Here is a 57,671-nt window from a genome sequence, read left to right as displayed (position 1 = left end):
CGGCGGCCGCCAGCACCGCCGACATTCAGGAGCTGGTGCGGACCATCCTGGACAACACCGGCCAGCCGCCGGCGGAGAAGCTGCAGCAACTGTCGAACCTCCGGTACGAGCGGTTGCTCACGGACGACGAGTTCAAGCTCGCCAAGGACAAGATCCTGGGCCTCTGAGGCGCTCTTCTTCCAGCCGGGCTTTCGTCGGCTACCTGCTACTCACCCATCCCGCGACATCCAATGCAGCAATGTTCTGAGGGGGACACCATGAACCACACCCAACAGGGACCACCCGCGCCGCCTCCGGCGCCGCCAGGCACTCCGCTGGCCCCGCCGGCACCGCCCACGGCGGACAAGCCGTTCTGGCAGCGCACGTGGGTCCGCTTCGCGGGCGCCGCAGTGGGCGGCATGGTCATCGGCACGATGATCACCGGCGGCGGCGACGACCCGACCGAGTCGGACGAGTACCGCGCGCTCGAGGTGACGGCTGCCGACCGCGCCGCGGAACTCGAGGCCCTTGAGGAGCAGTCCGCTGCGCTCGACGCGCGCATCGTGGAGCTCGAGACCGCACGCGACGAGGCCGATGATCTCGCGCAGGAGCTTGAGAAGCGTGCCACCGAGTTGCAGGACGCGGTCGACGACGCCGCAGCCGCGCCGGCGGACGACGACGTCTACGAGGCCGAGGAGGCGGAGGCGCCGACGACCGACTCCGCGGAGTCGACGAACTCTGGCTCAACCGAATCGACAGACTCCGGCTCCACCGAGACGGTGGCGCAGAACAACGCGCGGCGATCGGCGGAGTCGTACCTGGCGTTCTCTGCGTTCTCGCGTTCGGGATTGATCGGTCAGCTCGAGTTCGAGGGCTATGAGACGGCGGACGCGGAGTACGCCGTCGACGCCGTCGGCGCAGACTGGATGGCGCAGGCCGCGCGAAGCGCTGTGGATTACCTGGAGTTTTCGGCGTTTTCGCGGTCGGGATTGATCGGTCAGCTCGAATTCGAGGGCTACACCACGGAGCAGGCCACCCACGGCGTGGACGCCGCAGGCACCGACTGGATGGAGCAGGCCGCGAAGAAGGCCGAGGAGTATCTGGACTTCTCCTCGTTCTCCCGCGCCGGCCTGATCAGCCAGCTCGAGTTCGAGGGATTCACGGCCGAGCAGGCGGCCTACGGTGTGAGCGAGGTGGGGCTGTGATCAACCGCGAACAGCACGCAATCGTTTCCGTGGCCCGTGGCGGCCGTCAGTTGAGGAGGATGCCATGACGCAGTACACCCCGCCGCCGCCCCCGGGCGCGCCCACGTCCAGCCAGAGCCCGAATGATCTGCCCGTGTGGCAGCGCCCTTGGGCGCAGTACGGTGCGGTCGCTCTCGCGGGGCTCGTGCTCGGAGTCGTCGCGACGGTAGGTGGCGGAGACCCCACCGCGTCGAGCGAGTACCGGTCGCTCGAGCGGACCGTCGAACAGCGTGACGGGGAGATCGCCGAACTCGAGGCGACCAACGCCGAGTTCGACGCGCAGATCGCCGAGCTCGAGGGCGCCGTCGAGGACGCCGAGACCCGCGCCTCCGAGCTTTCGACCATGCTCACCTCCTTGGAGGAGGCCGCCGAGGAAGCGGGCGTCGTCGGTGCCGACGGCGACGTCGAGCCGGCCGAGGAGCGCGAGGCCCCGTCCGTGTCCGAGACCTTCACCATGCCGAGCCTCGTCGGCATGAATCTGCAGCTGGCGCAGGACTCGCTGCAGGAGCTCGGCTCGTACTTCCTCGACCAGGAGGACTGGACGGGCGACGGCCGGAGGCAGCTCATCGACACCAACTGGCAGGTGTGCGCTCAGGAGCCGGCCGCCGGCACCGAGACGAGCATCGGCGAGATCGTCACCCTCTGGTCGGTGAAGCTCAGCGAGACCTGCTGACCCGCCTCGCGAGCTGAAGGTCCGGCCCCCGGTTCGGGGCCGGACCTTCAGCGGACCCGGTGCCGGACGCGGCATGCGACCCTATGGCGTGATCGAGACGACCCTGATTCCCCTGGACGATGCGCTGGACCGGTTCGAGCTGGAGGCCGCCCACCGGCCGCTCGTGCGTCAGATCGCGCTGCGCGCCGGCATCGTCGGCTGCGAGGTGAAGGCGAGCTACGTCAAGGCGATCCGCATCGACGGGATGCACCCCCTGCACGTAACCCACCGCGGCGTCGAGTGGTTCTCGTCGCGCGTCGAGGCCGTGTCCGCCTCCGGGCTCACCGAGGGCATCCGCTCCAAGGTCAACCGCGCCGGCACCGAGAACTGGAGCGTCGCCTTCCCCAAGGTGGTCGCCGCGCCCACGGTCGTGCCGGCTGACGATGCGCCTGTGCACGATGCGACAGCCGCCTCGGCGGCCCCTGTCGCCCCGGTCGTGGGTGCGGCGGGGGAGAAGGCGCCCCGTGCATCGGCCCCGGTGGTGCCGAGCCCCGTGGTGCCGACTGCGGTCGCGCCGGCGCGGTCACCGCGGCCGGTCGAGCGCGACTACGGCGTATGCGAGACGTGCTGGCAGGCGCGGACCGCGGCGGGGAGCTGCGGCTGCGATGACTGATGTGGCGGGCCGTTCTTGAAGGTGCGCCGGCGGTACCTACGTGCGGTCGAGGTCGTGAACCTCTCCGCGGCCGGAGCGTAGGGCCGCGTCGGTACTGACCTGCTCGATGAGCGGGAAAAGGCGCCTGCGCGCGTCCGATGCGGTGATGGCCATGGCCGTCCCTCCGTCGGTATGGGGACTCGCCTCAATCTAGGTGTGCCACAAGCGCTCCGAAAGGGGCTGTGGAGAACTCGTGGGCGGCCGCTCGCCGGCGGGTAGCCTCGACCCGTGCCCAAAAAGCGACGCCACCCCAAGCGCCCCATCCATCGTCGAGTGGAGCCCCGCCGCCACCTCGAAGCGGTGCCCGGGGGCGGTGACCTCGGACACTCGCCCGCGCCGGACCTGCTGGACGGGGTGCGGCAGGCGCTCCGCTCGGACAGCCCTGTCGAGCTGATCGGGCTCGTGAGCGGGATGCTCGAGGTCTCCGATTCTCGGGACCAGGACGTGTGGGGCGATGACCTGTGGGGCGATGCGGATCGGGAGGTGGTCCCTCGGGTTGACCTCGTCCGATCGTTCCTCGAGATCCCCTACGCGGAGACCACGGCCCTCCTCACGGTGATGAGTCGGATGCTGCCCGCGGACGACGCGCTCCTGGTGGAGATCGGCGCGGAACTGTCGCGACGGCGTCATCCGCTGCCGCTATGGCTGCGCGACCTTGCCGAGGGCCGGGTCGAGACGTCGGTCGCACGCATGACGGAGACGCTGGGCGACGGTGAGAACTGCATGCTGGGCTTGCGGTTCGCCTCCGGCGCGCAGTTCACGGCGGTGATCTACATCGATCACAACCTCGGCTCGGCGGTGAAGGACGCATTCCTCATTCCCGAGCCCCTCCACCGGATCATCGGGGACATGCGAGCGGGGGCGTTCGGCGACTCGAGCCAGACGCGCTTCGCCGACTGGGACCCGGCGACGGCGCGGGCGACCGTGAGCGCCGCCCTGGAGCAGGGCCGTCGCACGCTCGGCATGCCCGAGAGTGACCACTGGCCCATGCTCCGGCCCTCCATCGAGTGGCTGCTCACTTTGCTGCCCGCCGGGGGTGTGGCCGAGGGTGACGAGCCGTGGGACGACGCTCAGGTCGAGGCGTTGCGCGCGGAGTTCCTCGCGTACGCGGGGGACCAGGTGATCGACGATGAGGACGCCGAGTTCGGGCTCGACATGATCCTCCACTTCGGCTCCACCTACAACGTCGGCGGCCCTCTGCGGTGGAGCGAGAGCGTCGCCGAGCGGTTCCTTCTCGACTGGATGCCGCGAAAGGTGATGGTGGGCTACGAGGAGGTCGAGGAGTTGCCGACCCTGCTGGCGACCTACGTCGCGTTCGTGCACCGGCGCGAGGGAGTCGATGCGGCAGAGACCGCCGCGGTGCTCACCGCGATCGCTGATGCGGTGGACCCGTTCGCGCTCGCGATGAGCGGCGGCGACCCCATGGCGGGAATCGACCCGTTCGACCTGGAGTGGCTGGTGCGTGCCGAGCTCGAGGAGGCCGTGGGCGGCTACGAGGCGTTGGATGCGCTCGATGCGGAGCCGCTGCCCGACGAGGACTTCGCCTGGGGCGGCATCGCCGAGGACATCCGTGAGCGGGTCGGCGAGTTCCTGGAACTTCTGGACCGCGTGGCCGGCGAGCGGCTCGACGTCGAGCACCGCACCGCGATGCGACGCTTCCTCGCGCGTGTCGCGATCGAGGACCCGGCGATCTTCCGACGTCGAGCCTCGGTGCCGCGTGGCGCGGCCGCGATCGGGTGGGCGATCGGCCGCGCGAACGACACCGTGGGCGCGCACAGCAAGGGAGTGAACGCCAAGGAGTTCACCGGGTGGTTCGGTGTCGACGGTTCCGTGTCCGAACGTGCCCAGCCGATGCTGCGCGCGATCGGTGCCCCGCCGCCCACGCCCTGGGGAGCGCTGGCGCTGGGGGCCGCGGACCTGCTGGTGTCGGACCGTCGCGCGGCGATCATCGAGGAGCGGGATCGGCTCGGTTGAGCCGAGCCGGGGCTACGGCGTCCAGGTGGTTGAGCGGCGCGCGATCGAGTAGATGGCGTCGACCTCGTCGGCGGTCAATGCCGGGTCCAGGCGCTTGAGGTTGGTGTCGATGTTGTGGTTGGTCACCACGCCGACGCCCGCGAGCGAGCCCGCATGCTTCAGTTCCGGCTGCAGCAGATTCCCGTTGTAGACGGCGATCCAGGGCTGCACGCGCTTCACATCAGCTCCCGCGGATCGCAGCATCGTGTAGGCGCGCTTGGCCTGCCGCCTCGCCTGATCGGCGTGGTCGGTCTTGGCTCCGTTGACCAGGACGGCGTGCTTCGTGACGGTGACCCTCGCGCCCGGGTGGTGCTTCGCGTTGACCAGGATGACACCGCCGGGGCCGATCGCGAGGTGATCGATGTCTGCGTTGTCTCCGACCGGGATCGAGTGGAGAATCCGCCAGCCGTGCTTTGCCATCTTGTCGAGCGCGGCGCCGATCTTCTCCTCGCCCTCGGCGCCCCGGCGCCAGGCACGCTCCTCGGTGTTCACGTCGAGCGCGCGGAACAGCAGGGGCATCACCTTGCCGACGCGCTTCTCGCGTTCCCACGCCGCAGCTGCCGCGTCGCGCGCCAACTGCCCGGGTCGGCGAGCGGCGAGGTCGGCCCACTCGGGTTCGGCGTGCGGTGAGGGCGGCTCGTCGGACACGTCATCGGTGTCGTTGCTCTTGTCCGTGTCCATGATTGGGGCCGATGCGGGGGCCGGTTCGTCGCCATCGGCGCGCCAGGCCCGAAGCGCGTCGGCCACCGACGGGTCGGTGCCCTCCTCGAGCGTGACTTCGCCGGTCTGGAGGTCAAGGAAGCCGAGCCTGATTCCGTCGGCCGCGTTGGCGTAGACGCGCTCCTTGCCATAGCGCTTCCAATGCTTGAGAACCATGCCGTCCATCGCCGCCTCCGTGGTTTGTCACCGCAGGTACCGGAGACATCCTGGCAGTCGGCTGATCCTGGGCCGGAGCTGAAGCCCATGGCTGTGGGGAGCGTCACACGCGGTCGTGTTTGTCGTCTGACCGAGACCCGCGGCCACTAGCGTCGAGGCGTGAACACGGAAGTACATGACTTCGATCGACTGGTGACGGCGTTGGTGCCGTCGCTGTCGCGGTCGCTCGCCGAGCGCTTCAACGTGTTCACGGTGATGCACCACGGCACTCACGAGAAGCAGCTGTCGAACGTGTTCGCCTGGCTCTTCGACGCCGAGGGGACGCACGGCCTCGGCGACGCCTTCCAGCGGATCTTCGTGCAGCAGGTCAACGATGGGCTCCGCGACCCGGCTCGCTTCCCGGCGACCGGCTACCGCGTCGCTCAGGAGGTCGACACATGCGGGCACGTCGCGTGCGCGCACAAGACCCCCGGGCGCCAGGAGGCGGGCAAGGACATCGCGGACATCGTGCTGGCCGGCGAGCGCGCCCGAATCGTCGTGGAGAACTACTGGACCTCCGACGGTCACGGGCACTGCCACCAGTGCTACCTCGATTTCGGCCGCAGCGGGGTGGACGATGCGGTGGTGGTCCTGCTGTGTGGGCGCCGGGAGCCGTGGCGCCAAGACAGCGGGTGGGAGGACGCCGCGGTCGTCACGTACGCGGAGCTGATCACCGCGTTGCGCGACTACCTTGACAGGGACTCCCGGTGGCGCGTTGCACATCCAGACCAGGCGTTCTTCATTCAGCAGATGGCGGAGCAGTTCGTGGAAGAAGTGAGGCCTGTGAGCACCGACGAGAGCATCGATTTCATCGCGGCACTGTGCGCGACCGGCGAGTCCGACCGCTATGGCTTCCGGCCACAGGAGCGCGCCGCCGCGGAATTCGGGGACGAGGTCGCGCAACACGCCAAGCATCAATTCGAGGAGGGCCGGCGCACCCTGGGCGAGATCAAGCGCGCGCTCAAGTGGTACGCCGAGCACGTGCTGGTCGGCCAGGTGAACGCGACCGCCCCGGCGCATCCCATCGTCGGCGTCAAGGCGAACTACCAGGGAATGTGGGAGTTCTGCATCGTCCTTGAGCGCGGTGAGGCGGCACCGATGATCTACCTGGAGTTCGGGCCTACCGCGGTCGCCGAGTACAAGGTCTGCACCGGCGACATCGCGACACCGGACTACTCGACGGTCTTCGTGACGAGGCAGGCGCCCGAGGGATCCGGGATCGACCGCAATGTGGCGACGACGGTGAGCCTTGCGGACGTGCTCACGGGGATCGCCGCTGACGACGTGCGCCTACGCGATGCGGTGCTTCACGCGATCGGTTCTCGCTAGGGCTCGGGCGATGCCTCGAGGTGCCGATGCGGATAATGAGGCCATGACCTCAAGCTTCGGCTGGCTCGACAACGACGACGCACAGCGCCGCAGGATGATCGAGATCGTCGAGCTCTTTCGCCAGCCAGGGACCGTCGACGAGCTCGGCATCGGTTCGATTCGTGACACTCTCGCGAACGCCATGTTCCCGGGCACATCGACCCTGCACACGCGACTCAGGTACGTGCTGTTCCTGCCGTGGCTCATGCAGCGCGCGGCGACCAAGCGGACGCCAACCGAGATGGCGGCCGAGTTCCGCGAACTCGAGTTTCGTCTCATCGGCAGCCTCCGGGCCGGCGGAGAGGATGAGGGAGTCCTCGGCAACGTGGCCGGGCGCAAGCTCAAGCGGCTCCCCAGCGTCGTCTACTGGTCGGTGCTCGGCTCGTGGGGAATCGTCGACTCGTCGTCATCGGACGCGTATTTCCGGCGTCAGCACGACATGCGGTCGCTCGCGCAGCGCGCCGCGGCGGCCGACGACCCGGAGGCTCGCGAGATCCTTCCCACGGTGGGATTGGACCCGCACCTCCCGGTTGTCCCCAGCGACCTGCTCTCGGCCGCCACTTTCGCCTTGAGCGCTCAGGAAGGCGACTATCTGGGCGACCGCATCGTCTCTGCCACCGAGGGGTCGCTGCTCGCGTGGCTCATCCGTCATCAGCCGGAGAACGTGTCGTCGGCTCTCGATGGCGCCGGAGCGGCGGCGCCGTGGGAGATCGCGAACCTCAGCGACCTCGACTCGGTGACCGCGCAGACCATCGAGCACGCGCGGCGTTTCAGCCTGCTGGTCCACGGCGCCGCTCTCGTCTACAACCTCGGGCTCGCGCGCAAGGCGCGTCGCGAGGACGTGGTCGAGCGCCATCACGCGGCGCTGACCGCCTGGCAGCAGGAAGAGGACCCGGCACGCACCGTCGCTGGATGGGACAGGGGAGGGTTCTGGGCGCTGATGGCGGACCAGAACCCGCGTCTGAGGTCGTTGACGTGCACTTTCGTCGACGCATGGCTGGACCTGGTTGCGACGGGCGTCGATCTCTCCACGAGCGCCGATGCCGAGCATCTGGTCGCGACGCGCGAGCGGCAGATCAAGGGACCGCGCGCACGCTTCTACAACCAGTCGGCGCTCGACATCTGGCCCGGCTCCAGCGGGCTCGGTCGCCTCACCTATCGGTGGAACGAGACGCGCTCGCATCTGGAGGATCTCTACGACGCGAGGGAGGCCGCGTGACTCTCGCCCCGGAGACCCGAGTCCTGCTCACGGATGCGCTCCGCCCGCCCTCCGGATTCGCCCTCGAAGTGGCCGTGGGCACCACATACTCCCTCAACCTCACATCGTTGTTGCTCGCGCCGCTGTCGTTCGCTGTCCACGAGCAGGTCGGCGGCACCGACCCGGACTCCGCCGACCCGATCGCCCTCCTCGAGTCCGTCCGCAGATACGCCGAACGCGCCACCGTGTTCTGCCAGGCGGGCGGGATCGACGTGCCCGCCTCCTACCGCGCTCTCGTGGCGTTCGTCGAGGACAGCGTGGTCGAGGTCTCCGCGCCGCGCGAAGGGGCGATCTTCCACCCGAAGGTCTGGGCGCTCCGGTTCCGCGATACCGAGGGCCGCGCCGCGCATCGTGCCGTGATCCTCAGCCGCAACCTCACGCAGGACCGGTCGTGGGACACCGCGCTCGTGCTCGACGAGGATTCGCGTGGAACGATCCCGGCGGAGCCGCTCGCGCAATTCGTCGAGGCGCTTCCCGGGCTCGCGCTCCGGGCGGTGGACGATGCCCGGGCCGGGGAGATCGCGGACCTCGCCGATGGGCTCGCGCGAGTCCGATTCGCCCCACCGGCCGGCTTCGACGGCGGCGAGTTGCTCCCGATCGGGATTGACGGAGCCGAGGTCTGGCCGTTCCCGACTCGGGCTCGGCGGCTGCTCGCGATCAGCCCGTTCCTCACGTCGTCCGCACTCGACGAACTCGCGCGGCTCACCACGAATCGCACGCTCGTGTCCCGGCAGGAGACCCTCGAACTCGTCGGGGGCCGTGCGATCGCCGGGTGGAAGGCCCACGTGCTTCAGCGCCTGGCGGAGGCCGACCCGGACGAGGACATCGGAGAGGCCGAGCGCGCCCTCTCGGAACTCGCCGGCGCGCGCGAGGGGCTCCATGCAAAGACCTTCGTGCTCGATCTGCCGGGATCCCGCTCGATGGTGGTGACCGGAAGTGCGAACCTCACCAGCCGCCGGTGGGGCAACAACGTCGAGTTCGACGCGGTCCTCACGGGTCGTACTCGCGACTGCGGAGTCATGAGCGTGCTCGACGGCACGGACGATGCTCCCGGGCTCACCCGCATGCTCGAGTCGGCGACGATCGCGGAGGAGGACGGCATCGACGATGCGAGCATCGCCGTGACCTACGCGATCGAGGCCTTTCACCGTGCGATCGCCGAGCGCGGGGTCGATGCGCGGGTGGACGCCGTCGACGGCGACGTCGTCGAGGTCGCCGTCACCATGTCCTGGCCTGAGAATCCGCCGGGGGAGACCCGGGTCTGGCCCATCTCGCTGCCGCGCGACAGCCAGTCGACCGCGCTCGCCGCCACATCGGTCTGGCAGATCGCAGGCAACCACGTCACGCCCTTCATCGCCGTCGAGACCACCGCCGGCGAGGGCGATGCGCGCGTGACCCGGCGATGCGTGATCAAGGCCACGTTGTCGGGAGAGGTGGGCGATCGCCGTCAGCACGCGCTGAAGTCCGTGCTCGCCACGCCTCAGGACGTCCTCAGGTATCTGGTCTTCCTGCTCGGCGACCCGGCGTACGACTCGCTCATCGCCGACCTGGCCGGTGCGACCGGCGAACGCACGTGGGGATCCGCGCCCGCAGGCGAGTTGGTCGACATCGCGCTCTTCGAGCCAATGGTGCGTGCCACGGGGCGCGACGAGGGTGCGTTGGCGCGCATCGCCAGCGCCGTCGACGAGATCCGAGGCGTGCCCGATGGGCCGGCGCTGCCCGATGGCTTTGACGAGTTGTGGTCCGTGGTGTGGGCTGTGCACCAGGAGCGCCGCGCATGAAGAAGCCCGACCACGAGCGGGTCCTCGCGAGCCTCAAGGACTTCCAGCGGGACACCGTCGACTATGCGTTCCGCCGCCTGTGGACCGACGATGACTGGACCAAGCGGTTCCTGGTCGCCGACGAGGTCGGTCTGGGAAAGACCATGGTCGCCAAGGGCGTCATCGCGAAGACCGTCGACTACCTCTGGGACAAGGAGGAACGGATCGACGTCGTCTACATCTGCTCGAACTCCCAGATCGCCAGGCAGAACCTCAGCCGACTCAACGTGGTCGGCGGGACGGTCATGCGGCATGCCGATCGTCTCACCCTGCTGCCACAGGTGATTCGTGATCTGCGCGGCCAGAAGATCAACTTCGTCTCGTTCACCCCCGGAACATCGTTCTCGGTTGGCAGTTCGGGAGGAGCGTCGCGCGAGCGCGTTCTGCTTCACACCATGCTCGCCGAGCGCTGGGGCAGAGACGTCATTCACAAGGCAGCCTGGGTGAAGTTCTTCCGCGGCGGCGTGCGCCGCGACCGTTTCGAGGGCCAGCTGCGATGGTTCGACCGTGAAAGCCTCGACCAGCAACTGGTCGACTCCTTCCACGAGGAGATCGCCCGAGCCGTCGGACCTCAGGGCGGCGCGCTGCGCGATGAGCTCGAGGCGTGCGCAGCCGAGTACACGCACCTGCGATCGCGCGCGCCCGACGAGCTGCGGTGGCGGCGGGATCGCCTCGTGGGCATGCTGCGCCACCTGGTCGCCAAGGCCGGTGTCGAGCATCTCGAGCCGGACCTGGTGATCCTCGACGAGTTCCAGCGCTTCAAGGACGTACTCGACGGGGACGGCTACGGTGCGGACCTCGCGCGCGAGGTGTTCGACCATGTGAACGCACGGGTCCTGCTGTTGTCGGCCACCCCCTTCAAGATGTACACGCTGCCGGACGAGCCTGCCGGTGACGATCACTTCGCCGACTTCAACCGGACGGTCGAGTTCCTCGGCGGGCGCGAGGCGGCCGGCCGGGTGCGCCGCGACCTGAGGACCATGCGCGACGCGGCGCTCGCGGGCGCCCAGCCCGAGGGGGCGGCCGCCCGCGGGAGGGTCGAGGCCGAGCTGAGGCGCTTCATGGCGAGAACCGAGCGACTCGCGTCGACGCCCGACCGGGACGGGATGCTCGCGCAGAGGGACATGCCAGGCCTCGCGCTGGGAGTACAGGATCTCGAGGCATGGGTGACCTTCGACAAGGTCGCGCGGGCCCTGGACCGCCACGACGTGTTCGAGTACTGGCGCAGCACGCCGTACCCGCTCAATCTGATGGAGCGCAACTCCTACCTGGTTCGCCAGCACTTCGAGGCCGCGGTCGAGCGCGAGGATCCGGAACTCGCACGCGTGCTGGACGGCGCGGGAGGGTTGCTGTCCTGGCAGGACATCGTCCACTACCGCCGGGTGGACCCGGGCAACGCCAAGTTGCGCGGCTTGCTTGCCGACGTGCTCGATCGCGGGGCGTGGCAGTTGGCGTGGCTTCCGCCGTCGCTGCCGTACTACAACCCGCGCGGGGCTTACGCGGAGCCGGAGCTCGCGGACTTCACCAAGCGGCTGATCTTCTCCGCCTGGGCGGTGGTCCCGAAGTCCGTTGCGGTGATGACGAGCTACGAGGCCGAGAGGCGCACCATCGAGGCCAGCGGGGTCGAACACCGTGACTACGACGCGCATCGTCCAGTCACGCCGCCGCTCCAGTACCGGCAGTCGGGCACCACGGCGGCGCTGCTGTTCCCGCAGCCTGCACTCGCGCGGCTTGGCGATCCTCTCGCGATCGCTCGCGAGCACGGCGCGATGCCGATGGACCGCGACTGGCTCATCGGCATCGTGCGTCACCGTGTGGACGCGGCGCTCGGGCGCATCGCGCACCTCAAGACCCACGGTGGCGCGACCGACTCGCGCTGGTACTGGGCTGCTCCGGCCCTGATGGGAGCAACCGAGGGGGGCACCGGTGTCGGGGAATTCGTGTCCCAGGTGCGTCGCGAGGCGGAGTCCGGCGGCGAGGACGGGCCCGGGTGGCTCAACGAGCACCTGCGGCTGTTCGAACGACTCGACGGAGCCGCGACGCTTGATGACGTGGAGCGCATCGGCCTCGGTGCCTGGCCTCACGACCTCGCAGAAGTTCTGACCGAGCTTGCGCTCGGCGGCCCCGGCACGCTGGCCCTGCGTGCGCTGTCGCGCGTGTGCGGTGGCGGCGATTCACTGGATGATCCACAGGTGCGCGCGTCCGCCTTCACCGTCGCACAGGGGCTGCGGTCGCTGTTCAACAAGCCGGAGATCGTGGCGTTGCTGCGCACAGTTGAGGGCGAGGTGTACTGGCGGGAAGTGGCACGACATTGTCTCGACGGCTGTCTGCAGGCGGTGCTCGACGAGTATGCGCACGTCCTCGTCGAATCCGAGGGGCTCCAGGACGTCGAGCTGCTGCGGCGCGCGCCGCGCATCGCTGAGGTGATGGCCGAGGCGCTGTCCATCCGCACTGCCGCCAACGTCGTCGAGGATGTGCGTGTCGAGGACGGGCGCGTGGTGGCGGACGCGCAGCGCATGTCCAGCCACTTTGCGGCCCGCTATGGCAGAACCCAGGCCAGCGACAGCGCGCTCATGCGTGAGGGGACCGTGCGGGTCGCCTACAACTCGCCGTTCCGGCCGTTCGTGCTCGCGTCGACGTCGGTGGGGCAGGAGGGCCTGGACTTCCACACCTACAGCCATGCCATCGTCCACTGGAACCTGCCCGGGAACCCTGTCGATCTCGAACAGCGGGAGGGTCGGGTGCACCGGTACAAGGGGCACGCGGTGCGCAAGAACGTGGCACGGGACTTCACTGGCGCCGCATTGAAGAGCGACGACCCGGATCCCTGGGCGGCGGCCTTCGCCGCGGCCGTCGCGGCGCGCGACGGCGCGGATTCGGAGGTGGTGCCGTTCTGGGTGTACTCGTCGGAGGGCGGCGCGAAGATCGAGCGATACGTGCCGGCGCTCCCACTCAGCCGCGAGTTGCAGCACTACCGCAGGCTCATGCGCACCGTGGTGACCTACCGTCAGTTGCTCGGGCAACCGCGCCAGGACGAGCTGATCCAGGCGATGGGCGAGGGGACCGAGTGGTTGCGGATCGACCTCAGCCCGCCGCGACCAGCGTGACGGTCTGCCTACTCGAAGAAGTCCTCGTCGACCTTGACCACGTCGTAGCGCTTCTCCACCTGAACCCCGACCCGGTACTTGATCATCAGCTCGGCGAGCCGGTCGCCGTTGATCAGGATGATCCGGGTCGGGATCTGCCGGGCGTAGTCGCGAGCGTGCTGTGTGAAGTCGCTCGAGGTGATGAAGACCCCGCGGCTCGCGCCGAATCCGTGGAGTGCTCCGATGAATGCCTGAATCGCCTCGCGGCCGACGGTGTTGCCTGCGTTGTAGCGCTTGGCCTGGACGTAGATCTGGTCGAGCCCGAGAGCGTCCTGATCGATCACCCCATCCACTCCGCCGTCGCCCGTGCCCCCGATGCGTTTGCCGCGTTGCTCGCTGCCGCCGTAGCCCATGGCGAGAAGGACCTCGACGACAGCCTGTTCGAAGAAGGCCGGATCGGCGCCGCGGAGCCGATCGAGCAGCGTTGCGGCCACCTCGGCCTTGATCAGTGCGACGCCGTCCTCGATGAGCTCGATCGGATCGGTGGTCTCCGACGCGGGTGACGCCTCGACTGCCGGTGCAGCAGCGCGCGTCTTCTCGGGCCAGAACGGCGTGAAGAACTCGTTGGCTGTGCTGAAGTCGTGGATGCCAGTGGGGAAGTCAGTGAGCCAGGCTCGTCCGGCGTCCGTGAGTTCGTACTCGCCGCGGGCGACGCGAGCGACAAGTCCCGCCTTGGTCGCGTGCGTGATCGCCCACTGTGCGCGGTTGTGTGCGCGCGAGCCTCCACTGTCGAGCGTCTCTTCACGGGCGTCGTCGTCGAGATCAAGCAGGTCGATGCTGCGAGCGACGAGAGTCCGGCGAGAGACCACGGCCTCCTGAGAGGCAGTGAGCAGGACAGGCCGGACGAACTCGGGCCAGATGGGGACGCGTGACGGTGCGGGGTCAGACATGGGAGCGATGCTATCGCCGCGACAGCACGGTCCGGCGGGTCCGAGACCCCGACTACCGTCGTCCTTGTGACCGCGTACACGATCGCCTCCTGGAACATCCAGGCGATCCGCGGCGCAAGCGACGAGCGGCTGGCGGCGATCGCCGATGCTCTCGCCGCACACGCGCCGGACGTGGTCGCGCTGCAGGAGGTCTCAAGTCGCGGCGCGACCTTCGAGCGGCTCTCCGCACACCTGACCCGCGCGGGGCTCCCGTTCGCGCACTTCAGCGGGCACGGCGCCGCGGACCATATCCGACGTGACCGCCGCAAGCGGTACGGCAACGTCATCGCGAGCAGGTGGCCGCTTGCGCCGGTCGCCCGGCCCGTCGAGGCGCCATGGCCTCAACTGATCGCCGCGGCCGACGTCGAGGTGCCCGGTCATGCCGTCCGGGTTGTCTCCGTGCACGCCCCGAACGCGGCCGGCAATGGCTGGGACAAGGTCAGGACCCTCGAGGCGCTCCACGAGGGCCTCCTCGCCGTGCCCGGCCCATGCATCGTCGTCGGCGACTTCAACGAGCCACGCACGTTCGTACCGACGCTCCAGTCGTTCCGCGCGCTCCCCGACGGCACGGTGACCGGCGACTGGACCGACAGGTTCGGCGAGACGGACTCGCGTGCCCGGTGGCAGGCGGCCGTCGAGAGCCTGCTGGGGGACGATGCGGCGGTCGCCCAGGCCCGGTGGCCCGGCCGGCCTGCGACGAGGCAGGCGGGGGTCGAGCCCGAGCCGACGCACGTCGTGCGCGGCGGCGCGGCTCGATGCTTCGACCACACTCTGGTCTCGCCGCCCGTCCGGGCGCTCAGCGTGCGATACGACCACGACGTCCGCACGGGCGACGCGCCGCTCAGTGACCATTCGCTGGTGGTCGCCGAGATCGCGCTACCCGACGTGCATTCGCGTCGCACGGACCGCGTGGGCGCGGTCGATACTCCCTACGGCCGCATCGTCTGGGTCGACGGGCCACTGACCGACGGCACGCGCATCCAACTCGACCGTGCGGGGGAGTGTCCTCCGCGGGAGCTGTTGCATGGCAGCCTGATCGCGCACACGAACGGAGCCGTGCTCGAGTACCTGCCGTGAGCAGCGGCTCATCGAGAACGTCTCGGTCCGCGCCGGGACGTCGGACGGGTCTCGAAGGCTCGCCCGGCCGGTACCCTAGGTGCCACGTTTCTTCCGTCCACCTTGAGGTACCCATGACTGCAACGGCGCCGTCGCCACTGCCCGACGAGTTCTCGCATGAGGCGCGAGCGAGGCTGAGCAACCGCGCGTGGCGTCTGAGGAACTCGTGGTGGATCTTCCCGTCCCTGTTCAGCCTTGGACTCCTGAACTGGCTCGGGTTCCTGGTGGCTGGTATCCGAACGGCAAAGCCCAAGTACTTCCTCTTCGGTGGCATATGGATCGCCGTCTTCTGGTGCGCGATGTTGACGACGGGGGCGGGCCTCGTGCCGTTGGGTGCAGCCCTGTTTCTCGCCTTCTGGTTCGGCCCGGTGATCCAATCGACCGTGATGAATGGGCGCTACCTGGCTGAGCTCGCCGAGAGGCTCGCTCAGAGACAAAACGCAGCTGCGCCGGCCCCGCCGACTACCGCCGGTGCACCGCCGCTCGCGGCGTCACCGGCCTATGGCCCGCCACCTGCGGGTCGGCATGAAAGCACCCCGCCGGCCCCCGCTGTGCTCGCCGCCCCTGTGGTTCCGGTGCCTGCGGTTCCCGTTCCAGCACCCGGCGCGCCCGCCCCGAGCGTGGTGCCGCCGACTGAAGAGGCACCCGCACCGTCGCCCGCCGCGGCGGCGCCCGAACCTGAGCTCGCCGTACGGCGGCCTGCGAGCGTGCCGACAGAGGGTCCGTCCACGCCCGCGCAGCCGGTGCGCACCTCACCCCGGCCGTCCGACGAGTTCGACGGCCCGCTGCCGGAACCGCCCGCGCCGCGAGACGACGGCACCATCAACATCAACCAGACCACCGCGGGCCAGCTCGCCGAGCACGCCGACATCGACCCCGAACTCGCGCGGTTCCTGGTGACCATGAAGTACGTGCGCGGCGACTACGGGTCGATGGCCGAGGTCAGGACCGCCGTAGACCTCTCGGACGACGAGGATGCACGTCTCACCCGGTCCCTCCGGTTCTCGGCGTAGCCGCCGACGGCCCGATGTCAGTCCCCACCCGCACGATCACACTCGCACGCCACACCACCACCTGAGGGGAACTCCAGCACATGCTCGCAAGCGGCAAGGTCGAGGGACTCGGAGACGCGATCGCGCGATACGCGCAGATCGAGGTTGCCGAGTACCAGCGCAACTACGCATGGGGCAATGCCCAGATCGACGAGCTGTTCGAGGACCTCGTCGGCACGGCGGAGACGGGACAGCGTCACTTCGTCGGCACGCTCATCCTTCAGGACACCGAGGACGAGAAACACTGCGCCGTGGTCGATGGGCAGCAGCGGCTGACCACCCTGTTCATGCTGGCCTCGCGTCTGCGCGACGAGGCGACCGCGCTTCCCTCGGCGGTTCTCGACCCGGTGCGTCCCGGCGGGCGCCCACGCGACGTCCTCAGCCAGATCGAGGACTTCATCTACGCAAGCCACGACAGCGCCGACTCTCGTTTCAAGACCAACCCGATGCTCCGGACCATGTTCGAGGAGCACGTGCACGCGTCTCCCAGGGACCGTCGACCGATGCCTCGGTCGGGCATCTCGCTCACCCTGGCGCTTCGCCGGGGCTACTACCGCCTCCAGAAGCTGGTCCGTGAGGACCTCGAATACCGAGCCACCGACGCCGAGCGGCTTCAGCGCATTGCCACGCTGTTCGACGCGCTGCGTAACAACCTGCTCGTGCTATGCATCAGCACGTCGGCGCTGGCGGAGTCGCTCGAGGTCTTCATGACGCTCAACAACCGTGGTCTGCCGCTCGGCCCCGCCGACATCGTGCGTGGCACCGTGCTTCAGCACATCACCAAAGACCTGCCCGAGGCGCAGGCGCAGGACGAGCACGTCACGCTCCTGCAGCAGTGGGAGGACCTGAACAGGGAGGTCGGCACGGCGGCCGTCGACCAGTACCTCCGCCACTACCTCGTGTCGACCAGCCCTGAGAAGGTCCAGAAGAAGGCAGTGCCGACCATGGTCGAGCGCCGGATCGCCGACGACGATCCGCTGGTCGCGCGCGCCAACGCCCTCGCCTTCTGGCAGGACCTATGCGACGAGGCCAGTGTCTACGGCGACCTTCTCACCCCGGCGATGGGCGGCGACACCGAGTACCACCTTCAGGTCCTCGCGACCCTGGCCGACTCGTACCGCGTGATGGCGCTGGCCGCGCTGAGCGACAACGTCGCGATCGCGTCCGAGGACCGCGCCGAGCTGGTGCGTCTGTGCAACGTGCTCACCGTCCGCTGGTTCATGGCCGGCCGCAACGCCCAGGAGCTCGAGACTCGATTCCAGGAGGTCGCGGTGGCGCTTCGCGACAGCCACCACGCCGCGGCAGCCGTCCAGGCGCTGCGAGGCCTCGCGACCTTCGACTTCGACGCGCAGACCTACATGCGCGAGCGTGGCAGCGGCGTCGCCCAGCCTCGCGCGATTCTTCACGGAATCGAGCGCGCGCTCGCCCAGCGCGTCGGCGAGGACGTTGTGCCCTTCGACCCGAAGAAGCTGTTCATCGAGCAGGTCGCGCCCGAGCGCGTGACGCCTGCGTGGCGGGCCGAGGTCTTCGGACCCGACGGCGAGGAGTACGACGGCTACCAGGCCATCGTGACCGCGGTGGGCAACAAGACGCTCGTCACCAGCCGCCACACCAAGACAAAGGACACGCCGTTCGCGGAGAAGCGGGCGCGTTTCGCGACGGCCAAGCCTCTCATCACCCGTGACCTCGCCGATGTTCCGGAGTGGGCGCACTTCACCATCGAGATGCGCAACGCCTGGCTCGCCGAGATGTTCGGGCTCATCTGGTCCGTCGACCCCCGCACGGACCGTGTCGAGCCCTTCGTCGCGTGGGCCCAGGCCAACATGCGACGAGGTGCGCGGGCGCGCTGACGCGCCCACACACCTCGCTGGCGACGGCAGCGGGAAGGGACTCGAGAGTGAAACCCTTCCCGCCGCCGTGTCAGGTCGAGGAGTCGCCGAGCGCGGCAGGGAGCTTGCGCGCGTGGACGATGCGCAGCTCGCGGTTGGCTCGCGTGAGGCTGGTGTAGAGCAGACCGTGCCGGCGGAAGTTCTCCGGGAAGCGCGACGGCTCGACCACGACCACGGCGTCCCACTCGAGGCCGCGCGCGTGGTCCGGATGGACCAGGTCGAGCGTGCGGCCGTCGAGGTGCCAGCGGTAGCGCAGGTGCGGATCCTTGGTCCAGTTGCGCTGACGCAGCACCACCTCGGTGGCGGGGCCCTCCACCCCTATGATCGCGACCGTCCCGTCCCGGTAGGTGCGGGACAGGTCCGAGGCCTGTGCCACGGCGTTCTCGTGGAGCGCGGACTCGCTGCTCGTGACGACCCCGACGGGCGGTCCGTCGGTCTGGATTGATTCGAGCTCGCGATCCGCGTGCCGCAGGAGCCGGTTGGCGTACTCCATGATGGTGGCGGTCGACCGGTACCCGTTGCTGATGGTCACCACCGGCGCGCGCCCCGACGCGTCCAGGATCGACAGTTTCTCGGCGACGTCCTGCCACGACGGCAAGGCGGCGTCCGAGCGCCGCTGGTGCATGTCACCGAGCAGGGTCCAGTGCTCGGCGGGGTTGAGGGCGTCGATCATCGCCCACTCGACTGCCATGACGTCCTGCGCCTCGTCGACCACCACGTGATCGAACGTCGGCAGCTCGTCGGGCCTGCCGACGTGAAGCCCCAGGCAGGCGATCAGCGGCGCGTGGTTGCGCATGGTCCGTGCCTTCTCATAGGGCGGCAGAGACGCAAGGTACTCGCGCCAGTGCGGGTCGGTCGTGATGACCTGACCCTGCTCGCCGTTGGCCCGCAGCAGGCTGTAGGCCGCCTTGATGAGGGTGGACCGCTTGGGCACCAGCCCCTTCCGGAGCCGCAGCACGTCGACCGCGCGCTCGGCGAGGAACCAGAGGTCGTACGACCCGTCCTCGGGTCGAGTGATGGCCTTGCCCTCGGGCACCTCGAGCAGCCCGGCGGCGATCGCGATGATGCGGCGCAGGGAGAACGCGGTGACCGACGCCGAGCCTCCGGTGAGGTGTGAGATTGCTCCCGTCACGTGGTCGACGTACTCGTCGGTCGGTCCCACGATGAGCAACTTGTCTACCTTCGCCCCGTCGGCCGCGTCCGCGTTGTACTCGGGCGACGTGAGATAGGCGGCGCGATGCACTGCGATCACGGTCTTGCCGGTGCCCGGGTGGCCCTCGACGATCAGGTGCTCGCCCGCAGTCCAGGAGGCGAGGTTGTACTGCTCTGGCTGGAGCGTGGCGAGCACCGGCGCAAGTCCGTCGGTCCGGGGCCTCTGGAGCCGCTTGCGCAGGATCTCGCCGCCGCGGAGGTCGCGTCGGCGGGGCCGCTGCCGCGTGGGCCGCTCGCTCTCCCCGCCCGCCGGCTCGGGCTCGGGTGTGTCGCTGGCACGGCCGGCCGGGAACACCGGCATGCGCCCCGCTCCCGGCATCTGCGACCCGGGAGCCTTCGGTACCGCGAGTCCGCGCGCCTGAAAGAGCGGCCAGGGGGCGTCATCGGCGTGCCGAGAGTCCTCGTAGTCCGAGATCTGTTGGCGATCGTCGTGGTCGAACGTCCGCTTGCCCACGACGTGGTCGCAGAGGTGATGCCCGTGGGAGTGGAAGAACGTCGCGGCCACGGGCGCGGCCCAGCTGAATACCGTGTAGTCGGGGTGGTCCAGGTGTGCGGTGCCGATGTAGAACTCGCCGTGCGGCACGTGCTCATGCTCGCCCCGCAGCGCGACGCGGCCGGCGAACAGCCCGAACGGCGCGGGCGCCGCCTCGCGCAGCCCGCGCCGGTGCCATTCGAGATTGCGGGGACGTGCGAAGTCCACCGGGCGATCGTGCTTCTCCTTCACCTCGCGCCGGTACAGGGCTTCGCGTGCGCGCTCGTGCGCGACCACCTGGTCCTTGTTCACGGGACTACCTCCATGACGCACACGGCGATGGGTTCGAATTCGATGGTCGGGGTGGCTTCGGCGTCGAGCCGGTGGAGCAGATCGGCATGCCGCGCGATGGCCTTGCGGCGCATGCCTTCGAAGCCGCGCACCTTCTTAGGGTCGGGGTACTTCTTCAAGGTGGTGGCGATCCGCTGGTCGAACGATGCGAGACGCCTGGCGTGCTGCTGCTCCAACGTCTCGCGGCGCAGCGCGGACGTGGCCGCGTGCTCGCGCGCCACGCGTTCGCCCTCCGTGACGTGGCGCGCGAGGAGCGAGTCCAACGCGCGCTGGGTGAGCCGCGGTAGCCGGCTCGTGTCGAGCGCCTGCACGGGCTCCTCGAGCTCACCGCGCGCGAGGGCCGCGAGCAGCGCGTCGGAGACGGGACCGGCGTCGATCCGGCCCGACGGAGCGACGGCCGTCGCCCACAGCTCGGACTCGTCTCGGGGACGCAGGGTGGCCCGCGCGAGCGCGACCACGTAGGTGCCGGTGGGGACCGTGTCGTCGTGGCGCCGGGCCCGGGCATGGGTGAAGCGGACCTCACGGTGTCCGGGCACCTCCGTCGCAGCCATCACCAGCGGGTTGGTCGCGGTCAGGAGGTCGAAGCGGCCGGTGCGGGCGAGCTCCTGGTCGAGCGCGAAGTGCAGCTCGACGCCGGAACGCAGCGAAGCGATGTAGGGCTCGACCTCCGCACGTGAGCGCCGACGCGAGGTGGACAGCGCCTCGACCCGGCGCGCCATCTCGGCGTTGCCGCGCACCGCGACGGTGCCGCCGTCGGGGGCGACGGTCACACCGGGCGCGTCCTCGATCGCGGCCCAGTCGGCGATCAGGTGCGCGAGCTCGCTTTGGCCGATGTACTTCCCGGTCTTCTCGAGCGTGTCCTCGAGGCCGCTGACGTCGACGTCGTTGCCGACCATGAGCGCGGTCGCGGCGTCGGCGACGTCGGCGAGGCCGGCCCTGTTCTCCTCGACGGCGTTCGCGAACTGATCCGCCTTCTGCAGCCGCTCCCGGGTGTCGAGGCGGAAGTCGAACGCACCCTGCAGGTTGCGCATCTCGCGGTTGACGATCGGTTCGAGCGCGCCGATCGAGTCCTCGAAGATCTCGATCCGGTCGAGCACCCGATGCAGGATCGGCTCATCGATGGTGGCGTCGTTGTGGAAGCTCGCGACCAGCAGCTTGGAAGACTTCTGGCCGATGCGGTCGATGCGGCCGATGCGCTGCTCGATCTCCATGGGGTTCCACGGGAGGTCGTAGTTGATGAGCGTGGAGCAGAACTCGAAGTCCAGGCCTTCGCTCGCGACGCGGTTGGCGATCACGATGTCGTACAGGCCGGCGCGGAAGTCCGCCATGACGCGCCGGCGACCCTCGCGGTCCACGCCGCCGTGAAGCTCCGCGACCCGGAATCGGGAGCCGAGCCGTTGCCGCAGGTAGCGGATGGTCGGTCGGGAGAACGTGAAGACGAGCGTCTGGTGGCCCTCGGCGACCATCTGCTCGAGCAGGGGAAGCAACTTGTCGAACTTGGTGTCGACGCCGGGGGCGAGGGCCTCCGCCGCCTCGACGAGCGCTCGGTGCGGCTCGACCAGGCGCGACTCCGCGAGCGACTCCACCGCTTCGTCATCGTCCTCGAACAGCGCGGGAGTCCATTCGAGGACGGCGAGCCGGGCCATCGGGAGGCATGCGCTGGCGAGCCGCAGGGGCATCTGCATCGCGAACTGGATTGGCATCCCGGCGACATCCGCGCGTGCCTGGCACCACTCCAGATACTCGTCGTAGAAGCGAGTCTCCTCGGCGCTCCACTCCACGCGCACCCACCGTGGGTCTCGGATGGGCTTCTCCTCCTGGACCTCGGACTTCTTGGTGCGCGTGATCACGGTCGAGAGGGTGTTGAGCTCAGCGATCAGGCGTCGCGCCTCGACCACGTCCTTCGGCTCGAGCGAGGACTGCCCGATGATCTCGCGGAGCCGGGCGTAGTCGGGGCGGGCCTGGACGTAGTGGCTGTACCGCGATCGGGGCATGTCATCGAGCGCGGCGCATCGTTCCTGTGCTGTCGCATCCCGATCGGCCAGCAGCCTGCCGACGGCGTTGAGCGCCCGGTTCGGCTCGAGCCTTTCGAGCAGGTCGGTGACGTCGCCCATGTCCTCGGGCACCAGCAGGTCGAGGAGGTTGTAGAGATCGGTCTGGCGCAGGTTGATGGGTGTCGCGGTGAGGAAGACCAGCGCGTTGCTCCACGACTGCAGCTGCGAGCCCAGTTCGTAGGAGCGGGTGCCGGTGTTCCTCATCGCGTGGGCCTCGTCGACGATGATGAGGTCGAGCTCCGGCGGGTCGTCCGCGAGCACGTCGAGTCCGTCCCACGTGCGCAGGCGCTCGAGACTCGTGATGTAGCGGAAGCGTGGAGGCAGGCGGTTCTCGCGGAAGCGCGTCAGGAACTTCTCGAGGCCCCGGGAGTCGAGTTCCTCGAGCTCGAAGTTGAAGCGCTGCTCCATCTCCTGCATCCACTTGCCGAGTAGGGAAGAGGGGCACACGATGAGCGCGCGGTCCGCCTGGCCTCGCGCCTCGAGCTCGGTCCACACCAGGCCCGCCTCGATGGTCTTGCCCAGGCCGACCTCGTCGGCGATGAGCAGGCGGTCCTTGCCGGTCTGCAACAGCTTCATTACGGGCTTGAACTGGTACGGCCGGAAGATCGTGCGTGTCGCGCGGAAGGAGAAGAGCGTGTCCGCGAACCGGCCCTTGAGCTTGGCACGGGTCAGGGTAGCCGCGAAGCGGTCGATTGGGGCCGGCGGTTGCTGGACCCACTGAACCGGGTCGTCGTCCCGCACCGCCTCTTGGAGGCTCGATTCAGGCTCCCAGCGCGTCGACCCTTCAACCGTCACCTTGTACGACCAGTTGCCGTAGGAGAAGCGCCGCTGCGAAGGAACGACCTCGATGCCGGAGGCTCGCCGAACCAACGCCTGCCGCACTTCGAACCGCGGCAGGCTCACGGGGTTCGCCCGTTCCCACCAAGACTCGGCCCACCGCCAGGCCTCCACAAGCGGGTGGCCGTCCTCCAGTTCACCCACCGGCGTGGCGGTGCCGTGTCCGGGATCGCCCCCGAACGGGACGAACAGTGCTAAGGGGCTCTCGATCCCGCCGAAGGTGTAGTAGCCGACCGGAAGCTCGCAGTCAGCGTCACCGAGCCACCGTGCTTCGCCGACGCCCTGCAGTACGTCGTCGAACCCGGTGTCGAGCACGACGAGTCGATCGACCCGGCCGTCCGCGAACATCGCGGGTTCCAGATCGATCGCCGGCGTGTAGGCGAACGCGTCAGTGTGCACGTGGAAGGAGCCTCTCAGGAACGATGCGCAACGATGCGCCTCAAGTTTCGAAGATTCTAGGGGAAGCGAACGGCGCGACAGCGGTACCAAGGTCCGCTCGCGCCTCGCGTGCCGACCGACCCCCCGTCGGTCGAGGACCGGTCCATCCGAGAGCGCGTCTCGGAACGTCGTCGGGGGCGCCGAGTATGTCGCTCGACGATGCGGCTGCAGGGTTTGACGGTGCGATGGCGGAGCCCCTTGCGGGCGCGCTGCCGAGACCCTGAACTGGCGCTCGGCCGACCGGATGCCAAAGCCTCCCGCGTTTGTGGTCCCTCAGTGGGCAGGCGATGCGGCCGGGAGGCGGGGGAATCGGGGACGATGCGGTGATCGAGCGAGGCCGGGGGATGGCCGGTGGCGCTCGCTCGGCAAGGCGCCCGTCCCTTCACGCGCCTCGGTCGCGCGAAAGCTGCTCGCTCGATCTAGGTTTTTGTGAAGGCTGTCTGCTTTCCTCGGACCGACCGTTGTCAGGCCCCCGTGCTCTCCGTCGCGCCGTCTCTCACCACCCGAACCACCAGGTGGACGTCGCCGTGATCGAAATTGACTGGCTTGTCGGGGCGGGCGGAGGCGGCGGCGAGGACGTTTATCGGGATCTCGTAGCCGAGGATGCGATCGGCCTTCACGCGGGCGCGAGCCGCGTAGTACTGCACCGGCGCGATGACGAAGTCCTTGCGCTCAATCGTCTCCGGCGCCTCTGCATGTGAAGCCGCTCGTCCCCACGGCCATCGCCGCGTCACGGTCGCGGTCCGACCGCGATCGCCGGCCGGCTCAGCAGCTCCCGCAACGCGGGGATCTCCCGCGGCTCCGCGTCGAGGGCCGATTCGAGACGCTCCATCTCGGCTGGGGTGATCCGAATGACGTGGGACTCGATCAGCACCGCGCGGGCTCGCTCGAGCGCCGCGCCGAGCACGAAGGACGTCATGTCCTGGCCGTTCGCTGCGGCCGCGTCCCGGATGATCGCGAGGTTCTGCTCGCTCACCCGCATGTTGATGCGCGCCTTCGTCTCGGCCATGGAGGTCCTCCTATGGGCATGATGTACGTCTCTAGTACAGACGCGCCCGGCACATGCGTCAATGCCCGGTGAGTCCACCGGGGCGTCCACGACCGCGAGGACGCCAGCGGCTTGCAGCGCCCTGGTGCGTGCAGGGCCATGTTGCACGCTGGTCTACACCTGCGTGAGCAGGCAACCGAACCGCCGCACCGGCGAGGCCGATTGGCCTACCGCCGGCCACCGTCGCGTTGCGGCAGGTCGGCGACCATCTTCTCGAGTTCGGAGGCTCCGTTCAGGCGGTCTCCGAGGAGGTAGAGCGTCGCCGGCCACGGGTCGAAGGAGAGCAGGTCGTTGCCGTAGTGGTCCTTCAGTGCCTGCAGCAGGCGGTGCGCCGGCTCGGTGCTCTCAAATGCGGCGACCTCGCGCCGGACCTCGACGCCGTTGACGAGCAGCACGAGCATTGCATCGTGGTTTGCCTGCTGTTCCAACTCGAGGGACGCGTGCACTCCGTGGCCCTCGGTTGGGTCGGGCAGCTGGAGCGGCCGCTCCCGTGAGGCTTTGACACGGGCTGCGTGTGCGTCCGCGTCAGCGGCTCGCCGGAGCATGGACCAAGCCGCCTTGTCTCCGCGGTCGGCCGCGGCCTCGATCTCGCTCCTGAGGGGGAATGCCAGCACCGCGACCTTGCTGTCGCAGCGGGGGCACCCATACTCGGCGAGCTCCGCGAACGCCTCAATGACCGCCAGATCTCCACCGAGCCCTGTCCAGCCGCAAGAGCCACAGGTGTACTGGCGAGACTTGGCAGCGAGGTAGTCGTGAGGGTCGGTCATGAGCGGCCTCCTGGTGAGGGGTGGATGAAGAGTCTGGCAGGCTTCCCGACCGTCCCGGACCGCGTCTCGCCCGTATCGGTCAGCTGCGGCTCCATGAGCCGGCGGAACGTGTCCTTCGACTCGCGTCGGCCGGGATCGACGGCACGGTGCAGCCGCTCGAGCTCCAGCAGCGTGAACGGCGAGTCCCCGAGCAGCCCCCACGGGTCCGGCCGCGACGCGTAGTCCGCGCGCAGCCGCGCGACCGCCAGCGCCAGGATTTCCGCGTGGTCGTACGCCAGCGGCCCGACCTCGGCCACCGGGACGATGCGCGGCTCGCCCAACGAGCCGACCGGCACTGCGACGAGGTGGGCGACCGAGAGCACCCAGCCGCGGTCGTCGCGGTCGAGCGCGTCGAACACGTGGAGCTGCTTGGGGGCGAGTCCGCCCAGCCCGGCCTTGTCCGCGAGGGAGCGGCGCACCGCATCGGCCAGGGTCTCGCCGGGGTGGAGGAAGGTGCCGGGTAGGCGGCGCGTGCCCGCCGCGTCGTCCCGGCCGTCCTCGACCAGGACGACGGTGAGCGTGCCGTCGACCACGGTCAGCACCGCGGTGTCGACCGCGATGGAGGGGCGCGGGTAGTCGGTCAGCGTCTTGCCGGCGGAGTCGCGATACTCGGTCACGGCCTCAATATCGCAAGATTGCGCTAACATGTCAATTGGCGCGATTGTGCGCTATCTTTCGATCGAAGGGGACTTCCATGACCGCGAGCACCGTCGACCTGACCCGCCGCGCCGCCGGCGCCATTCTTGGCTCCGCCGTCGCAGATGCGGTGGGAGCGCCGTACGAGTTCGGCCCCGCGCGTCCCCACCTGACGCTCGCCGGAACCGCCGCGGACATGGTGGGCAGCCACACCTGGGAGCCGGGGGAGTGGACCGACGACACCGCCATGGCCGTCCCGATCCTCCGCGCCGCCGCCGACGGGCTCGACCTCGCCGGCACCGAGGCGCAGGACCGCGTTGTTCGCGATTGGCGCGACTGGGCACGCGACGCCAAGGACGTGGGCATCCAGACCTCGGAGGTGTTCCGGGGGATGCGGGGGGACGATGCGGCGGCCGCCCGTGACTCCGCCCTCGCCGTCCACGAGAGCAAGGGGCGCAGCGCCGGCAACGGCTCGGTCATGAGGACAGGCCCGGTGGGGCTCGCGTATCTGGGTGAGGCGGACGGGGTCGCGCGAGTCGTGGCGGCCGCGCGCGGCATCGCCGCGCTCACGCACTGGGAGGCCGATGCTCGCGACGGCGCCGCCCTGTGGAGCGTGCTGATCCACCTGGCCGTCCGCGACGGGCGGGTGCGCCTGGACGATGCGCTGGCCGCGGTAGGCGAAGAGGCCGGCGCGCGCTGGGGTGCGTTGCTCGCGGAGGCAGACGGCGCGGATCCGGACTCGTTCGACGCCAACGGCTGGGTGGTCCACGCCGTCCAGGCCGCGTATGCCGCGATCTGTGCCGCCGGGATCGCGCTCGACGACCCGGCGACGCACACGGCCGAGGCGTTCCTCCGGGTGGTCGAGGAGTGCGTGCGGATCCACAACGACACGGACACGGTCGCGGCGATCGCCGGCGCGCTCGCGGGGGCGCTGTGCGGGGTCGAGGCGATCCCGGCGGGTTGGCGCGAGCTGGTGCACGGGCACCTCGGGCTCGGAGCGGAGGAGTTGGTGGCGCTGGCGGAGGCCGCGGTGCGCGGGGGTGAGGCCGCCTGAGCAGGCGGCCGCGTGGCGGATCTCACGTGCGCATCGGCCGTCGCGGTGGGTCGCGACTGTCATCCTTGTTGAGTGACGCGCTGACGCGCACCCCGGCACATGCGTACTGATATCGATCGGTTGCGGCCGCACGGCTGGGAGGTCAAGTCCCGTGGCGAATCTCACGCAGAGTCGAGTGCCACGGACAGCGCGACACCGAGGTCACCGACGCTAGGGTGGCTCAAAACGCCCACCGTGCAAGGAAAGGCACAAGCCATGGCTGACGACAGGGAGACTGGGGGCCACGAGCCCGCGACCAGCCTTGTAGAGATCGCGCCCGGGACGGCACTGGTGTTCGGCGTGCCGCCCGAAGGATTTGAACTCACTCCGCTCACCTTTGTCCCGCAATCCGACCAACAGGCGATCGGGGCTGCAGTCGCACAGGCGACTGGTGCGGCCAACGTTGCAGCGCAGGGCGTGAATGCCGCGATGCAAGCCCAGGGGCTGGTGCGCCTTGCCCCGGAGACGATGCGCGCGCTCGCGACGGGTGCCAACGTTGTGAAGGATGGCTCGTACAACTTGGGCGTGCTGACCGCACAGAGCGGAAAGTTCGCGACCCAGGTGCGGTGGGCGCCTGCGGCGGGCGCGACCACGGCTTCGATTGTGGCCGCGGCCGGACCAGCCATCGCCATGGCCGCGATGCAGATGCAGCTCAACCAGATTTCCGGCCTGGTCGAGCAGAACCTCGCTGCCACCCGGGAACTGCTGGGCACCATCCGCGCGGAACAGTGGGCGGAACTCCACGGGCTCCAGCGTGCTGTCTCGAAGGCTGTTGACGAGGCGATGCATGTCGGAACCGCGAGTGACGCGGTCTGGGAGAACATCAGGGGCAAGGAGGCGGAACTCGAGACGCAGCGAGATCTCTTCAAGACACTGGTCGCTGGCCACGCGGAGTTCCTCAAGTCGACCCGTGATCACCAGAAGCGCCGCGACTACCTGCAAAACAGTGGCCAGGCGCTCGCGCACGACGCACACTCGCTGATCGTCGCGCACAACGCATGGTTTCAGTACCAGGCTCTGCGCGTCAGCAACGTGCGGGGCAGGCCAGACCCCGACGGCACCAACGGCGCGCTCGTCGAGCGACTCGTGGCTGAAGCCCGTGCGGAATTCGACCGCTCGGTGCAGACCCTTGGCGAACTCCTTGACGACGTGCATCGCGAGGTCAGCATCATCGCGGCGCTCCCAGGCGGCCGCACACTCCCGATCTTCGGAAAGGGCAGCGACGCAAAAGCGGCGGCACAGATTGCAGGTCGACTTGTCGACGTGCTGGAGCAACTGGGTGCGCACTTGGGTGAGCCCAAGGTAGAGGCGAAGATGCCCACGACAGCCTGCGTTGGGTCGGAGCCGATCGCTGACCACGTCCTGCCGGTGATCGGGTGGTCCCTGCGGCGAGGGGAGAAGCTCGAAGCGATTGCGTATGCGAAGGAACTGGTGCAGGGCCGGGAGCGGGATACCGGGGACTCGTTGATCGCCATCACCGACGAGCGAATTCTTGTGGCCAAGCGCGGTGACTTCGACAAGTACGGGAGTTTCGAGCACGAGATCGGCAATGGCGACGTGCGATATGTGAGGCTCCACGACGCTCCGCCCAAGGAGCGCATCGACGTCGACGTGATCACCAAGGATCGCAATCTCGTGTGGGAGTTTCCGCAGTCGATTGTCGCGGCCGGCGGGGTGCTCGCGTTCCTTGCGTTGGTGCAGAGCCGAATCTCGATGCCGAGCGAGGAGAAGAACTCGCTTGGCAAGCATCTGCCGTCTGGTCTCGCGCTACCCCAACTCGAGTCCGGATGGTCCACGTCGCTGGTTGAGTAGGGCGGCGCCGCCGCGAACCTCCGGGATGGACGTCCCGGAGGTTCGACGGACCAGCCCTCCCAGCTCGCTAGTGCTTGTGAGTGCCGACCAGAGCCGATCCGGTACGCGCGCGCATGTGCTCGTCCAACATCTGCGCCCGCGCGTCGAGGAACGCGAAATACTGCTCGCGAATACGTTCGCGCGGCGTCGACTCATCAAACGGACCTGATGACGATGGGCTATCCCCGGCGTCTACTCCGCGAGCGGGCCAAGCGCTCGACGCCGGAACCCGGCCGGGACATCCGGGTCTTCTCATCGGGGCTTCTCTGCGTTTAGCGCCAGCCTTGGGGAAGCTAGACGGGGCCGATCCCCGGCCACACCACGGTGTCCACCAAAGCCTGAGCAGCCCCGCCATCGCTATTGCGTTCGACCAAGTGAAGTAGAATCGCCCCTCATGGGCTACCTGCCGACGACAACCATCGCGTCCACGCTGACCATGATCCAAAAGCAGGAGTTGATTCTTCCCGCAATCCAGCGTGAATACGTCTGGAAGCCAGGACAGATCACGCGTCTATTCGACTCCCTCATGCGCGGCTACCCGATCGGCAGTTTCCTGTCCTGGAAGGTGGAGCCCGATACCGTTCGGCAGTTCCGGTTCTACGGGTTCATGAAGGACTACAATGAACTCACGAACCGGCACAATCCCGGTGTCGACGTTGTCGCGGGCCAGTCGGCCGTCGCGGTCCTGGACGGACAGCAGAGGCTCACCTCGCTCAACATCGGACTTCGGGGTTCCTACGCCTCTCGGCGCAAGTGGGGCCGCTACGGAGATCCAGGCGCCTATCCCGCACGGAGGCTCTACCTCCATGCAGGACGCGAGGCCGAACACAACGACGATGGCCTCGTATACGACTTCCGATTCCATACGAGCGAGGCGCTCGCTGCGATGGACGAGTCCGAGCGGCGGTACTGGTTCCCCGTTCATCGGGTCTACGAAGCGGAACAGCCCTTCGACGTGTTTGGGCTGGCGTCGCAGGCTGGCCTCGGAAACGAACAGATGGTTGGCAAGCGACTTGGTCAGCTTTGGCAGGTCCTTCATGGCGACAACCTCGTGAACTTCTACCAGGAGACCGAGCAAGACATCGAGCGAGTGCTGGACATATTCATTCGCGTCAACTCAGGCGGCACCGTCTTGTCGTACAGCGACCTCTTGCTGTCGGTGGCGACGGCGCAGTGGAAGGAGCGCGACGCTCGGGAGGCCGTTCACGGGCTCGTCGACCGTCTCAATGCCACGGATCCCGGGTTCAACATCAGCAAGGACTTGGTGCTGAAGGCCGGATTGCTCCTCGCCGACGTCTCGGACTTCAGCTTCAAGGTCAAGAACTTCACGGCTGAGAACATGGCGCTCCTTGACGAGCATTGGGACCGCATCGCCGAGTCTCTCGAAGTGGCAACAGGGCTGCTAGCTGACTTTGGGCTCTCGGAGTCGACACTTACCGCCGATAGCGTGCTCATTCCACTCGCGTACTACGTCCACCGTCGAGGCCTCACTCAGAAGTACCGCGAAGCGCCTGCAGAGAGTGGCGATCGCCTCGCGATGAAGCGTTGGGTCCTGAGATCTCTCGTGGCCTCTGGCGTTTGGGGCTCCGGGCTCGACTCGCTGCTGCGAGACCTTCGCGACGGGCTTCGGACCCATGGCGACCGCGAATTCCCGGTCGCCGAACTTGAGCGCCGCATGGCGGCTCGGGGCAAGCCGCTTCAGGCCACGCCTGACCGAATCGAGGAGCTGCTTGCCCGCAACTATGGATCCCGCGGCACTTTCGCCTTGTTGGCCACCATCTTCGACCACGTCGATACCCGCAACGTCCACCACGTTGACCACGTCTACCCGGCTGCGCTGCTGTCGCGAAAGGCGTTGAGGTCGGCGGGCGTCCCCGAGCAAGACTTGGCTCGAGTCGAGGCCATGAGAGATCAACTTCCCAACCTGCAACTGTTGGAGGGCCTGCTGAACATCTCGAAGTCTGATTCCGATCCGGCGTCCTGGGCCGGCTCGTATTTCGCTACGGGGTCGGATCTCGAGGCCTACCGCGCACGAAACCTTCTGCCAGTGCTCCCGTCGTCGGCGGACGACTTCGAGCGCTTCTTCAATGAGCGGCGCGCGATGCTCGCTGCGGCGCTCAGTCGCGTTCTGGGGGCTGTGGAGAGCCACTGATACGTGGGCACCGCTCCCACAGGGGGTTGCCGACTTCTTCTGAAGATTGCGCGGCATGCTTGCGAGCGGTGACTACCTACGATCGTGGCGAGGACGGCGACTTCCGCTCCGTGGACCAATCCGCGTTCACGCCTCACGCTCGGCGGCGTCGAGCAGCGAACTCTTTGCCCCCGCCCACGTCACCACGAGCACATCCCTCGCCCTCGTCGCCGCGACGTAGAGCAGCGAACGCTCGCGCAGCAGCGCGTCCGCCTCCGAATCCGACGAGTACTGCTCGGACCGCATGGCCGCCGGCACAGCCCCCGCAGAGACCCCCGCCAGCACCACGCGCGCGAACTCCGTGCCCTTCGCGCGGTGCATCGTGAGCACGGACGGGTGGCCGGCGCGGATCGACCCGCGGTCCACCTGCTGCACGGTCACGCCGCGGTCGCCCAGCGCCGTCGCCAGCCGGGCCTGCGTCGCCTTGTCCCGCACCAGCACCGCGAGCGATTCGGGCGCGACCCCGTCCTCGTCGAGCCACGCAAGCAGCCGAGACGCCACCGCGTCGTACTCCTCGGTCACGGAGGAGCAGGACACCAACTCCGGCACCGGCCCCAGCCGCGCGGAGTGGTAGCCCGCCGTCGACTCCTCGGCCCCCTCGACGTCCGAGTACTCCGCCCCCGACAGCACACTGACCGCCCACTGCAGGTTCTGCTCCGTGGTCCGGTAGTTCAGCGTCAGCCGCTGTGAGCGGCCCACGATCCGGATCCCGTACCGCCCCAGCACCACCTTCTGGCCGTAGATGCGCTGGTGCGAGTCCTCCGCGATGAAGAGGTCGTCCGGACCCTCCGGCGCCAGCGCCCGCAGGAACTGCCAGCGCGCCGGCGTCAGGTCCTGGCCCTCGTCGACCAGCACATGATCGGCGAGGCGCGCGTCGCCCCCGGCCAGCGACACATGTGAAGCCGCGATCGCGGCCGCCTCCTCGTAGTCGATCGCGCCGTCGATGTTGGCCGATGCGCGGTACGCCTCGATCACCGCCCACACCTTCGCGCGCGCCGCCCGGTTGAGCGCCACGCCGCGCCCCGGGCGCGCCACAGAGAAGTACTCAGCCCGGTTCGAAATACGCGACGGCAGCACCACCATCGAGTACTCGGCGGCGAAGAATCCCGGCGTCTTGAGTTCGTCCGGCAGCGCGGACCCGGCCGCGTCGATCGCGGCCTGCCACGCATCGTTCGCCGTGCGGTTGCTGACGTGCGTGACCGGCAGCCCGAGGACCGCCTCCGACGCCGCCGCGACTCCCAGCCCGGCGCCCTTGAGCACCCGCGCGATCAGCGCGTCGACGTTGGTGACGTACACGCCCGGCTCCCCGAGAGCCGAGGCCAGCGGCACCTCCGGATCCAGTTGCCGCACGTTGGACGCCAGCATGTCCGCGAGGTTCTTGGTGTACGTCGTGAGCACGATGCGCGCGTCCGGGTTCGCCTTCCACAGCTCCCGCGCGCGGTGCACCAGCACCACGGTCTTGCCCGTGCCGGCGCCGCCGGACAGGCGGAACGCGCCGTTGTAGTGCTTGGTCGCGTACTTGCGCTGGTCGGGGTGGAGGAACACGCGCCACGCGCCGAAGTCGGTGGCCTCGATCGCCTTCTGCAGCTCGTCCTGGTCGCCCACGAACGTGAACTGCGCCCGCGCGGTCGGGTGCTCGAAGCCCTTCTCGATCCGCTCGTCCTCGGAGTCCTCCGGGTCCTGCTCCACCGGCTCGTCGAGGCTGAACTTGGCGCGGATGTCGTCGAGGCTCAGGCCGTCGTGCAGGTACATGAGCGCCTCGCCCTGCCAGCCGCCGTCCCGCACGGCGATCTCGAGCAGCGCCTCCTTGTCGGGCGCGGCCATCGCGGCCGTGGCGAGCGACGCCGAGAGGCCCAGCCTGCCGGTCAGGTCCGCGGCGGTGAAGCCCCACTGCTCGAGCTGGGACAGCGCGGGAGCCGCGGCTCCGCCGAAAGGGCCGGCCCCGCCGTCAACAACAACCGAAGCAGCCTCCGGCTCCTCCTCGACGATCTCCGTGAACCCGCCGACCGCGTTCACCGACAGGCGCATCCGCTGCGCCCGCTTGATCGCGTCGTCGTGGTTCCAGGTGCCCACGTAGACGTACTTCACGCCCACCTTGAGGTCGAGCTTGAACAGCACCGCCCGGTACTGGATGTCGACGCGCCCGGTGCGCACGCGGGGGTCCGCCACGTTGTTGAGCGGCTCGATGTGCAGCCCGGGGATTGCGTCGCTCTCCTGAAGCTTGCCCAGGAAGTCGAAGACCTTGACCTTCAGGTCCTTCTCGAGCTTCTCCTTGGGGTTCATCATCTCGAGCAGCGGCATGACTCTCCTTGACTACGCCGTGAGCGCGGCGGTGATGGACGCGAGCGTAGCGGGCACGACGGTCCAGTCCTCGCTCGCGAGGGACGATGCGACGGCTGGGTCCAGGTCGAGGTCCACCACCACCTTGCGGTCGGGCCAGGACAGCGCCAGGGGAGTGCCGTCTCCGACCTCGCGGCCCTGCTCGGGCAACGCCACGGGGGCCGATGCGGTGGCGAGCTCCTCGATGAGGCTGCGCTCGGCGTCCGTCTCGGCCAGGTCGCGCAGCTCCTCCCACTCGGGGGAGAGCAGCGCCTTCTCCGCTTCGGGCTCGAGGACCGACCCGCCTGACGCCTTCGTGGACTCCACCTCGCTGAGCGCCGTGATGACGGTGGAGTGGTTGCGCAGCCCGAACAGGTTCGCCAGCCGCAGCCATTCCTGCCAGGCGACCTTGTGGGAGGAATCGGCGACGGCGTCGTCCGAGTCGTCGAGCACGAGCGCAACGCTGGACCCGCCGTTTGAGAGCACCTCTGCGGTGAGCACCAGTGGGCCGGAGCGCCACAGCCATGCGCGCGGCTGCGCGGCGGAGGCAGGATGCTCCCCGTCGCGAATAGCCCGCGCAGCGATGGTTTCGAGCGAGGACCCAGGCTCGGGGACAAAGCGCACCTGAGCGGGGTTGAGGAAGTAATACGCCGCTTGGTCCGCCAGCGATCGCAGTTCGTCGGGGCGAGGTGATCGCATCCATTCGACGAGGAATGACAGCGGCCCGCTTGCCGCCGATGCCACATCCGAGGGGCCGAAACGAGCCTGAGCCTGCGCCATGAGGTGCTGGGTAATCCCGGGATCCATCCACGCCGGTGGCTCGATGGTGCCGCGGCGCCACTCCTCGAGGTCCGCCGCGGTCACGGCCAGCACCCGGATGCCCTTGTCGCGCAGCATGGCGCGCTTGCGGGCGTCATCGGCGATCCGGTTCACCGACGGTGTCGCATGCCACCGGTGCCCGTCCGTGAAGATGGCGATCTTGTGCTCGTCCGCGCCGGTGTCCGACCACAGCAGGAAGTCGGGCATGACCCCGCCCATCTTCTCCTGCGGGTCGATGGTCCACCGCAGCGGCTGGCCCGGGAAGGACGCCTGGATGCGCGTCCCGTTCGGGCCAGGCTTCGACGAGACCTTGGCTCCCGCCTTGGTCAGCGCCTCCTGCAGCACCGCGCGGAACGCCTGCTCCAGGTGGCTCTCGATATCGACAACCACCGGCGGCTGCTCGGTCACGTTCCAGAGTCGGGTGGCGGGCGGCTCCGCGCCCTCGGCGGAGCCGGCGAACAGGATGTCCGCGAGGTGGCGCTCGGCGAGCGCCCGCGACACGTGCGTCACCTCGCCGGAGCGCGCGAACGGCAGCAGGCAGCGGTGGCACGCGAGCTTGTCGGTTTCGCGGCACTCGCAGTTCGCGAGCACGGCCCAGGCCCGCCGCAGCAGGCTCCACACCTTGTCGGGGTCGGTGAGATCGGCCAAGTACCCGGTGCCGCCGGGGACCACGTCGTGGAGCAGCAGCGCCTGGGCGGGAGTCCCGTCCGCGTCGCTGGGCTGCGGGTCGACGGAGACCACGACGTCGATGTGATCGGGCGCGCCGCCGAACTCCTCGCGCAGGCCCAGCAGCACCGCGGCCTTCAGGCTCGGCACGGCGAACGAGTCGCCCACGGTGACCGCGAGTGGCAGCCGCAGCAGCACGCCCTGGGTGCTGAGCGTCCGCGTGAGCGCGACCTTGAGGGTGCGCTCCTTCGTGGCGTTGCGGTGGCGGCACCACGTCCGGTGGTCCCACGGGTTGTTGGTGCCCGCGGTGTTGTCCTTCTTGCCGCAGCCCTCGCACAGCGGGAACAGCGGCGCCTGCCGCTCCTCGCCGGCGATCATCAGGCTATTGGCCTGCTGGTCCGCGCGGCCCAGGTTGAGCCACGTGATGCTGAGCTTGGAGAAGTAGCGGGCGCCGAAGTCGTAGTTCTGCACGTACCAGGAGCCCCGCTCGAACGTGGGGTCGATGTCAGGCGCGGTGACCACGTGGAATCGGGCGCGCTCGCGGTCGTCGCGGCGATCGGAGATGCGCTGCTCGTCGCGCTTGACCTCGGCCGAGGCGCGCGTGAACTCGAGCACCTCGAGTCGCTGACTGACGTCGGCGATCTGCCTGTCGCCGCAGCGCGGGCACACCGTGACCGAGCCGCCCTCGGTGACGTCCTTGGTGTACCCGCATGCGCCGCACAGCGCGAGGGCGCGAATGCTGTCGCCCTCGGTCCCCAGCTCGACCGCGTCGATGACGATCTCGAGGCCGCCCGCGTAGAACGTCGCGCCCGGCGCGAACTCGCTCAGCGCCGTCCGAGACCCGCGCGCGTAGGACATGGGCTCGGACTCGAAGTTGCCCTCGTCGTCCACCCAGTTGAGCGCGATCGCAAGTTCTACCGAGTCGTCCAGCAGCGTGTAGTTGGGCAGGATCCCGTACTCCTCGAGCACGCCGACCCACCACTTCGACTTCATGTCCGCGAGTTGCGACTTCACGAGTTTGAGCGAGCCCTCCGCGCTCCGCGCGTCGCGTTTCTCGTCCTCGGTCGCGGCGGGCATCTTGGCTTTGTCACGCAGACGTGGGATCTCGTCTTCGATGGCCTTGCGCCGGTATTCGAGTTCAGCGAGCGTCGTCGCCCACCGGCGCGAGGCCCCAAACACCAGCTCCGCGACGCCGCTCGAGCCCTCGCCCGCCACGGGCACGGCCCAGGCGAGCAGCGCCTCGCGCGTGGACTCGGCGAGCGAATCGAAGCTGGCGAGGAACCGCGTGACGTGGCCCCGCGCATCGTCCTCTGCGAAGGCGATGAGGTCGCCCAGGAACGTCCCCGGCTCCGACGAGGCCATGACCTTCGACGCCTCGGTCGGGTGCGCCAGGGAGGTGTCGCGCGCGAGCGTGTCCACCAGGTGGGCGATGTACTGGCGCTGGAGGATCTCCTCGGCGTCCAGGTAGGTCGCCGGCGGGCGGACCTCGCCGTTGATGACGGACAGCGGGTCCTGCAGGCGCGGGAGCTGCTCGCCGCGGCCCGTCACGAACGCGAGGTTGAGCGCGTTGCCGGTGAGGCGGCCCGCGCGGCCCACGCGCTGGAGGTACGAGGCGACCGAGCGGGGGAGCGAGGACAGGAACACCGTCGACAGGTCGCCGATGTCGATGCCCATCTCGAGCGTGGGCGTCGCGACCAGCACGTTGGGTGCCTCGGGGCGCTCGCCGGACTCCTTGAAGCCGGTCTCGAACTCGAGGCGCACCTTGTCCTGGAGCAGCGACGTGTGCTCGCGGGCGACGATGCGCCGCATCGCCGCGTCGCCGTAGAAGCGGCGGTAGAAGTTGGGCTCGGAGGGCTTGCGCGCCAGGAACCCCGGGCAGCGCAGGACCACGCAGGGGGCGCCCTCGAGCTGGGCGACCGCCTCGCGGCCGCCGGGGACCACGTTGGAGCACACGTCGCACGCGAGCAGGGTGGCGCCGGTGGCGAGGTCGTCGTCGCCGATGCGCGACAGCATGACGATGCCCGGGTCCAGCGAGTACACGGTCGCCCCGGAGTCCTTGACGGCGTGCTCGAGGACCAGATCGGCCTTCGCGAGCTCGACGAACAGCGCGCGGGCGAACGAAGCGGCGGCCTGGCCCGGCACTCCCAGCACCCGCTGCGCCCAGCGCGCGTACCAGGACTGCGCGTTGGCGACGTTGACGAACTCCGAGTTGCGGGTGGCGGCACGACTGGAGCCCACGCGCGGCAGCTCGGGCGCCGGGCGGCCCTTGGGGAAGGCGGGCATGCCCACGTTCTTGGGGCGGCCGCCCCAGATCTTCCAGCGGTTGCCGTCCTCGGCGATGTAGCCGTCGAGCCAGCGGTGGTGGACGCCGCCCTGCTGGCGCAGGTACACCAGCACGCCGCGCACCCAGGCGGCCAGCGCGGCGTCCGAGTCCTCGCCCAGCACCTGGATGTCCGCGCCCTCGATCGCCTTGCGGGCGATGCGCGCGAGCCTGTCGATCCCGCCCGCGTCCACGTGCGCCGCGACCGAGCCGGTGAGCTCGAGCGTGCGACCCACGCGGGACTGGAGGCCGAACTCGAGGATCGCGTCGAACAGCAGCCGGTTCTGGACCCGGTCGCGCACGCGCTTGGTGACCTTGGCCGCGGTCTTCTGCTGCCAGAACGGCGCGAAGCCCTCGTGGTCCACCAGGTCGGGCGGGAGGATGCGATACCTGGCCACCGCATCGTCCCCCGCGTCGCGGATGATGCGCTCGGCGAGTTCGTCGAGGCTGACCGAGCCCGTCGCGGGCACCGCGTCCATGAGGAGCGAGCGGACGGTGAGGGAGTGGGAGCGTGTCTCGACGAAGCCGGCGCGGTGGGCGGCGTCCTGGACGGAGTCGGTGAAGACCAGGGCCTTCTTCTCGTGCTGGTCGAGCCCGGCGCTGCCGAAAAGCGTGGACAGGGACACGGACAGCATGGTCGCGATCGCAGAGCCGAGGAAGCGGATCGCGTCCTTGGTGCCGCACGCGGGGCAGGTGTCCTTGAGTGAGGCGTCGTCCGCATCGTCCCCGGTCTGGGTGAGGACGGGGAGGACCCAGCCGTCGCGGAGATCCTCGTCGTCCTCGTCGGGCGCGGCCCACGCGAGCTCGCGGTCGTTGATGCGCCAGTAGGCGAGGCCGGTGATGGGCTCGGCGGCGAGCTCGGAGGCGTCGGCCTCGGAGGGCGCGTAGAGCAGCGCGCGGAAGCGGGCCTCCTTGGCCATGTGCTTGCGGCGGATCGAGGCGGTGTCGTCGTCGATCGCGGCGCCCGTGGGGGCGAGTGTGACGCCCCAGCCGGAGCGGCCGCAGTGGCGGCAGAAGACGGCGGGGTAGGCGGGGCGCTCGATCGTGTCGTCGAGGGCGGCGTCCTCGGAGTGGACGATGGCGCCGTCGTCGGTCCACAGGTAGCTGGGCGTGGCACCCGCGCGGCGGTCGATGCGGCTGAGCTCGCGGACCCACAGGTGCAGGTCCACGTTGAGCATGGGGAGGCGCTCGGGGCCGGCGACGGCGCGGACGTGGCTGAGCGCGGCGAGCACGTAGAGGAGGAACTCCTCGCGGGTGGACTGCCAGTCGGCGGTCGGGGCGGCCGCGTCCTTCTCCGGCAGCACGGCGGCGGCCAGGTCCGTCAGGGACGTGGCGTCGGCCGATGCGGCGGTGAGCGCCCGGACTAGCGGCAGCGCCGCGACGGTGCGGGCGAGGCCGCGCGGGTCGGTGGGGATGTCCGCGCCGGGGCACAGGTCGGCCAGCGCGGTGCGGGCGAGGCCCTCCGCGTCCTGGGCGGCCGAGGCGTCGCGCCAGCGGGGGACCGCGGCGGCGACCGCGTCGGCGTCGAGGGCGAGCGGCTCGAGGCCGACGCCCGGTGAGGTGGCGCCGAGGCGTGCGGCCCACTCGTCGTAGGTCATGCGGGACTCGGTGACCACGGCATCGTCGCCGAACTTCTCGCCGAACACGGTGTGCGCGAAGCCGAGCATGACGCCGGGGTCGCCCTTGTCGCCGAGCGTCGCGGACGTGGCGATAGGGGTGATGCGACCGAGCGGGCGCGCGAGGTCCTCCTCGGAGAGGCCGTCGCCTTGGTGGCTGCGGAGGGTGAGGCCGAGGCGGCGCAGGAGCATGGCGACGTCGGTGCCCTGGGCGCCGTCGTAGGTGTGGAACTCGTCGAGGACCAGGTACTGGAGGCTGTCGGCGCTCGCGGACCAGAGGGGCTGGTCGGCGGCGCGGAGCAGCAGCTGGTCGAGCATCTTGTAGTTGGTGAGGAGGATGTCCGGCGGCGACGATCGGATCACGTCGCGGTCGGTGATGAGGCCCTTCTCGGAGACCACCGTACGGCGGCCGGAGTCCTCGCCGGTATAGATCGCGGCGGTCAGGCCCGCGAGCCGGGTGTCGCTGGTGAGGAGCTTGGTGAGGCGCTTGGCCTGGTCGTTGGCGAGCGCGTTCATCGGGTAGAGGATCAGCGCCTTGATGCCGGTCTGGCCGGCGGCGCGCATGCGGCGGGCGTGGTCCAGGAGCGGGAAGAGGAACGCCTCGGTCTTGCCGGAGCCGGTGCCGGTGGTGACGAGCGTGGGCAGCGGGCGCGCGTGGAGGGAGCTTGAAAGGCGCCCAAATGCCGCTGCCTGGTGGCCGTACGGGACGAACCCGTCAGGTACCCAGCCGAGCGCGTCCTCCCAGCCCGGCTCGGCCGGGCGGAACGGCAGGCGCAGGCGCACGAAAGGTCCCTTGAAGATGCCGGACGATGCGTTCTCGAGGAAGTCCTTGAGCGCCGCCTGGGCGTCGCCGTCGGTGAGTGCGAACGTGGTGGCGAGGTACTCGAGCAGGCCCGAGCGGATCTCCTTTGCCTGCAGGGACGGGAGAAGCTCGCTCACAGATCGTCTCCGAACTCGGCCTCGAACTTCGCGTAGGCCTCACGCATATCCTTCTCCCGGTCGGGGACCACGAAGGGGAACTCGTAGGTGTAGTCGATGCCGCTACCGGGGTGGGTCGCGGTGCGCTCCTCTACGGTCAGGTTCTCGCCCTTGGCCTTGTAGAGCTTCAGCACCTCGTTGGGCACGAGGCGTCCGTTGGAGTCGTAGTGGTTCTCTTGGTCGTATTTGCGCAGGACAGCGAACTGGGTGCGATAGACGGTGCAGAGTTCGTCGGCGGTGACGCCCAGGCCGAGCGCGACGAGGGCGTCGATCTCGACTTGGAGTTGGCGGCGTTCGAGGGCTCGCCGTGCGGGCGCCTGTGGATTCCACGCGCCCAATATCGCATTTTCGATCTCCCACGCCTTCGAGTATGCGGAGGTAATCGCATTCAGCTTGAGGACTCGGCGGACGATCTCGGAGCGGAGATCTCCGGTCACCACGGGAAGACGCTCGACTGTCGAGAACAGGATGTCGTTCTTCGGCGCTGCTCTAACAGCGAAGTCCGCGATCAGGCTCTGCATGGTCCCGAGAGCGACGAGGGTCTCGCGAATCTCGCGCGCGGCCGCTGATCCCACTGTCTGGATTAGCGCCGGGCCCGGGGGGACGAGCGCTGGAAACAGCGTGCGTTCACCGGTGTTCGCTGCCATGCGGCGCCAGGCAATGCGATAGAAGTCGCGCGCACTCTTGGTCGATCCGTCGTCGTCCCAATGCGTGTACTCGGCATCGTATGCTCGCCGGTCACCCGCAGGTTTGTAGGAAGTGACAGGGATCGCGTTGGCGGGCAGGGCCTCGAGGTCCGTTGAGGTCCAGTCCAAGTGATGCGCCATCGTTTCGTTGGGCCCCTTGTAGATAGGGTTGCCGACGTAGATGTGGGGGCCCTGCAGGATTGCGTCATCCCAGGTTGGTGCCATGCCCCACTCCTGTACGAAGCGACCCTTTACCCGATCGTTCTTCTCATGCCAACCCGGAGAGAAGCGCAACTTGAGACCACGGATTCTTGGGGCGCCGGCGAGCTTGTCGAGCACCCTCGCCGCCGACGTGTTCACCGTATAGAGCATTCGCGTCTCGAGCACCGGGGTACCGGCTTCCTCGAGCACGCCGTGCCACGTCTCGAGCATGTCGGGTCCGACTACGACAAGTCGAGAGGCATGCGGGCGCAGGTCCCAATTGCCTTCGTCGTCCTTCAGACCTGGCTCCGCGCCAGAACCGTCGTGGCCGAATGAGCGATCGACCGTATCGGGGTGGTAGAGCCACGTCGCCTGAATGAACGAAGGCGTGTCAGTGGAGGCGCCGTACACGTTGACGCCGTAAATCTTCTGGTGCTGGATTTCGAACAACTCGAGCTCATTGATGAACTGCCAATGACGCCGCAGGCGCCGGTATGTCTCAGCACGAAGGTGGCCGGCACGTTCCTCGGTGAAATGCGACTCAAGGTGGATGAGCGCCGCTACGCCAGCGCCTGCAATGTGCGACCAAGTCTGCGCCATGAAGCATCGGTAGAGGTCCGGCTGCAGGCCGGAGAGAACGGCGTAGTTGGCGCTGCTTCCGATGAAATTCGCGGTGCTGAGAACTTCAACCGTCGCATCGAGCACAAGGTCCCGCATGCCCGGAACTGCGAGCGTGGCGTCTCTCTTTGCGATCCGTGCGGCTTCGGCAGGCTTGTTGGCGAGTTGCCACCAAGGGTCGCCCTCAGCGAGCAAGGCGTCGGTATCGAGCGTCGGCCTCACCCACGGTGGGTTACCGACCTGAAGGCTGAATCCACCATCCGTGAACACAGGGCTGAACTCGAACTGCCAGTGGAAGAAACCCTGTCGCGCGGCGGTGCCAGCGGCAACGTCGAGCCAGGGGTGCGCCACCGTTAGGTCCTGTGCTCGGGTCACTCCCGCGAATCCGAGATCCGTCGCCTCGGCATCGTTGAGTTCATCCCACGAGCCCGCGCTCGCGAGCGTGTCCGCCCCGAGCCGGCTTCTGCTCCGGGCCTCGGGTGCACGCCCAACGAGCGCGAAGCAGGTGGCGATCCACTCGTCGAGGGTGGGCGGTGGCACGTCTGCGGTGAGCGGCCAGAACCATAGCGCGCACCAGGCGTCCATGACCGCGCGGACGCGGCGGTAGGCGCTGTTCGCGTCGGCGAGCGACTCCTCGATCTGCTCTCGCGACACGATCCCAGCCGGCGCATCGTCCTCGCGACCCCACACCGGGATCGGCCGCCGTGCCTGCCCGTTCGCGATCTCGAGCCTTCGCGCAGCCATCTTCCACAGCGTGTCGACGCGGTAGGAGAGCTCCACCAGGTCGTCCAGCTGCTTGCGGGTCGGCTTGGCCTTGATGGACCTGCGCCACGCCTTGAGCGATGCGACCGCGTCGGGGGCGAGATCCTTCGCCTCCTTGGCATCGGCGACGGCGCCCCAGCCCTCGGCGGGCAGCAGGAAGTGCCAGATCTGATGCGACTCCCGCTCACCGAGCGTGATGTCGATGGGCGGCGTGGTGAGCCACGCCTTGGCGTTGATGGTGTCGCGCGTGTAGACGGCGCTGCGCGCGCCGATGAGCGAGTTGCCGCGGCGCAGGTGAAGCCCGAACCACGGCGCCTCGAGGCCCTCGACCATGGTGTCGAGCCACAGCGAGATTTCCGCGAGTTCGACGGCCGTCGCGTTGAGGTCCACGCCGTACACGTTGTGAAGCGCGATGTACGCCTTCACCCGCTGGAGTTCCCTCTGGTACTCCTCGGGGGCGATCCTCTCGCCGAGTTCGGCCTGGCGCCGCTTGAGGTACTCCGCGGCGAGCTGGCGCGTCGCCTCGATGGCGAACGCGCCCGAGCCGAGCGCCGGCTCGCACACCGTGAGCTGCAGGATCTCCTCGGCGGTGGTGGTCTTGCCGTCCTGATCGAGCAGCTCCGCGAGTGCCTGCGAGACGGTGAACCGAGTGAGCACCTCGGGCGTGTAGAAGGACGCCGACTGCTGGCGCTCCCGGCCCGCGAGGCGGAACACGAACGTGCCCCGCTCGTGGATCACGGGCTTCTTCTCGCCGGTCTCGGGGTCCTCGGTGGTGACGAAATCTGTCGCGGCGATGCCCTCGGAACGGGTGGTCGGCACCACCCACGAGCCCTTGGACGAGTCGCCGTTCTTCGCGACCTCGAACAGGTCCTCCTCCGCGAAGAAGCCGGTGTACGACATTAGGCCCTCGTACACCGCACCCAGCTGGTTGATGCCCAGCTCCGCGTACGAGATGAAGCCGCGGTCGCGCTTGGACTTCTCCTTGCTCAGCAGCAGGTGCTCGAGCACCTGCTGGAGCGCGCCGTTGCCGAGCTTCACCTCGTCGAGGTACGCGACGGCTCGGGGGAGGAAAAGGTCCGCACGGAGGCTGCGGAACGTGAGCGAGTCGGTCACGGCGTCCTCGCTGCGGGACGATGCGGGGGAGTGGCCCCGGTCGACCAGCCGGAAGAGCACGTCGAGCGAGGCGTGCAGGTGCGTGCCGTGCTGCGCCTGCTCGGTGGTGATCTCCTGGAGCACCAGTTCGCGTAGGCGGTCGAGGCTGTAGCCCGCGTCGTACTCCGGCGCGCCGACGGGCAGCACGCCGAGCTCAGGGGAGGCCTCTGCGTACAGGAGGAAGAGGATTCGGTAGATGTAGCGCAGCGACTGCTTGGCAAGCGCTTGTGCCTCGGCCTGCGGAAGTGGCTCCAGCCCCTGTGCGGCGCGCCGGGCGACCACCTCGTTCGCGAGGATCTCGATCGAGCGGCGCACCCCCTCGCGGAGGTCCTTGCTCACGCCCACGGTGTGCTTCACGGACTCCTCGAGCACCGTTTCCCACCAGGTGCGCCCCTCGGCGTCCGGGGCGAGCGATTCGGCGGAGAGGATGGTCAGCGCGGTGAGGATCTCGCCGCCGTTCTTGGCGTCGTTGCGCTCGGCGACCAGTTGCAGATCCACGGCCAGGTAGCGGCCCTCGGCCCAGCGGGCCGCCTCGGCGACCAGCGCCCACCTGCCGGCCAGGACGAGGACGAAGCGCGGCGCATCGTCGCCAGAAAATCGGCTGCTGACGCGGCCGGGGAGCGACCAGGACGGCTTGCCGTCGGTTCCCTCGAAAGGCTCCCACAGCCCCACGCGCTCCTTGTCGCGGAGGTCCTCGACCGCATCGGCCGGGCGCGCGGAGACGATCGCCAGCGGTGCGGCACCAGAAAGCCCTGGCACACCCACGGTGGTGACGTGCGCATCGTCCCCGATCGCGTAGCCGGCGCCGCGGAAGCCGAGCACGCGCAGGTACTCCTCGTGGAGGGCGTCGACCTCGTCCTGCGCGGGGTGGTCGCTCTGGCCGATGCCGACGAGCGCCTTCTCGAGCGCGCCGCGCGCGGCGGTGAAGCGGGACAGAGGGGAGTCCTCGGCGTCCTTCCACTCCTTGGTGCGGGCGGTCACCTGCGCAGCGAAGGAAGCCTTGCCGTCGGAGGTGAGGAAGTGCTCGCCGATCCAGTCGCCCTCGTTGACGATCGAGTCGAAGACGGCCATGTCAGATGTCCCCCTCGGAGAAGTCCTGCGGCACCACCACGAGCAGCGGGCGGACCAGGTAGCGGTCGGGCCGCATCTCCTCGATCATCCGCTCGACCTCGCGGACCGTGGTGCGAGATGTCTTGACGGTGGTGCGCTGCGCGAGCGTGTCCGCCTCGCGCTCCCACGCGGTGGCGCGGCCGGCCCAGCGCTCGACGCGCTCGGTGGTGGCCTGGCGGGCGGCGTCCAGGTGGTTCTCCAGGCTGGCGCTGGCGTCGCGGACGGCCATGCGGACCAGGGGCTGGAGCGCATCGGCGCCGGTGATGGCGCCCGGGTTGGACTGGGCGTGGGTGACGCCGGCGTCCTCGAGCATCTCCAGGGCGCTGCGGTACGGGGTGACGATGCACTGGGGCGCGCTGGGGGTGAGGCGGGAGGCCGCGATGTGGCTGGCGGCGACCACGTGGCCGCGCTTGTTGGTGAGCGTGCCGATGAGCAGCACGGTGGGGGAGTCGACGTCGCCGCGCATCGCGTAGACGTGGTTGCGCTCGAGGCTGGCGAGCGCGCGGTCGGTCGCCCAGTCCACCACGGGGTGCTGGGGGCCCAGGAAGTGCGCGGCGGGCCAGCTGGAGCCCTTGGAATCCGCCAGTGCGGCCGCGAGCTCGCTCTTGCCCTTGGCGTCGGTGACGGCGAGCTTGAAGGTGGTCTTGACGTCGCGGTCGCTCAGGTAGGTCTGCGGGAGGGCGTCGAGGCGCTGGCGCAGATCACGCGGCGGGGCGAACTCGACGATGCCGTCGTTCTTGTACTCGCGCCACTTCACGCCGCCCTCGCCGGGGCGGTCGGTGAGGGCGGCGGACTTGTCGGGGAACGCGGCGTCGAGGGCGTCGCGGAGGTAGTCCAGCGTGGAGGAGTAGAGGTACGAGGGGGTGGCGGTCGCGGGCGTTGCTGGCGCGGTCGGTGCCGCGGGGGCGCCGGCGCCGAGGTTGAGGATCTGGCTGATCAGATCCACCTCGACGGCCACCTCGGGGGTGACCACCGCATCGTCCTCCTCGACCTTGCCCGCGAGGATCTTGCGGACCGTCTCCTCCTCGTCTCCGATGTTGAACTTGCCCATGAGCGAGGCGACGTCGCCGAGCGCCTGGTGTGCGGCGTGCTCGCGCTCGAGGAGCCGGCGGAGGACCCGGAGGTCGCCCTTGAACTGCTCGGAGGTGGGGTCGAGGATCAGCGTGGTGATCTGCGGCGAGTGGCGCTGGCCGTAGCGGTCGATGCGGCCGTTGCGCTGCTCGATGCGGATGAGCGACCACGGGACGTCGTAGTGGACCAGCTCGTGGCACTGGGCGTGGAGGTTGACGCCCTCGGAGGCGACGTCGCCGGTGACGAGGACGCGGATGGGGGAGGACTCCTGCTTGAAGGACTCGATGAGGCGCATCTGCTCCTCGTCGGACAGGCCGCCGTGCATGACCTGGACCGCCTCGGCCTTGAGGCCCAGGCTCTCGGGGAGGTGCTCGGCGAGCCAGTTCAGGGTGGCGACGCGCTCGGCGAAGACGACCGCGCGCATCGGGCTCGACTTCTTGACGCCGATGGACATGAGGTAGGCCACCAGGGCGTCGTACTTGGCGCTCTTGGCGGTGCTCGGGTCGTTGAGGTCCTGGAGGCGCTCGAGGGCCTCGCGCTCCTGGTCGGCGGCGTCGCCGGGCTGGTCGCGGAGCTTCTTGATTCTGTCAGTGATGGATGCATCGAGTGCCACGGGGCTGGAGAGGAACGCCTTGGCGAGGGTCCAGCCGAAGAGGGAGTCGGTCTGGCCGGAGTAGGGGCTGCGGCCGGTGCTCGGGTGGAGCCAGGTGTCCTGGAGCTCCTGTGCGACGGCGTTCTCGGTGGCCGATGCGGGGATCAGCTGGTGCTGGGGGTCCTTGCGCGGCGCCCACTGGGCGCCGACCACGCCGGCGACCTCGTCGGAGTTGCGGTGGCGGCGGATGAGGAGCCGCGTGGTCTCCTCGGCGTCGGGGGTGCCGTCGGGGCGGACCGCGGTGGGCTCGAGCAGGCGAATGAGGTTCGCGAAGGACTCCATCTTGCCGTTGTGGGGCGTCGCGGAGGCGAGGATCAGCGCATCGGCCGTGGGCGCGAGCGTGCGCGCGAGGCGGTTGTTGAGGGTGCCGGAGTTGGTGAGGTTGTGCGACTCGTCGATGACCACCGCGTCCCACTTCTGGTTGCGCAGGTGCGCGAGGTAGCGGTCCGACTTGAGGGTGTCGATCGAGATGATGGCGCGCTTGTAGTACGTGAAGGGGTTGCGCGTGGCGGGGAGCTTCTGGCGGACGCGCTGGATGCCGGCGCTGTCGAGGCGGACGAAGGGGAGGGCGAACCGGGTCCACATCTCGTGCTGCATCTGCTCGAGGACGTGGCGCGGGGTGACGATCAGGATGCGCTCGCCGCGGCCGCGCCTGACGAGCTCGGACAGGATCATGCCGATCTCGATGGTCTTGCCCAGTCCGACCGCGTCCGCGAGCAGGATGCGCGGGCGGAGGTTGTCGGGGTCGAGGGCCTGGCGGATGGCCGTGGCCTGGTAGGGGAGCTGATCCGCGAGCATGTGCGGGGAAACGCTCAGTGATGTGTCGGTGATGGGGACGGGCGTCTTGCGGAGCATCGCCTCGACCCACAGGCGGGAGTCGCGGTACTTGGGGCTGTTGTCGGCGGTGACCTTGGCCTCGTGGGGATCGAGCGGCGTGATGCGGTCCAGGGAGGCGAAGAACTGCGCGGTGGTGCCGCGGACCAGTTCGCTGAGGCCCTGGACGTGGACCAGGGGGCCGTCGGAGGTCTCGGTGACGTTGGTGACGAGCCATTCCTCGTCTCTGACCACGACTGTCGAGCCCGGGGCGACGTTCAGGTCTGTGGTGCTGGTCTGAGTCTGGTCGGGCGCGGCGGTGCTCACGGATGTCACTGTACTTTCTGCTTCCCTCAGCGATGCCGGGCTTGGTGCCTGGCGTGACACATGGTGTCAGGGGGGTGTGACAGCGGGGCGGCCAAGCCCATCACTGGACTCGCCCGAGGACGGCGAGGCCTAGGTCCACAAGGCCAGATTCGCTTCGGTCCACGGGGTGTGGCCGTCCTGCACCGCCAGCGAGGACCAGAACTCCGCATCTTGCTGGATCTCGAGGATTGTCTGCGTGCGGTAGATCAGGCCCGCATCCGACATGACCCACGCCCGGAGATAGTCCGTGATCCAGGCCTGCGCGTTGCTGAAGTCAGCGTCGTCATAGAGGCCCTCGAACACAGGGTCGATGTCGTGCGCCAGGCGGAAGGAGATCATGCTCGATCGCGCGAGCGTGAAAGAGATCGGCTCCACCAGTCGTTCGTGCACCCACTCGGCGAAGCGAACCTTCGCTGCGGCTCCGGAGTCGGCGAAGATCTCGGAGAACGGCTCCATCAAGTCCTCAGGCGCATCGGCGACAATACGCAGCAATTGGAGATATTCGACAGTCGAGAGCGAGAGCCGTCGCACAAGGAAGCTGACAGCCTGGTCGAGCGGGTGGACCCTTACGTGCTCCGGATCGGCTCCCACCGCAATGTTGTGCTCTGCGAGCCACGCGAGTTGTGCGCCGTGAACTAGGTACCAGACGGTCGAGAGCATGCCCCGTACGTCGGGTGACAGGCGAAGGTTGGCCGGCATGCCGAATCCGAACATCTCGAGCGATTCGGTGAAGGCCTCGACGCTGTCCAGGACCGGCTTGAATGCGGTCAGGTTGACACCGTCCGAGGTGACGGCCTCCGCCAAGTTGGTCCTCAACGCTGACCGAAGTCCCTGCTCGGCTTCAGCGACATCAAGTGGGCCCAAGTGTTCGGCCACAAGGCCAAGGTTCTGCATCTGCACGGCGAACGGCGCCCAGACGTGCTCGACGTTCGCACCGAGTTGGCGGACCACCGCCAATGCTTCGGCATCGAGCAGGTTCGTGCCGGCCCCGAACCCCAGGTCACAGAGTCCTGCCGCTCCCGCGGCCGTGAGGAGCCCCGCAGCAGGTGAGTTCGATGCCTGCGCATCGGCCGCGTCCTCGCCTGCCGCCGGTAGTTTGAACCGGATCTCGGTTGGATTCCCGACCGGGACATTGCCTCCCGTAACTTGATACACGAGGCGGGCGCTCTGCCCGCGGCTGAGCGAGTCAAACGGTACTTCCAACCGACTACTCCTTTGTGTTCGGGTTTGCGCGGCAGCGTGCCGAGGCAATTGCAGGGGTTCCTAGCACCGCTCGAGAGGCGTGGCGCTCGGACTAGTTCCGGTGCGCCTTGCCCTCCATCCACAGGATCACGTCGACGATGCGAAGCGGAGTGACGATGGGGTCGACGCCGGCCTCGTCTCGGATCTCAGTCGCGCGCGTCTCGACCGAGTTGCCGTCGGCGGTCATGATCTCGCGCATTCTTGTCCAGTGGTGCCTGGGGCCTTTGAGGCCGAGGACGTCCCGTACGACAGAGTCGTAGACCGGGAGCAGGAGCGGGCGCTTCCTAGCGATCAACTTGCTCGTGCGTGTGGGGCCGAATCCCGGGACTGTCTGGAGAAGGTCCCAAAACTGGTCGGCATACCCGTTGCGTTGGATGAGGGCGTCGGCGCTCGGGTCGCTGATCGAGACGTCGGCCGGTACGTGTGCGAGCAGGCTTTCAGCCTCCGCGAGGAAGTCGCTACTCATGATCTTGATCGCGCTCTTGCCCGAAACCGACACCGACAGAGCGGATAGGGCGAGGAGATCCCCCGCCGTGATCGTGTTTGCGTGCGCTGAGTCGTTCCAGTTCCCGCCGAGCGTCTCGAATGAAGCGCCGTCATAGGGCTCCGGCTTCTCCTTGAGGGTCGGATCCGGCTCAGGGGTCTTGCCGAAGTACCTGCGCACCATGCCGACTGCGACGGCGGTGCTTTCGGCACGCAGGATCTCGGGAATCATTGCGCTCATCGGGCCTTCTCGGGTCTCGTCTCGTGGCGAGTTTCGGGGATCCTGGTCTCGGCACGACATCGTGTCGGGCTCAGACTCTATCGGCTTCCTGCCTTGCTGAGTGAACAAGTGAGCACTCTCCGGTTGGCTCCCGACCTCCCAGCGCTCCATCCCTCTGCATCAGTGAACGCGGCGGAGGGGAAACCGCTGCGACTTGGACTCACCACCCCACGCCGGATCCGCCCAGGGATCCCGATGGCCGGGGCTCGAGGTCACCGGGGCCTTCGCTTGTCCTTGACTGTGTCGCGCACCAGTAGGCTTCGTGCGCATGGCAACGCCCACGCCGGTGTGCGGCACAGCCATTGAGCCGAGCGGAGATCTGAATGCCTTTGCCAGTAGTTGTCGCGGCCGTTGCCATCGGCGTCAGTGCGGTTGTCGGAGGGGGCGCCGCCATCGACGGCGGCATCAAGATGAAGTCCGCCAAGGACACGGTTCGCACGGCACAGCGCACCCACGAGGCGCGCCTTACCATCTTCCGTGCTGAGGAGGCTCGCGTGCAGGCTGTCGCGGGCGCCTACGGCAAGCGCCAGCTGCGCATCCAGAAGGCGACGCTCGGCGGCTGGGTCGAATGGCTCGAGGCGAACGAGAAGAAAGTCCGGCTCATCGGCAGGCCGACCGTGGACGGCGTCGAGGTCGAGCAGCCCGACATTCCCCACCTCAAGGCGCGTGTGGTCGAGAGCGTCACACTCCTCAAGGGAGGCATGGGCGCTGCGGCTGGCGCGGTCGCCATGCAGCAGGGCGCGCTGTGGGGCGTGACGTCGTTCGCCGCCGCGAGCACGGGCACGGCGATCTCCGGTTTGTCCGGCGCCGCCGCGCAGAGCGCGACATTGGCTTGGCTGGGAGGCGGATCCATCGCGGCTGGCGGCGGAGGCGTGGCCCTGGGCGGGCTCATGCTCACGGGAATCGCGGCCGCGCCCGCAGCGCTCATCGGCGGGTTCGCCGTCGGGGTGCAGGGGCAGAAGGCGAAGACCAAGGCCAAGGAGATCGAGGCCAACGTCGAAGTCGCAGTTGCCGAGATGGAAGCGAAGCAAGCGCTCCTCCGACAGGTGGAGGTGCGCATCGGAGAGCTTGAAGACGTGCTTGATCGGATGAACGCGCGCGCCCTTGCGAGCCTCGAAGCGCTTGCCGGACTGGACTTCGATCCGGAAGCGCACCTCGCCGACTTCCAGCGGACAGCCCTGTTGATGGCCGCTTTGGGCAAGATCCTGGGCACGCCTGTTGTCGATGTCGACGGGCGTCCCAGCCAGGAATCGCTGAAGATCAAGCTAAAGTACGCCGCATGAGCAAGGGTCAGATCATCCCGAAGAAGGGCGCAGGCGGCGCGTTACCGCACTCGGCCCTCGAAGCGCTCGCGGTTCTCAATACGATCGTCGACGCCGCGCAGGAGTACGCGCAGGTGCGCGAAGCCGAGCAGACGAAGCGCGACGTGATCGAGGCTCAGAAGCAGGTTGCACTGGCCGAGATTCACGCGCGCAGCGAACTGTTCCTCACCTACCTTGACCGTAGCTTTGACGAGCGCGAGAAGAACTTCGAGAACCTGTTCGCCGCGCTCGACAAGGCCATGACGGACGGTGGCGGCAACGTGGCTGAGATTCTCGGCTCGATCACCACCCTTGCGGCAGCCAGCCCGTTCAAGGATCTTCACGACCCGGTGCAGGTACGCGCCGCGCTCGACGATCCCGACAAGGTCTGGGACGTCTGACAGCACCTATCCGCGCCTACCGCGCGGCGCCCTCCAGCGCATCGGCCCCCATCACGGGGATGCCAAGATCGCGTGCCTTCCGGGCCTTGCCGGAGTTGGACCCGGGGTCCTGCGCGATGACCGCGGCCACGCCCTTCTTGACGCCGGGCCACACCACCAGGCCACGCGCCTCGGCGATCGCGGTCAGGCGCGCCTTGTCCGCTGCCGGGAGCCCGGTGAAGACGATGAGGTCCCCGGGGTTCAGCGCCCGGGCAGTCTCGACGGTGGTGACGTGCGCGCCGGCGTGCGCGAGCAGCGCCTCGACCTCGAGGTCGGCGAGGTCGAGGAGACCGGCGAGCTGGACGATGTGGGCGCGCTCGTCGACGGTGAGCAGGTCGTCGTCGCACGCGGCGTCCACCACGGAGAGCATGTAGGCGCGGTGGAGGCGGGCGCGGTCGGCGGGTCGCAGGGACGCGGCGGCCGCGGCGCGGTCCAGGTCGCGCTGCTCGGCGACGGTGATCCTGCGGTCGAGCAGGACCCGCTGGAGGACCTCGAGGTAGGCGCGCTCGCCGGGGGCCGCGCGCGACGCGTCGAACGCCGCGACCACGGACTCGAGCAGGCCACTGCCCGGGCGCGTGGCGCCGCGGCGCACGGGGGCGGTGGCGTGCACCGGCGCGCCGGGCCAGCGCACGCCGGCGCCCAGGCCGGCGAAGACCGACCACTGCTCGGCGACCTCGGGCAGTGCGCGGTAGCGGTCGAGGAGCCGCGCGGTCGCTTCGGCGTCGTTGAGCGCCGCGTGCGCGCCGTCGAGCGGGATGCCGAAGTGGCGGCAGGCGTCGCCCAGCTTGGCCGGCAGGCCGAGCTGCCGTGCCAGCTTCATCGTGCACACCGCATCGTCCGGTGTCAGGGCCACGGGGAGGCCCGCTCGCCCGAACTCGGCGGCGAGGAAGCGAACGTCGAACGACGCGTTGTGCGCCACCACGGTGCGGCCGCCGAGCAGTCCTGTGAGGTCGCCGACGATGCGGTCGAACGTCAGTGCGACGCGGGTGTCTGTGGCGTCGATGCCGTGGATGTGCTGGGCGCCCAGATCGCGCTGCGGGTTGACCAGCGTGGTGTAGGCGTCCTCCCTGCGGCCGTCCTTGTCAAGCTGGACCACAGCGATCTCACAGATGCGGTCGGCGGACTTGTAGGCGAAGCCCGTTGTCTCCAGGTCGATGACGGCGAAGCCGGGCATGGGGGGTCTCCAGGGTGCGTGGCGGGGGTGAGGCCGATGCTACGGCCCGGTCGCGGCGGCGACGGGGGACAGGGGCCCCGGGACCGCCGCGCAGCCGCTCTGAGGTGTTGGTCACAAGGCTCCTTGGGAGGGGCAGTTATTGCAGTTAGTTCCGATACGGTGGCGACGACAAGCCGCGCCGAGGCGGTCTGCGAGGCGAGGGGGCTCGAGTGACGACAGATGTTCGCCAGGCGGTGCCGCTGCAGATCTGCGTCGAGCCACCGCCCTCCGTCGTTGGATGCATCATGTGGCCGCGCAAGGGCCTGTGGAGACGGCGCGCGGTGGTGCTCGACGGGGGCGAGTTGGCGACCGTGCTGTGGGAATCCGGTGAGGTCGGGTCCATCCCGCTCAGGAAGATGGCGGAGAGGGCCGACGCCGTCGTCCCGTCGCCGGACGTGCGATCGCGAGCCGGTCGGCTGACGGTCGCACACCGCGAGCTGAAGCACCGCGGCTGGCTGACGCCACCGGTTGACGACGAGTTGCGCAAGTACGTCACGTGGCTCCTCACGCAGCCGGGGGAGGCCGTGGGGCTCCTGTTGGACGCCAGCGCGCTCAATCTGACCGTCGGGGATTTTGCCCGCGTCCCGATTGACCCGTGGCGCGTCAAGTACGAGTTCCTGCGGGGCGAGCGTGACGAGCATCGTGCCCGCAATCTCGCGCGCCAGATCGTCGCGGACACGAAATCCCCGGCTGGAGTGCGGGCTACGATCGCGTTGCGCTACGGTCTCGAAGCTGCCGAGGCGAGGAGCCTCGCGCTGCTCGCGGACTGTGGGGAGCCCGGAGATCATCCGCTTGCCGTGTTGCAGGACATGGCGCACTCGGTGGCAGACACCTTCGCTCCAGTAGCGGGCGAAGTCGCGCGCAAGTTCCGACTCGTAGCGACGAAACCTTGGCTTGCGGAGGTCGGACCCGCCGGACGGCTCCTCGCCGCGCATGCGCACGCGACTTCGGACGGCCCGACGGTCCAGGTGGAGCACGACTGGCCCCTTGGGATGGTCGATGACCTCATTGAGCGGGGCGTTCCGCTCGAGGTCGTCCACTACGCGGGCACGGCCGAGCGGCGCGCGGCCGCCACTCTCGCTACGTACGTGCGGGCGCGGACGGCGCCCGAGGAACTCACCAGCGACCAGGTCGTGTCACTGAGGTTCCACGCGGAAGCGCTGAGGCGGCATCTGGCGGGAGACAGCTCGGCCGATGCCGCGCTTGCGCCCAACGCCGTCGACGCGATACGTGACCTCCGCACGCTCGCCTCCGGGGGATCGCTCGACGACCTCAGTGAAGACCCCCTGATCCGGTCAGTGCAGGTCCTAGAGTCGCGAGGGCCCTCGGACGCGCATCCGCCCACGGGTGTGCTCGTCGATAGGTCGCTCTGGCCCATGCTTATCGAGCGCGGGATCGCCGGCGGAACCCTGCGTGCTGCCGAGCCGATCCAGGTCGAGTACGCCGAGCTTTCCGCGCTCCGTCGAGCCTCGGATGCTCTGTTCGATTGGCATTGGGATGACGCTCGCGCCATCGCCCGGTCCGGACTCGGGGTCGCGCGGCGCGAGGCCGTGCGCGACGAACTGCTCAACATCATCGCGTGCTCGCTCTGGCTCCAGGGCGAGCCCGAGTCCGCGCTCGGCGCGCTCAACACGGCGCTCGAAGGCGAGTACACGGACGCGCTCGTCGTGAACGCCGCCGTCGTGGCCACCGCGCTCGAGCACGAATCCGCCGCTCGCCACCTGGTGAAACTCGCGACCGAGGCGCCGTCCGCGCACCAGCGGGCGATCGCCGCCGAGCGCGCACTCATGCTGTGGTTCAACGACGACGGCAAGATCTGGGACGACAGCGAGCAGGCAAGCCTGCCCGCGGAGATCGCGGGAGCCCTGCGCCCGCTCATCAAGGAGGACCTCCCTGCCGAGCGATACCGGAACATCCTCAACGTCCTCGCCAACCAGGACGATGCATGGCTTTGCCGACAGCCCGAGTCTTCGTTCGGGCGCAACGCGAATACACCTGCCGTGCGGGTGTACCAGGCTCGGGCGAGGGGGCCCGAAGCCTTCCTCAAGGCGCTCGGCGCGGAGTTGCGAGGGCCAGCGCCGGAAGAATGGATCGCGCGGGAGCGCGACCAGGTGGTTGACGCGGCGATCCAGGTGCTCCTCGAGGACGCAGGTGAGTTGCGCGCCGCGGCCTTTGGGCTGACGGTGATCGACGCGAACCTGCCGATGGAGCCGCACCAGCGGATTGCGCTCAAATGCCTCACCGTCGCCTCGATCGCGATGGGCCTGGACGAGGGCGAGCCGAACCTCCGATTCATTGATTTCGTGTCGGATTCCAAGCGCGAACTGAATCGTGTGAGTTCGGACGAACGAGCCCGGCTTGTGGGCCTGGTGGACGGAGCGGGCGACTGCCTCGCGCGGGCCTACGTGGTGAGCCGCGCTTCGCAGCTCGACGAGATTTCGCGCCCGTACACCATGCTCGTCAGTATGGTGCGCAGCATCCCGCGTTACAACGTGAACTGGCAGGCGGTGTCCGAGATGCGCGATCCGTTGCTGGAGTTCGTCAACGACACGAGGAGGCTACTGACCAAGCTCATGCCTCTGGCCGACGACTACATGGTTCGCTCCCACCTCGGACGCGTATTGGCTCGCGTCGAGGAGATGAAGACCGAGTTGGAGAGGTTGAGGCCATGAGTGAGCGCAAGCACAACCCCTACCTGATCCTCGGGGTGCCGTTTGGCGTCACCAAGCGGGAGGCCTCGCGGGCCTTCGCCAAGGCCTCGCGGCGGCTTCGCCGGATGGCGGATGCACCCTTTGAGATCGAGGACCTGAATGCCGCCTTGCACGCGATCGAGCATGACCTCGAAGATCCGCACGAGTCCATCGACCACTACCGAATGCCCGCTGATCCCAGCGTCTACGAGATCCCCGCTGCGGTCGGCCGCCTGAATCCGGCTCCGCAACCGATGGCACGCCAGACCCCTCCGACCCCCCCGGGCGAGATTGAGGCGGTCAAGGCGCGCGCGATCGTTGAGGCCGCAGTGCGGCTTCGCCGCACCGTAGAGACCAGTCCCCTTCCCACTCTCCACAGTTTCGATACGAAAGGCTGACCATGTTCGGACGCAGGGCCAAGGAGACTCACGAACTCGTGAAGAAACTCGAGCGCGAGGTGGAATTGATTCACACCGCACTCGTGGTTCGGGATCCAGGAACATCGATGTCCTCGCAGGCGTATGAGGGACTGCGCAAGCAGGTTGTGGCCTCGGCATCGGCGCGTCAGGCGCACGTCGCCCAGATCGCAGAGATCGACGCGGCGCTGCAGCGAGGCGCTAGCCTTGAGGACCTTGGCAACCTCGTGGACCAGTGGCTGCTGCAGGCCGGCGTGGAGCGCGTCCAGGATTTTGGGGACCCGCACGCCTTCGAGTCGACAATCCCTGCGGGCGAGGAGGCCGAGGTCGAGGTCCCCGCGTATCGTGTGACCGCGACCGGCCAACTCGTGCGCCAGGGACGACTGAGGGCAGTGAAGAAGTCGGCCCCAGAGCCCGTAGTTGAGCCTGCGCCCGCTGTTACGGTCGAGCCGGAGGTCGCCGTGGCCCCCGCCGAGGACGCAGCTCCGGAGGCCGTCGCGGCCTTGGACGAGGCGGCCGAGACCATCACGTCCGACGAGAACACGGCGAAGGCCAAGTGATGGCGGGCATCGGCATCGACTTCGGCACCACCAACTCGGTGGTGTCCCAGTTTGCGGGCGGCCGCACCGACGTCCTCGCGATCGACGAGCCCCCGGCTTCCTGGGCGACGCTCGGCTTCGACCGCGTCCTCCCCACGGTGTTCGGTCGTGGCAACGCCGACGAGCCGATCTTCGGATGGGCCGCCAAGCAGCGCCCCGGCTCGCTGGCCGCGGTCAAGCGCCTCCTGCGTGCCGAGGAGGTCGCCGACGTGGACGGCGTCGAATACGTGGTCGAGGAGATCGCGACCATGATCTTCGGCCACCTGAAGCGCGCGAGCGCCGGTCAGGGCGTGGCGTTCGATCAGGCCGTGGTCACCATCCCCGCCAACAGCCGCGGCATCGCGCGCCACCGCACCAAGTTGGCCGCCGGCATGGCGGGCGTCCAGGTCAAGGCGCTCATCAACGAGCCCACGGCCGCGGCGATGGCGTACAGCATGAACGCCGCGGCCGAGGAGACCCTCATGGTGGTCGACTGGGGCGGCGGCACGCTCGACGTGACCGTGCTGCGCAACATCGAGGGCGTCTTCATGGAGCAGGCGTCCAAGGGGATCCAGCAGTTGGGCGGGCTCGACTTCGACACCGCGCTGTCGCGACTGGTGCTCGACACCGTCGCCGATGCGTCCCACTGGTCGGCCGGCGACCGCGCGGGCTTCCGCCTCGACATCGAGCGCGCGAAGATCATGCTCTCGCAGGTCGAGCAGGTGAGCATCCCGATCCCGGGCGGCGAGTACCGCCAGGTGACGCGCGTCATGTTCGAGAAGGCCGTGCGCCAGCAGATCGAGCGGGTCCGCGAGCCCATCGAGCAGTGCCTGAGCGACCTGGGGTTTCAGAACTCCGACATCGATGCTCTGGTCCTCGTGGGCGGCACCTGCAAGGTTCCGGCAGTGCGCAACTTCGTGTCGGAACTGCTCGACCGCGGCCCCGCCGCCGGCGTCGACCCGATGACCGCCGTGGCGGAGGGTGCCGCGGTCGCATCGGCCATCCTCTCCGGCGACCTCGATGACCGCGACTTCTTCGTCTCGACCGAGCATGCTCTCGGCACGGTCAGCCTCGACCCTAGCTCCGGACTGGTGTTCTCCCAGCTGATTCCGCGCAACCACAAGCTTCCTGCGCGAGTGACGGAGACGTTCTTCCCGGTGGTCGATCACCAGGAGGCCGTCATGGTCAAGGTCATGGAAGGCGACCCGGCAAAGCCGCTCGACGATCAGGACAACGTGGTGCTCAAGGAGTGGGAGATCTCGTTGCCCGAACCGCAGCCCATGGGGGAGATCTCCCTCGACCTCACGTACAGCTACGACGTGGACGGCATCCTGCACGTGGGCGCCGAGGACAGCCTGGGCAACGAGCTGCTCAACGATGTGGTGTCCTTCGGCGCATCGGTCGACCGACGAAAGCTTGCCGCCATCGCGAAGCGATCGGCCGATGCCCTTGATAGCGGGAAGCTCGCCGAGCCGGAGCCGCGCGCGGCCAGTTCGCTCGATCCGGCGGTGCAGAAGAACGTGTCAGAGCTGCAGTCGAAGGTGATGCCGTTCATCGACGACGCCGAAGCGGCAGAGGTCCGTGCCGCCATCGACCGGGCGAAGGAGAGCGGGCACGACGCCGGCGACACCCTCGGCGGCTTCGCTCGCAAGTACAGCTACCTGCTGTAGACGATTCCAAGGCTCGCCCGTGTCCGCGCTCGCGGACACGGGCGAGCCTTTGCGCGCCGACCGAACGATGTGGCGCCTGTGGCACGAGGGGAAGCAACGTCGTCATGAGGGGATACTTCGGACTGAT

At 68.8% G+C, this 57,671-nt stretch carries 36 protein-coding genes (1 of these 36 running past the window's edge); 21 read left to right on the top strand and 15 right to left on the bottom strand.

Going from position 1 to position 57,671, the window contains the following annotated elements:
• From AOM03_RS10760 to AOM03_RS10740, 5 genes are all read left to right on the top strand, one after another.
• Positions 1 to 167 carry the 3' end of a hypothetical protein gene (locus AOM03_RS10760; RefSeq protein WP_062381236.1) on the top strand. Its footprint begins 751 nt before the window's first position, so 167 of the gene's 918 nt are visible here — the last part of the coding sequence; the start codon falls outside the window, past its left edge; it ends in the stop codon at positions 165 to 167.
• A gap of 90 nt (positions 168 to 257) precedes the next feature.
• Positions 258 to 1,184 carry an Ltp family lipoprotein gene (locus tag AOM03_RS10755; RefSeq protein WP_227589973.1) on the top strand — a complete coding sequence of 309 codons (927 nt, stop codon included), beginning with the start codon at positions 258 to 260 and terminating at the stop codon, positions 1,182 to 1,184.
• A 64-nt stretch (positions 1,185 to 1,248) separates the two neighbouring features.
• Entirely contained in the window at positions 1,249 to 1,896 is a 648-nt protein-coding gene (locus AOM03_RS10750) for a PASTA domain-containing protein (protein ID WP_062381232.1), read from the top strand.
• An 88-nt stretch (positions 1,897 to 1,984) separates the two neighbouring features.
• A complete protein-coding gene (locus AOM03_RS10745; protein WP_062381230.1) occupies positions 1,985 to 2,548 on the top strand; it encodes a hypothetical protein in 564 nt (187 codons plus the stop codon).
• A gap of 267 nt (positions 2,549 to 2,815) precedes the next feature.
• Positions 2,816 to 4,561: a hypothetical protein gene (locus tag AOM03_RS10740; RefSeq protein WP_156157725.1), complete on the top strand. Its 1,746-nt coding sequence runs from the start codon at positions 2,816 to 2,818 to the stop codon at positions 4,559 to 4,561.
• A gap of 12 nt (positions 4,562 to 4,573) precedes the next feature.
• Here the strand turns inward: AOM03_RS10740 and AOM03_RS10735 are convergent, their stop codons facing one another.
• Complete coding sequence (locus AOM03_RS10735; protein ID WP_062381226.1) at positions 4,574 to 5,485, bottom strand: nuclease-related domain-containing protein; 912 nt, start codon at positions 5,483 to 5,485, stop codon at positions 4,574 to 4,576.
• 150 nt (positions 5,486 to 5,635) lie between these two features.
• Between AOM03_RS10735 and AOM03_RS10730 the strand changes: the two genes are divergently transcribed.
• From AOM03_RS10730 to AOM03_RS10715, 4 genes are read left to right on the top strand one after another with little or no spacing between them, the layout of a single operon-like run.
• Positions 5,636 to 6,844, top strand: coding sequence for a PD-(D/E)XK nuclease family protein (locus tag AOM03_RS10730; protein WP_062381224.1), 1,209 nt, complete (start codon positions 5,636 to 5,638; stop codon positions 6,842 to 6,844).
• A gap of 43 nt (positions 6,845 to 6,887) precedes the next feature.
• Complete coding sequence (locus AOM03_RS10725) at positions 6,888 to 8,102, top strand: DUF6361 family protein (RefSeq protein ID WP_062381222.1); 1,215 nt, start codon at positions 6,888 to 6,890, stop codon at positions 8,100 to 8,102.
• Positions 8,099 to 9,922: a phospholipase D family protein gene (locus AOM03_RS10720; protein WP_062381221.1), complete on the top strand. Its 1,824-nt coding sequence runs from the start codon at positions 8,099 to 8,101 to the stop codon at positions 9,920 to 9,922. The genes AOM03_RS10725 and AOM03_RS10720 overlap by 4 nt, the downstream gene beginning before the upstream one ends.
• The gene (locus AOM03_RS10715; protein WP_062381219.1) at positions 9,919 to 13,068 is read left to right on the top strand and encodes a DEAD/DEAH box helicase; all 3,150 of its coding nucleotides are present in this window, start codon (positions 9,919 to 9,921) and stop codon (positions 13,066 to 13,068) included. The genes AOM03_RS10720 and AOM03_RS10715 overlap by 4 nt, the downstream gene beginning before the upstream one ends.
• A gap of 8 nt (positions 13,069 to 13,076) precedes the next feature.
• On the opposite strand, the gene AOM03_RS10710 is transcribed toward AOM03_RS10715, so the two are convergent.
• Positions 13,077 to 13,997 (bottom strand): restriction endonuclease, encoded by a 921-nt coding sequence (locus tag AOM03_RS10710; RefSeq protein WP_062381218.1) that lies wholly within the window; start codon positions 13,995 to 13,997, stop codon positions 13,077 to 13,079.
• A 66-nt stretch (positions 13,998 to 14,063) separates the two neighbouring features.
• Between AOM03_RS10710 and AOM03_RS10705 the strand changes: the two genes are divergently transcribed.
• The 3 genes from AOM03_RS10705 to AOM03_RS10695 all read left to right on the top strand — a co-directional run bounded on the left by AOM03_RS10705 (position 14,064) and on the right by AOM03_RS10695 (position 18,054).
• Positions 14,064 to 15,113, top strand: a complete 1,050-nt coding sequence (locus tag AOM03_RS10705) for an endonuclease/exonuclease/phosphatase family protein (RefSeq protein ID WP_062381216.1) — start codon at positions 14,064 to 14,066, stop codon at positions 15,111 to 15,113.
• Positions 15,114 to 15,226: 113 nt separating this feature from the next.
• Positions 15,227 to 16,165: a hypothetical protein gene (locus tag AOM03_RS12750; protein ID WP_156157724.1), complete on the top strand. Its 939-nt coding sequence runs from the start codon at positions 15,227 to 15,229 to the stop codon at positions 16,163 to 16,165.
• 80 nt (positions 16,166 to 16,245) lie between these two features.
• Positions 16,246 to 18,054, top strand: a complete 1,809-nt coding sequence (locus tag AOM03_RS10695; protein ID WP_062381212.1) for a GmrSD restriction endonuclease domain-containing protein — start codon at positions 16,246 to 16,248, stop codon at positions 18,052 to 18,054.
• 70 nt (positions 18,055 to 18,124) lie between these two features.
• Here AOM03_RS10695 and AOM03_RS10690 read toward each other — a convergent pair whose 3' ends face one another.
• From AOM03_RS10690 to AOM03_RS10665, 6 genes are all read right to left on the bottom strand, one after another.
• Positions 18,125 to 20,089, bottom strand: coding sequence for an AAA family ATPase (locus tag AOM03_RS10690; protein WP_062381210.1), 1,965 nt, complete (start codon positions 20,087 to 20,089; stop codon positions 18,125 to 18,127).
• Entirely contained in the window at positions 20,086 to 23,418 is a 3,333-nt protein-coding gene (locus AOM03_RS10685) for a DEAD/DEAH box helicase (RefSeq protein ID WP_062381208.1), read from the bottom strand. The genes AOM03_RS10690 and AOM03_RS10685 overlap by 4 nt, the downstream gene beginning before the upstream one ends.
• 503 nt (positions 23,419 to 23,921) lie before the next feature.
• A complete protein-coding gene (locus tag AOM03_RS10680) occupies positions 23,922 to 24,191 on the bottom strand; it encodes a hypothetical protein (RefSeq protein ID WP_156157723.1) in 270 nt (89 codons plus the stop codon).
• A complete protein-coding gene (locus AOM03_RS10675) occupies positions 24,188 to 24,466 on the bottom strand; it encodes a type II toxin-antitoxin system TacA family antitoxin (RefSeq protein WP_062381204.1) in 279 nt (92 codons plus the stop codon). The genes AOM03_RS10680 and AOM03_RS10675 overlap by 4 nt, the downstream gene beginning before the upstream one ends.
• A gap of 206 nt (positions 24,467 to 24,672) precedes the next feature.
• A complete protein-coding gene (locus AOM03_RS10670; protein ID WP_062381202.1) occupies positions 24,673 to 25,272 on the bottom strand; it encodes a hypothetical protein in 600 nt (199 codons plus the stop codon).
• The gene (locus AOM03_RS10665; protein ID WP_227589972.1) at positions 25,269 to 25,928 is read right to left on the bottom strand and encodes an NUDIX hydrolase; all 660 of its coding nucleotides are present in this window, start codon (positions 25,926 to 25,928) and stop codon (positions 25,269 to 25,271) included. The genes AOM03_RS10670 and AOM03_RS10665 overlap by 4 nt, the downstream gene beginning before the upstream one ends.
• A gap of 77 nt (positions 25,929 to 26,005) precedes the next feature.
• Here AOM03_RS10665 and AOM03_RS10660 point away from each other — a divergent pair, with 77 nt between their 5' ends.
• The 3 genes from AOM03_RS10660 to AOM03_RS10650 all read left to right on the top strand — a co-directional run bounded on the left by AOM03_RS10660 (position 26,006) and on the right by AOM03_RS10650 (position 31,043).
• Entirely contained in the window at positions 26,006 to 27,001 is a 996-nt protein-coding gene (locus AOM03_RS10660) for an ADP-ribosylglycohydrolase family protein (RefSeq protein WP_062381199.1), read from the top strand.
• A gap of 255 nt (positions 27,002 to 27,256) precedes the next feature.
• Positions 27,257 to 28,852, top strand: a complete 1,596-nt coding sequence (locus tag AOM03_RS10655) for a hypothetical protein (protein ID WP_062381197.1) — start codon at positions 27,257 to 27,259, stop codon at positions 28,850 to 28,852.
• A gap of 433 nt (positions 28,853 to 29,285) precedes the next feature.
• Positions 29,286 to 31,043, top strand: a complete 1,758-nt coding sequence (locus AOM03_RS10650) for a DUF262 domain-containing protein (RefSeq protein ID WP_062381195.1) — start codon at positions 29,286 to 29,288, stop codon at positions 31,041 to 31,043.
• Positions 31,044 to 31,169: 126 nt separating this feature from the next.
• Here the strand turns inward: AOM03_RS10650 and AOM03_RS10645 are convergent, their stop codons facing one another.
• The 6 genes from AOM03_RS10645 to AOM03_RS10620 all read right to left on the bottom strand — a co-directional run bounded on the left by AOM03_RS10645 (position 31,170) and on the right by AOM03_RS10620 (position 49,197).
• Positions 31,170 to 33,383: a 3'-5' exonuclease gene (locus AOM03_RS10645; RefSeq protein ID WP_062381193.1), complete on the bottom strand. Its 2,214-nt coding sequence runs from the start codon at positions 33,381 to 33,383 to the stop codon at positions 31,170 to 31,172.
• A 12-nt stretch (positions 33,384 to 33,395) separates the two neighbouring features.
• Entirely contained in the window at positions 33,396 to 39,761 is a 6,366-nt protein-coding gene (locus AOM03_RS10640; RefSeq protein ID WP_062381190.1) for a DEAD/DEAH box helicase, read from the bottom strand.
• On the bottom strand, positions 39,758 to 44,290 hold the full coding sequence (locus tag AOM03_RS10635; RefSeq protein WP_062381188.1) for a DNA methyltransferase: 4,533 nt from the start codon (positions 44,288 to 44,290) through the stop codon (positions 39,758 to 39,760). Before AOM03_RS10635 ends, AOM03_RS10640 begins: the two co-directional genes overlap by 4 nt.
• Before the next feature lies 1 nt (position 44,291).
• Positions 44,292 to 47,192, bottom strand: a complete 2,901-nt coding sequence (locus AOM03_RS10630; protein ID WP_156157722.1) for a DEAD/DEAH box helicase — start codon at positions 47,190 to 47,192, stop codon at positions 44,292 to 44,294.
• 129 nt (positions 47,193 to 47,321) lie between these two features.
• Positions 47,322 to 48,434: a hypothetical protein gene (locus AOM03_RS10625; RefSeq protein WP_156157721.1), complete on the bottom strand. Its 1,113-nt coding sequence runs from the start codon at positions 48,432 to 48,434 to the stop codon at positions 47,322 to 47,324.
• Between the two features lie 91 nt (positions 48,435 to 48,525).
• Positions 48,526 to 49,197 carry a DUF6308 family protein gene (locus tag AOM03_RS10620; RefSeq protein WP_062381184.1) on the bottom strand — a complete coding sequence of 224 codons (672 nt, stop codon included), beginning with the start codon at positions 49,195 to 49,197 and terminating at the stop codon, positions 48,526 to 48,528.
• Between the two features lie 362 nt (positions 49,198 to 49,559).
• Here AOM03_RS10620 and AOM03_RS10615 point away from each other — a divergent pair, with 362 nt between their 5' ends.
• Positions 49,560 to 50,519 (top strand): hypothetical protein, encoded by a 960-nt coding sequence (locus tag AOM03_RS10615; RefSeq protein ID WP_062381182.1) that lies wholly within the window; start codon positions 49,560 to 49,562, stop codon positions 50,517 to 50,519.
• Positions 50,516 to 50,938 (top strand): hypothetical protein, encoded by a 423-nt coding sequence (locus AOM03_RS10610; RefSeq protein ID WP_062381180.1) that lies wholly within the window; start codon positions 50,516 to 50,518, stop codon positions 50,936 to 50,938. The genes AOM03_RS10615 and AOM03_RS10610 overlap by 4 nt, the downstream gene beginning before the upstream one ends.
• A 16-nt stretch (positions 50,939 to 50,954) precedes the next feature.
• Here AOM03_RS10610 and AOM03_RS10605 read toward each other — a convergent pair whose 3' ends face one another.
• Positions 50,955 to 52,151: a 3'-5' exonuclease gene (locus tag AOM03_RS10605; protein ID WP_062381178.1), complete on the bottom strand. Its 1,197-nt coding sequence runs from the start codon at positions 52,149 to 52,151 to the stop codon at positions 50,955 to 50,957.
• A gap of 284 nt (positions 52,152 to 52,435) precedes the next feature.
• On the opposite strand from AOM03_RS10605, the gene AOM03_RS10600 reads away from it, so the two are divergent.
• The 4 genes from AOM03_RS10600 to AOM03_RS10585 are packed head-to-tail and all read left to right on the top strand — an operon-like array spanning position 52,436 to position 57,544.
• Complete coding sequence (locus tag AOM03_RS10600; RefSeq protein WP_062381176.1) at positions 52,436 to 54,862, top strand: hypothetical protein; 2,427 nt, start codon at positions 52,436 to 52,438, stop codon at positions 54,860 to 54,862.
• Positions 54,859 to 55,278: a hypothetical protein gene (locus tag AOM03_RS10595; RefSeq protein ID WP_062381174.1), complete on the top strand. Its 420-nt coding sequence runs from the start codon at positions 54,859 to 54,861 to the stop codon at positions 55,276 to 55,278. The genes AOM03_RS10600 and AOM03_RS10595 overlap by 4 nt, the downstream gene beginning before the upstream one ends.
• A 2-nt stretch (positions 55,279 to 55,280) precedes the next feature.
• Positions 55,281 to 55,856 carry a hypothetical protein gene (locus tag AOM03_RS10590; protein WP_062381173.1) on the top strand — a complete coding sequence of 192 codons (576 nt, stop codon included), beginning with the start codon at positions 55,281 to 55,283 and terminating at the stop codon, positions 55,854 to 55,856.
• A complete protein-coding gene (locus tag AOM03_RS10585) occupies positions 55,856 to 57,544 on the top strand; it encodes an Hsp70 family protein (RefSeq protein WP_062381171.1) in 1,689 nt (562 codons plus the stop codon). Before AOM03_RS10590 ends, AOM03_RS10585 begins: the two co-directional genes overlap by 1 nt.
• Positions 57,545 to 57,671: the final 127 nt, after the last annotated feature.

Source organism: Demequina pelophila (assembly GCF_000971175.1).
In the GTDB taxonomy this organism is placed as follows: Bacteria; Actinomycetota; Actinomycetes; order Actinomycetales; family Demequinaceae; genus Demequina; species Demequina pelophila.
This window is presented reverse-complemented; position numbering and strand designations above follow the sequence as displayed.

Excerpts from the sequence above, each read along its gene's own strand:
- AOM03_RS10755 (WP_227589973.1), top strand. The coding sequence starts at position 258 with ATGAACCACACCCAACAGGGACCACCCGCGCCGCCTCCGGCGCCGCCA.
- AOM03_RS10750 (WP_062381232.1), top strand. The coding sequence starts at position 1,249 with ATGACGCAGTACACCCCGCCGCCGCCCCCGGGCGCGCCCACGTCCAGC.
- AOM03_RS10735 (WP_062381226.1), bottom strand. The coding sequence starts at position 5,485 with ATGGACGGCATGGTTCTCAAGCATTGGAAGCGCTATGGCAAGGAGCGC.
- AOM03_RS10725 (WP_062381222.1), top strand. The coding sequence starts at position 6,888 with ATGACCTCAAGCTTCGGCTGGCTCGACAACGACGACGCACAGCGCCGC.
- AOM03_RS10715 (WP_062381219.1), top strand. The coding sequence starts at position 9,919 with ATGAAGAAGCCCGACCACGAGCGGGTCCTCGCGAGCCTCAAGGACTTC.
- AOM03_RS10710 (WP_062381218.1), bottom strand. The coding sequence starts at position 13,997 with ATGTCTGACCCCGCACCGTCACGCGTCCCCATCTGGCCCGAGTTCGTC.
- AOM03_RS12750 (WP_156157724.1), top strand. The coding sequence starts at position 15,227 with ATGACTGCAACGGCGCCGTCGCCACTGCCCGACGAGTTCTCGCATGAG.
- AOM03_RS10695 (WP_062381212.1), top strand. The coding sequence starts at position 16,246 with ATGCTCGCAAGCGGCAAGGTCGAGGGACTCGGAGACGCGATCGCGCGA.
- AOM03_RS10675 (WP_062381204.1), bottom strand. The coding sequence starts at position 24,466 with ATGGCCGAGACGAAGGCGCGCATCAACATGCGGGTGAGCGAGCAGAAC.
- AOM03_RS10670 (WP_062381202.1), bottom strand. The coding sequence starts at position 25,272 with ATGACCGACCCTCACGACTACCTCGCTGCCAAGTCTCGCCAGTACACC.
- AOM03_RS10660 (WP_062381199.1), top strand. The coding sequence starts at position 26,006 with ATGACCGCGAGCACCGTCGACCTGACCCGCCGCGCCGCCGGCGCCATT.
- AOM03_RS10655 (WP_062381197.1), top strand. The coding sequence starts at position 27,257 with ATGGCTGACGACAGGGAGACTGGGGGCCACGAGCCCGCGACCAGCCTT.
- AOM03_RS10650 (WP_062381195.1), top strand. The coding sequence starts at position 29,286 with ATGGGCTACCTGCCGACGACAACCATCGCGTCCACGCTGACCATGATC.
- AOM03_RS10645 (WP_062381193.1), bottom strand. The coding sequence starts at position 33,383 with ATGCCGCTGCTCGAGATGATGAACCCCAAGGAGAAGCTCGAGAAGGAC.
- AOM03_RS10635 (WP_062381188.1), bottom strand. The coding sequence starts at position 44,290 with ATGGCCGTCTTCGACTCGATCGTCAACGAGGGCGACTGGATCGGCGAG.
- AOM03_RS10620 (WP_062381184.1), bottom strand. The coding sequence starts at position 49,197 with ATGAGCGCAATGATTCCCGAGATCCTGCGTGCCGAAAGCACCGCCGTC.
- AOM03_RS10615 (WP_062381182.1), top strand. The coding sequence starts at position 49,560 with ATGCCTTTGCCAGTAGTTGTCGCGGCCGTTGCCATCGGCGTCAGTGCG.
- AOM03_RS10610 (WP_062381180.1), top strand. The coding sequence starts at position 50,516 with ATGAGCAAGGGTCAGATCATCCCGAAGAAGGGCGCAGGCGGCGCGTTA.
- AOM03_RS10605 (WP_062381178.1), bottom strand. The coding sequence starts at position 52,151 with ATGCCCGGCTTCGCCGTCATCGACCTGGAGACAACGGGCTTCGCCTAC.
- AOM03_RS10600 (WP_062381176.1), top strand. The coding sequence starts at position 52,436 with ATGTGGCCGCGCAAGGGCCTGTGGAGACGGCGCGCGGTGGTGCTCGAC.
- AOM03_RS10595 (WP_062381174.1), top strand. The coding sequence starts at position 54,859 with ATGAGTGAGCGCAAGCACAACCCCTACCTGATCCTCGGGGTGCCGTTT.
- AOM03_RS10590 (WP_062381173.1), top strand. The coding sequence starts at position 55,281 with ATGTTCGGACGCAGGGCCAAGGAGACTCACGAACTCGTGAAGAAACTC.
- AOM03_RS10585 (WP_062381171.1), top strand. The coding sequence starts at position 55,856 with ATGGCGGGCATCGGCATCGACTTCGGCACCACCAACTCGGTGGTGTCC.